42 protein-coding genes, 4 tRNA genes and 2 pseudogenes are annotated in these 42,942 nt (G+C 70.3%); 39 read left to right on the plus strand and 9 right to left on the minus strand.

What is annotated here, in order from left to right; genetic code table 11:
• Nucleotides 1-173 (minus strand): annotated as a pseudogene (locus EAO70_RS40485) (NADH-quinone oxidoreductase subunit B); the annotation flags it as partial.
• A gap of 95 nt (nt 174-268) precedes the next feature.
• On the opposite strand from EAO70_RS40485, the gene EAO70_RS28280 reads away from it, so the two are divergent.
• From EAO70_RS28280 to EAO70_RS28345, 14 genes are all read left to right on the plus strand, one after another.
• Complete coding sequence (locus tag EAO70_RS28280; protein WP_148005730.1) at nt 269-679, plus strand: NADH-quinone oxidoreductase subunit A; 411 nt, start codon at nt 269-271, stop codon at nt 677-679.
• Nucleotides 670-1,251, plus strand: coding sequence for an NADH-quinone oxidoreductase subunit B (locus EAO70_RS28285; protein WP_148005731.1), 582 nt, complete (start codon nt 670-672; stop codon nt 1,249-1,251). The genes EAO70_RS28280 and EAO70_RS28285 overlap by 10 nt, the downstream gene beginning before the upstream one ends.
• Nucleotides 1,248-1,955 (plus strand): NADH-quinone oxidoreductase subunit C, encoded by a 708-nt coding sequence (locus tag EAO70_RS28290; protein ID WP_410091464.1) that lies wholly within the window; start codon nt 1,248-1,250, stop codon nt 1,953-1,955. The genes EAO70_RS28285 and EAO70_RS28290 overlap by 4 nt, the downstream gene beginning before the upstream one ends.
• The gene (locus tag EAO70_RS28295) at nt 1,952-2,920 is read left to right on the plus strand and encodes a complex I subunit 1/NuoH family protein (protein WP_148005732.1); all 969 of its coding nucleotides are present in this window, start codon (nt 1,952-1,954) and stop codon (nt 2,918-2,920) included. Before EAO70_RS28290 ends, EAO70_RS28295 begins: the two co-directional genes overlap by 4 nt.
• Nucleotides 2,920-3,480: a NuoI/complex I 23 kDa subunit family protein gene (locus EAO70_RS28300; protein ID WP_148005733.1), complete on the plus strand. Its 561-nt coding sequence runs from the start codon at nt 2,920-2,922 to the stop codon at nt 3,478-3,480. Before EAO70_RS28295 ends, EAO70_RS28300 begins: the two co-directional genes overlap by 1 nt.
• Nucleotides 3,481-3,548: 68 nt before the next feature.
• Nucleotides 3,549-4,100 (plus strand): NADH-quinone oxidoreductase subunit J, encoded by a 552-nt coding sequence (locus EAO70_RS28305; protein ID WP_148006557.1) that lies wholly within the window; start codon nt 3,549-3,551, stop codon nt 4,098-4,100.
• Nucleotides 4,100-4,519 carry an NADH-quinone oxidoreductase subunit NuoK gene (gene nuoK, locus EAO70_RS28310; RefSeq protein WP_148005734.1) on the plus strand — a complete coding sequence of 140 codons (420 nt, stop codon included), beginning with the start codon at nt 4,100-4,102 and terminating at the stop codon, nt 4,517-4,519. The genes EAO70_RS28305 and nuoK overlap by 1 nt, the downstream gene beginning before the upstream one ends.
• Nucleotides 4,516-6,501, plus strand: a complete 1,986-nt coding sequence (locus EAO70_RS28315) for an NADH-quinone oxidoreductase subunit L (RefSeq protein ID WP_148005735.1) — start codon at nt 4,516-4,518, stop codon at nt 6,499-6,501. The genes nuoK and EAO70_RS28315 overlap by 4 nt, the downstream gene beginning before the upstream one ends.
• Nucleotides 6,502-6,528: 27 nt before the next feature.
• Entirely contained in the window at nt 6,529-8,082 is a 1,554-nt protein-coding gene (locus tag EAO70_RS28320) for a NuoM family protein (RefSeq protein ID WP_148006558.1), read from the plus strand.
• Complete coding sequence (locus EAO70_RS28325; RefSeq protein ID WP_148005736.1) at nt 8,079-9,638, plus strand: NADH-quinone oxidoreductase subunit N; 1,560 nt, start codon at nt 8,079-8,081, stop codon at nt 9,636-9,638. The genes EAO70_RS28320 and EAO70_RS28325 overlap by 4 nt, the downstream gene beginning before the upstream one ends.
• 31 nt (nt 9,639-9,669) lie before the next feature.
• On the plus strand, nt 9,670-10,119 hold the full coding sequence (locus tag EAO70_RS28330; RefSeq protein ID WP_148005737.1) for an MscL family protein: 450 nt from the start codon (nt 9,670-9,672) through the stop codon (nt 10,117-10,119).
• A 157-nt stretch (nt 10,120-10,276) separates the two neighbouring features.
• Nucleotides 10,277-11,140, plus strand: a complete 864-nt coding sequence (htpX, locus tag EAO70_RS28335) for a zinc metalloprotease HtpX (protein WP_148005738.1) — start codon at nt 10,277-10,279, stop codon at nt 11,138-11,140.
• On the plus strand, nt 11,137-11,541 hold the full coding sequence (locus EAO70_RS28340) for a YccF domain-containing protein (protein WP_148005739.1): 405 nt from the start codon (nt 11,137-11,139) through the stop codon (nt 11,539-11,541). The genes htpX and EAO70_RS28340 overlap by 4 nt, the downstream gene beginning before the upstream one ends.
• A gap of 31 nt (nt 11,542-11,572) precedes the next feature.
• Nucleotides 11,573-12,595, plus strand: a complete 1,023-nt coding sequence (locus EAO70_RS28345) for a hypothetical protein (protein WP_148005740.1) — start codon at nt 11,573-11,575, stop codon at nt 12,593-12,595.
• Between the two features lie 162 nt (nt 12,596-12,757).
• Here EAO70_RS28345 and EAO70_RS28350 read toward each other — a convergent pair whose 3' ends face one another.
• The 3 genes from EAO70_RS28350 to EAO70_RS28360 all read right to left on the minus strand — a co-directional run bounded on the left by EAO70_RS28350 (nt 12,758) and on the right by EAO70_RS28360 (nt 14,495).
• Complete coding sequence (locus EAO70_RS28350; protein ID WP_148005741.1) at nt 12,758-13,393, minus strand: alpha-ketoglutarate-dependent dioxygenase AlkB family protein; 636 nt, start codon at nt 13,391-13,393, stop codon at nt 12,758-12,760.
• The gene (locus EAO70_RS28355) at nt 13,390-13,887 is read right to left on the minus strand and encodes a methylated-DNA--[protein]-cysteine S-methyltransferase (RefSeq protein WP_148005742.1); all 498 of its coding nucleotides are present in this window, start codon (nt 13,885-13,887) and stop codon (nt 13,390-13,392) included. The genes EAO70_RS28350 and EAO70_RS28355 overlap by 4 nt, the downstream gene beginning before the upstream one ends.
• 116 nt (nt 13,888-14,003) lie before the next feature.
• Nucleotides 14,004-14,495, minus strand: coding sequence for a YajQ family cyclic di-GMP-binding protein (locus EAO70_RS28360; protein WP_015035522.1), 492 nt, complete (start codon nt 14,493-14,495; stop codon nt 14,004-14,006).
• 170 nt (nt 14,496-14,665) lie between these two features.
• Between EAO70_RS28360 and EAO70_RS28365 the strand changes: the two genes are divergently transcribed.
• A tRNA-Tyr gene (locus tag EAO70_RS28365) sits at nt 14,666-14,747 on the plus strand.
• A 68-nt stretch (nt 14,748-14,815) separates the two neighbouring features.
• Here the strand turns inward: EAO70_RS28365 and EAO70_RS28370 are convergent.
• On the minus strand, nt 14,816-15,472 hold the full coding sequence (locus EAO70_RS28370) for an SDR family oxidoreductase (protein ID WP_148005743.1): 657 nt from the start codon (nt 15,470-15,472) through the stop codon (nt 14,816-14,818).
• 2 nt (nt 15,473-15,474) lie between these two features.
• Nucleotides 15,475-16,755 (minus strand): amidohydrolase family protein, encoded by a 1,281-nt coding sequence (locus tag EAO70_RS28375; protein ID WP_148005744.1) that lies wholly within the window; start codon nt 16,753-16,755, stop codon nt 15,475-15,477.
• Nucleotides 16,756-16,962: 207 nt separating this feature from the next.
• On the opposite strand from EAO70_RS28375, the gene EAO70_RS28380 reads away from it, so the two are divergent.
• The 9 genes from EAO70_RS28380 (at nt 16,963) to EAO70_RS28420 (ending at nt 22,656) form a co-directional block, all read left to right on the plus strand.
• Nucleotides 16,963-17,035: transfer RNA gene (locus EAO70_RS28380), tRNA-Thr, on the plus strand.
• A gap of 44 nt (nt 17,036-17,079) precedes the next feature.
• Nucleotides 17,080-17,152: transfer RNA gene (locus tag EAO70_RS28385), tRNA-Met, on the plus strand.
• Between the two features lie 86 nt (nt 17,153-17,238).
• Nucleotides 17,239-17,403 (plus strand): 50S ribosomal protein L33, encoded by a 165-nt coding sequence (gene rpmG / locus EAO70_RS28390; protein WP_003956487.1) that lies wholly within the window; start codon nt 17,239-17,241, stop codon nt 17,401-17,403.
• Between the two features lie 99 nt (nt 17,404-17,502).
• Nucleotides 17,503-17,955: a MaoC family dehydratase N-terminal domain-containing protein gene (locus EAO70_RS28395; protein ID WP_148005746.1), complete on the plus strand. Its 453-nt coding sequence runs from the start codon at nt 17,503-17,505 to the stop codon at nt 17,953-17,955.
• Between the two features lie 2 nt (nt 17,956-17,957).
• On the plus strand, nt 17,958-18,386 hold the full coding sequence (locus tag EAO70_RS28400) for a MaoC family dehydratase (RefSeq protein WP_148005747.1): 429 nt from the start codon (nt 17,958-17,960) through the stop codon (nt 18,384-18,386).
• Nucleotides 18,387-18,476: 90 nt separating this feature from the next.
• Nucleotides 18,477-19,046: a TetR/AcrR family transcriptional regulator gene (locus EAO70_RS28405; RefSeq protein WP_187284082.1), complete on the plus strand. Its 570-nt coding sequence runs from the start codon at nt 18,477-18,479 to the stop codon at nt 19,044-19,046.
• A gap of 100 nt (nt 19,047-19,146) precedes the next feature.
• Entirely contained in the window at nt 19,147-20,595 is a 1,449-nt protein-coding gene (locus EAO70_RS28410; protein WP_148005748.1) for an MFS transporter, read from the plus strand.
• Between the two features lie 5 nt (nt 20,596-20,600).
• Entirely contained in the window at nt 20,601-21,842 is a 1,242-nt protein-coding gene (locus tag EAO70_RS28415; RefSeq protein WP_410091469.1) for a UDP-N-acetylmuramate dehydrogenase, read from the plus strand.
• Nucleotides 21,843-21,942: 100 nt separating this feature from the next.
• Nucleotides 21,943-22,656, plus strand: a complete 714-nt coding sequence (locus EAO70_RS28420) for a hypothetical protein (RefSeq protein WP_148005750.1) — start codon at nt 21,943-21,945, stop codon at nt 22,654-22,656.
• On the opposite strand, the gene EAO70_RS28425 is transcribed toward EAO70_RS28420, so the two are convergent.
• Together EAO70_RS28425 and EAO70_RS28430 are read right to left on the minus strand one after the other, a co-directional pair.
• The gene (locus tag EAO70_RS28425) at nt 22,601-23,632 is read right to left on the minus strand and encodes an adenosine deaminase (protein WP_187284083.1); all 1,032 of its coding nucleotides are present in this window, start codon (nt 23,630-23,632) and stop codon (nt 22,601-22,603) included. The two genes, EAO70_RS28420 and EAO70_RS28425, sit on opposite strands and share 56 nt — an antisense overlap.
• A 118-nt stretch (nt 23,633-23,750) precedes the next feature.
• Complete coding sequence (locus EAO70_RS28430; RefSeq protein ID WP_148005751.1) at nt 23,751-24,977, minus strand: pyridoxal phosphate-dependent aminotransferase; 1,227 nt, start codon at nt 24,975-24,977, stop codon at nt 23,751-23,753.
• A 207-nt stretch (nt 24,978-25,184) separates the two neighbouring features.
• Here EAO70_RS28430 and EAO70_RS28435 point away from each other — a divergent pair.
• The 11 genes and pseudogenes from EAO70_RS28435 to fusA form a co-directional block, all read left to right on the plus strand.
• Nucleotides 25,185-25,257, plus strand: a tRNA-Trp gene (locus tag EAO70_RS28435).
• Between the two features lie 103 nt (nt 25,258-25,360).
• Entirely contained in the window at nt 25,361-25,648 is a 288-nt protein-coding gene (gene secE / locus EAO70_RS28440) for a preprotein translocase subunit SecE (protein WP_015035534.1), read from the plus strand.
• A gap of 44 nt (nt 25,649-25,692) precedes the next feature.
• Nucleotides 25,693-26,586 (plus strand): transcription termination/antitermination protein NusG, encoded by an 894-nt coding sequence (gene nusG / locus EAO70_RS28445; RefSeq protein ID WP_148005752.1) that lies wholly within the window; start codon nt 25,693-25,695, stop codon nt 26,584-26,586.
• Nucleotides 26,587-26,744: 158 nt separating this feature from the next.
• Nucleotides 26,745-27,179 carry a 50S ribosomal protein L11 gene (gene rplK, locus EAO70_RS28450; protein ID WP_030318720.1) on the plus strand — a complete coding sequence of 145 codons (435 nt, stop codon included), beginning with the start codon at nt 26,745-26,747 and terminating at the stop codon, nt 27,177-27,179.
• Nucleotides 27,180-27,283: 104 nt separating this feature from the next.
• Complete coding sequence (gene rplA, locus EAO70_RS28455; RefSeq protein WP_148005753.1) at nt 27,284-28,012, plus strand: 50S ribosomal protein L1; 729 nt, start codon at nt 27,284-27,286, stop codon at nt 28,010-28,012.
• A gap of 114 nt (nt 28,013-28,126) precedes the next feature.
• Nucleotides 28,127-28,954 (plus strand): hypothetical protein, encoded by an 828-nt coding sequence (locus EAO70_RS28460; protein ID WP_148005754.1) that lies wholly within the window; start codon nt 28,127-28,129, stop codon nt 28,952-28,954.
• 250 nt (nt 28,955-29,204) lie between these two features.
• Nucleotides 29,205-29,735: a 50S ribosomal protein L10 gene (gene rplJ, locus EAO70_RS28465; protein WP_030318714.1), complete on the plus strand. Its 531-nt coding sequence runs from the start codon at nt 29,205-29,207 to the stop codon at nt 29,733-29,735.
• Nucleotides 29,736-29,844: 109 nt separating this feature from the next.
• Nucleotides 29,845-30,228, plus strand: a complete 384-nt coding sequence (gene rplL / locus EAO70_RS28470) for a 50S ribosomal protein L7/L12 (protein WP_148005755.1) — start codon at nt 29,845-29,847, stop codon at nt 30,226-30,228.
• 546 nt (nt 30,229-30,774) lie between these two features.
• Nucleotides 30,775-34,257 carry a DNA-directed RNA polymerase subunit beta gene (gene rpoB, locus EAO70_RS28480; RefSeq protein ID WP_148005756.1) on the plus strand — a complete coding sequence of 1,161 codons (3,483 nt, stop codon included), beginning with the start codon at nt 30,775-30,777 and terminating at the stop codon, nt 34,255-34,257.
• A gap of 109 nt (nt 34,258-34,366) precedes the next feature.
• Nucleotides 34,367-38,266 (plus strand): DNA-directed RNA polymerase subunit beta', encoded by a 3,900-nt coding sequence (locus tag EAO70_RS28485; protein ID WP_148005757.1) that lies wholly within the window; start codon nt 34,367-34,369, stop codon nt 38,264-38,266.
• A 182-nt stretch (nt 38,267-38,448) separates the two neighbouring features.
• Nucleotides 38,449-39,741 (plus strand): annotated as a pseudogene (gene fusA / locus EAO70_RS28490) (elongation factor G); the annotation flags it as partial.
• 94 nt (nt 39,742-39,835) lie between these two features.
• Here fusA and EAO70_RS28495 read toward each other — a convergent pair.
• Entirely contained in the window at nt 39,836-40,081 is a 246-nt protein-coding gene (locus EAO70_RS28495; protein WP_261993099.1) for a dTDP-4-dehydrorhamnose 3,5-epimerase, read from the minus strand.
• Here EAO70_RS28495 and EAO70_RS28500 point away from each other — a divergent pair.
• From EAO70_RS28500 to EAO70_RS28515, 4 genes are all read left to right on the plus strand, one after another.
• Nucleotides 40,062-40,916 carry a hypothetical protein gene (locus EAO70_RS28500; RefSeq protein WP_261993100.1) on the plus strand — a complete coding sequence of 285 codons (855 nt, stop codon included), beginning with the start codon at nt 40,062-40,064 and terminating at the stop codon, nt 40,914-40,916. The two genes, EAO70_RS28495 and EAO70_RS28500, sit on opposite strands and share 20 nt — an antisense overlap.
• A gap of 264 nt (nt 40,917-41,180) precedes the next feature.
• Nucleotides 41,181-41,552: a 30S ribosomal protein S12 gene (gene rpsL, locus EAO70_RS28505; protein WP_003948652.1), complete on the plus strand. Its 372-nt coding sequence runs from the start codon at nt 41,181-41,183 to the stop codon at nt 41,550-41,552.
• Between the two features lie 2 nt (nt 41,553-41,554).
• Entirely contained in the window at nt 41,555-42,025 is a 471-nt protein-coding gene (gene rpsG / locus EAO70_RS28510; protein WP_015035567.1) for a 30S ribosomal protein S7, read from the plus strand.
• A 39-nt stretch (nt 42,026-42,064) separates the two neighbouring features.
• Nucleotides 42,065-42,942, plus strand: an 878-nt coding sequence (locus EAO70_RS28515) for a GTP-binding protein (protein WP_148006562.1), incomplete at its 3' end; no start/stop codon positions are given.

Below are 42,942 nucleotides of genomic sequence, written 5' to 3' on the forward strand. Positions count from 1 at the left end.
AGCCGGATGAAGTCGTGCCGGGCCATCGACGCGGCGATGAACTCGATCGCGCAGCACGCGAGCCCGAAGTTGAAGACCCACAGGCTGTAGCGGCGGCCCCAGTTCAGGACCACCTTCATCGGCTCGGGGGCGAGGACCGCGCGAGGAACGGGCGGGGGGCCCGGCGAGGACGGTGCTCACGCGACGCTTACGGTCTCTTTAGCAGGGCCTAGACTCGCGTCCGTACAGAAGTGACTCATGAGACACCGAGACCGAGGGGCGGACGGACGTGCGGGAACCGACCGTTGTCGCGGCCGGCGGGACGGGCGCGGCGGACTACTTCGAGACGTACTCCGTCGTCGGCATCCTCGCCGTCGTCGGCGTGCTCTTCGTCGCCGTGGCGTTCGGCGCGGGCCGACTGCTGAGGCCAGTCGTGCCGACGCCCGAGAAACTCCTCACCTACGAGTGCGGTGTCGACCCCGTGGGGGAGGGCTGGGCGCACACCCAGGTCCGCTACTACGTGTACGCCTTCCTCTACGTCATCTTCGCCGTCGACTCGATCTTCCTCTTCCCCTGGGCGACGGTCTTCGCCGCGCCCGGCTACGGCGCCACGACCCTGGTCGAGATGTTCGTCTTCCTCGGCTTCCTGGCCGTGGGCCTGCTCTACGCGTACAAGAAGGGCGTCCTGGCATGGACGTAACACCCCTGCCCACACCCGTGCCCGCTCCGAAGCTGGGGCCGCTCGCCCGCCTCGCCCCCGAGCCGATGAAGGTGGTCCTGAACTGGGGCCGCCGCTACAGCCTGTGGGTCTTCAACTTCGGGCTCGCGTGCTGCGCGATCGAGTTCATCGCCGCGTCGATGGCCCGGCACGACTTCATCCGGCTCGGCGTGATCCCCTTCGCGCCCGGCCCCCGCCAAGCCGACCTCATGATCGTCTCGGGCACGGTGACGGACAAGATGGCCCCGGCGGTGAAGCGGCTGTACGAGCAGATGCCCGAGCCGAAGTACGTCATCTCCTTCGGCGCCTGCTCCAACTGCGGCGGCCCCTACTGGGACTCCTACTCGGTCACCAAGGGCGTCGACCAGATCATCCCCGTCGACGTGTACGTGCCGGGCTGCCCGCCGCGCCCCGAGGCGCTGCTCCAGGGCATCCTCAAACTCCAGGAGAAGATCGCACGGGAGAGCCTCGCCGAGCGGTACGCGGCCACCGGCGGCGCGACGGTCGCGCAGCTGACGAGCCCGCTGGCGGAGCGCCCGGGAGCCGGGGAATGACGGCCTACGACTCCCTCCCCGGCGCCGTGACGGAGGTCTTCGGCGAGGAGGCGACGGCGGAGCAGGCGTACGACCTGCTGACCGTCGACGTGCCGCCGGCGTCCTGGACCACGGCGCTCGAAACCGCCCGGGACGTGCTCGGGTGCACCTACTTCGACTGGCTGAGCGCGGTCGACGAGCCGGGCACGGGCTTCCGGGTCTGCGCGCACGTGGCCGCGGTGGGGGAGGGGCGCCCGCGCCGCCTCCTGCTCCGCACGACGGTCCCGCACTCCGCCCCCGTCCTGCCCACCGCGATCGGTGTGTACGCGGGCGCGGGCTGGCACGAGCGCGAGACCCACGAGATGTTCGGCGTGGACTTCACGGGCCACCCGCACCTGGTGCCGCTGCTGCTCCCGGAGAACTTCGAGGGCCACCCGCTGCGCAAGGACTTCGTCCTCGCGGCCCGGGTCGCGAAGGCGTGGCCGGGCGCGAAGGAGCCGGGCGAGTCGCACGACGGCGGGCCCAAGCGCCGCCAGATGCTTCCCCCGGGCGTTCCGGACCCCAACGAGTGGGGCCCCCTGAAGGGCCAGCTCCCGCCGGCTCCGGCGCGCCCCGCCCGAGCGGCGGCAGGCGACCGCCCGGCCCGCCGAACCCGCACGACGACGGAGGCCCCGCCGCCCGAGCCGACCCCCGCGGCCACGCCAGACACAGGCGATCCCGCGTGAACGACGTACTCGACGTCGCCCTCCGGCTGCTCGTCGTCTTCGCCGTGTTCCTCGTCCTGCCCCTCGTCGTCGGCCAGACCGAGCACAAGGTCATGGCCCACATGCAGGGCCGCCTCGGCCCCATGTACGCCGGCGGTTTCCACGGCTGGGCGCAGCTCGTCGCCGACGGGGTGAAGTTCGCGCAGAAGGAGGACGTCGTCCCCAGGGACGCCGACCGGCGGGTCTTCCAGCTCGCGCCGGCCGTCGCCCTGCTCCCGTACCTCCTGGTCCTCGTCGCGATCCCCATCGGTCCGGGCGAGGGCGCGGTCGGGCAGGTCGTCGACGCCGGCATCTTCTTCGTGCTGGCCGTGATGGGCGTCGGTGTCCTCGGCAGCCTGATGGCCGGCTGGGCGTCCGCGAACAAGTTCTCGCTGCTCGGCGGCCTCCGTACCGCCGCCCAGCTCCTCGCGTACGAACTCCCCATGCTGCTCGCCGCCGCCTCCGTCGCGATGGCCGCCGGGACCGTCTCGCTGCCCGGGATCCTCGACGCCTTCGCGTGGTGGTGGGTGCCCTGGCAGATCGTCGGCGCGCTCGTGTTCTTCGTGGCGGGCCTCGCGGAACTCCAGCGGCCCCCGTTCGACATGCCCGTCGCCGACTCGGAGATCATCTTCGGCGCGTACACCGAGTACACCGGGCTCCGCTTCGCGCTGTTCCTGCTGGCCGAGTACGCCGGCATCGTCGTCCTGTGCGGCCTCACCACCGTCCTGTTCCTCGGCGGCTGGCACGGCCCCTTCGGCGGGGACGGGCTCGGCTGGGTGTGGACCCTGCTCAAGACCGCCGTCCTCGCGTTCGTCGTGATCTGGCTGCGGGTCAGCTACCCGCGCCTGCGGGAGGACCAGCTCCAGAAGCTCGCCTGGACGACCCTCGTCCCGCTCGCGCTCGCGCAGATCGCGCTCACCGGCATCGTGAAGGTGGCGATCCAGTAATGTCCCGCTCGTTTCCCGGCTCCGGCCTCGCCAAGGGCCTCGCGGTCACGCTCCGCACGATGACGCGGAAGACCGTGACCGCGCAGTACCCGGACGTCCAGCCCGAGCTGCCGCCCCGCACCCGCGGGGTCATCGGGCTGTTCGAGGAGAACTGCACGGTCTGCATGCTGTGCGCCCGCGAGTGCCCCGACTGGTGCATCTACATCGACTCCCACAAGGAGACGGTGCCGGCGGCCGCCCCCGGCGGCCGTGAGCGCAGCCGCAACGTCCTCGACCGCTTCGCCATCGACTTCTCCCTCTGCATGTACTGCGGTATCTGCATCGAGGTGTGCCCGTTCGACGCGCTGTTCTGGTCGCCCGAGTTCGAGTACGCGGAGACCGACATCCACGAGCTGACCCACGAGCGCGACAAACTCCGCGAGTGGATGTGGACGGTGCCCGAACCGCCCGCCCTCGACCCGAACGCGGAGGAGCCGAAGGAGATCGCGGCCGCCCGCAAGGCCGCGGAGAAGACCGCGGCCGCCGCGGCCCAGGCCCGGGCGGAGGAGCAGCAGCCGTGATCCTCGCCGCCGCCCACCAGGCCCTCCAGCAGGCCACCCACCAAGCCGTCCAGCAGGCCGCCGACCAGGTGACGCTCCACCAGCAGACGCACGGCTTCCTCTCGCCCACCGGCGTCGAGATCGCCTTCGTCCTCGTCGGCCTCGTCACCCTGGGCGCCGCCCTGGTGACCGTCACCACCCGTCAGCTCGTCCACGCCGCGCTCTGGCTGGTCGTGGCACTCGGCGGCCTCGCCGTCGAGTACCTGCTCCTGACGGCCGAGTTCATCGCCTGGGTCCAGGTCCTGATCTACGTCGGTTCCGTCGTCGTCCTCCTTCTCTTCGGGCTCATGCTCACCAAGGCCCCCATCGGCCACTCCCCGGACGCCGACTCGCGCAACAAGCCGGTCGCCGCGGCCGTCGCGCTCGCCGCCGCGGCCGCCCTCGTCTGGGTGGTCGTCGACGCGTTCCGCACGACCTGGATCGACCTCGACGGAGCCGTCCAGGGGTCCACCGAGGTGTCCGGCCAGATCCTCTTCCGGCACTGGGTGCTGCCCTTCGAGGCGCTGTCCGTCCTCCTCCTGGCCGCCCTGGTGGGCGCCATCGTGCTCTCCCGCCGCAAGAACAAGGAGGAGGACCGCTGATGCACCTCGCCTACCCGGCGGTCCTCGCCGCCCTCCTCTTCGCCGTCGGCGTGTACGGCGTCCTCGCCCGCCGCAACGCGATCCTGGTCCTGATGTCCGTCGAGCTGATGCTCAACGCCGTCAACCTCAACCTGGTCGCCTTCGACGTCTGGCTCCGCGACACCCTCCACGCCGGCCAGGCCCTCACCCTCTTCACCATCGCCGTCGCCGCCGCCGAGATCGGCATCGGCCTCGCGATCGTCCTGATGGTCCACCGCAACAGGGGCACCGCGGACATCGACCGGCTCCGCGACACCGCCGAACCGCCGCAGCCCTGGCACACCGCGTCCGAAGACGACGACCCCACCGACGACATGCCCGCCGACGGCGCGCCCACCGACGACACGCCCCCCGGCGAGAAGGCCGAGGCCACCGCGTGACCACCACGACCCTCGCCGTCCTCGTCCCTCTCCTCCCCTTCCTCGGCGCCGTCGCCGGACTCCTGCTCGGCCGCACCGCCCCCGGCTTCGTACGCCCGCTGGCCGTACTGCCCGTGCTCGCGGCCGCCGCGCTGGCCGTCGCCGTCGCCGTCCGGCAGGGCGGCGGGAAGGCGATCGACGCCGCCACCCAGCTCACCCCCACCGGCTCGGTCCCCATCGACCTGGCCCTGTACATCGACGGCTTCGCCGCGCTCGTCGCCGTCCTCGTCGGCGTCGTCGCCACCTGCGTGCAGGTCTACTCGACCGGCTACCTCCGCGAGGACCTGCGCTACCCCTCGTACGCCGCGCTCGTCTCCCTCTTCACCTCCGCGATGCTCCTCGTCGTCTACTCGGGCGACCTGATGGTGCTCCTGGTCGGCTGGGAGATCATGGGCATCTGCTCGTACTTCCTCGTCGGCCACTACTGGGAGACCCCCGAGGCGCGGGCCGCCTCCCTCAAGGCCTTCCTCGTCACCAAGCTCGGTGACGTCCCCTTCCTCATCGGCCTGTTCGCGCTCGCCGCGGACGCCGGCACCTTCCGGATCACGGGCGTCCTCGGCGCCGTCGCGAGCGGCGGCCTCGACCACCCCACCCTGATCGCGCTGCTGCTGCTCGCCGGGGTGGCCGGCAAGTCGGCCCAGTTCCCGCTGCACACCTGGCTCCCCGACGCCATGGCCGGCCCCACCCCCGTCTCCGCGCTCATCCACGCGGCGACGATGGTCGCCGCCGGCATCTACTTCACCGCCCGGCTGCTGCCCGTCTTCGCCGAGTCCGCCGCCGCGATGACCGTGCTCGCCGTGATGGCCGCGATCACCATGGTCGGCTCGGCGCTCGCCGCGCTCGCCCAGGACGACATCAAGCGGGTGCTCGCCTACTCGACGATCGGCCAGCTCGGCTACATGGCCGGCGCCCTGGCCGTCGGGGACCGCGGGGCCGCCGTCTTCCACCTCCTCTCGCACGCCGCGTTCAAGGCCCTGCTCTTCCTCGCCGCCGGCACCGTCATCCACGCCGCCGGCACGAACTCGCTGACCGCCATGTCCCGCATGAGCGGCCTCGCGAAGCGCGTCCCCGACGCGTACTGGACGATGACGGTCGCCCTGCTCGCGCTCGCCGCGATCCCGCCCTTCGCCGGCTTCTTCTCCAAGGAGGCCGTCCTGGTGGCCGCCGAGCACACCGCGCTCGGGGACCGCACGGTCGCCCCCGCCGGAGCCGGCTGGACCGTCCTCGTCGCCGGCCTGCTGACCGCCCTCCTCACCTCCGCGTACGCACTCCGTCTCTGGCTGCGGACCTTCCGCGGCCGGGGCGCCGAGGCCCCGAACCACGGGCGGCAGCCGCTCGCCATGACGACCGTCCTGTGGGTGCTCGCGATCCCCTCCCTGGGCTTCGGTCTGACCGTCACGTACCTCGACGACTGGTTCGACGGGAACGCCCTCACCCCGACCCTCACCACGGCGGTCCTGGGCACCGGCCTCGCCGTCGCCGGCGCCGCCGTCACGTACGCGGTCTGGCGCACCCTCGCCGCGCGGACCCCGGCGGCCGCCGCCCAGGCACCCGCCCCGCACGTGGCCCACCCGGACGCCGACGCCGGACTCGTCGAGGCGGAGGCGCTGACCCTGCCGCAGCCCGCCGAGGACCCGGCCGACCCCGGCCGCGCCCTCCTCGGCCCGCTGCACGGCCCCGCCGCCGACGGCTTCCACCTGGACGCCGTATACCGGACGGCGTTCGTCCGCCCCGTCCTCGCCGCCGCCTCCCTGGTCCGCTTCCTGGACCGCGAGGTCGTCGACACCTACGTCCGCGCCGCGGGCACCTCCGCCAAGGGGCTCGGCTGGCTCGTCCGCCGCGCCCAGACCGGCAACGTGCAGAGCTACCTCAGCGCCCTGCTCGCCGGCTCCGTCGTCCTGGCGATCGTCGCCGTCGCCCTCGCCAACGCCGCCGGAGCGTGAGCCGTGATCGATATCAGCGAATCCGTGATGCAGTTCCTTCTGGCGTTGATCGTCGCCGGGCCGCTCCTCGGCGCGGTCGCCGCCCTCCTGCCCGCCCCGCCGGGACTGAAGGGGAAGTCGCCCGACCAGGCCGTGCTCCGCCACGGCGTCACCGTCACCGCCGTGATCCTGCTGGCCGCGATCGTCCTCACCCTCGGCTTCGACCACGACCGGCCGTCCAGGATGCAGGCCACGACGGACATCAGCTGGATCAGAGCGCTCGACGTGCGGATCCACCTCGGTGTCGACGGCATCTCGCTCCCCCTCCTGGTCCTGACCGCGCTCCTGAGCTTCCTCTGCGCGCTGTACAGCTACTTCAAGATGCCCGCGGGCCCCTCCCCCAAGGGCTTCGTCGCGCTCCTCCTCGTCCTGGAGTCCGGCACCCTCGCCACCTTCGCCGTCCTCGACCTCGTCCTGTTCTTCCTGGCCTTCGAGATGGTCCTCATCCCGATGTACTTCCTCATCGCCCGCTGGGGCGGCGGGGGCAGGCAGGCCGCCGCCTGGAAGTTCATCCTCTACACGCTGCTCGGCTCCGTCGTCATGCTGCTCGGCCTGCTCCTCATCGGAGTGAAGGCCGGCACCTTCGACATGGTGGCACTCGCCTCTGACAACGGCCGGGGACTGACCACGTCCGTGCAGGTCATCGCCGTCCTGGCGATCGGTCTCGGACTCGCGGTCAAGACCCCCATGTGGCCGCTCCACAGCTGGCTCCCGGACGCCCACACCGCCGCCCCGACGGCCGGCTCCGTCCTCCTCGCCGGCGTCCTCCTCAAGATGGGCACGTACGGCTTCGTCCGCATCCTGCTGCCGGTCGCCCCCGACGGCATGCGGATCTTCGCCCCCTACCTCGCGGCCCTCGCCGTCGCCGGGATCATCTACGGATCGCTCGCCTGCCTCGCCCTCGCGCGCCCCGGCAACAAGGGCGACCTCAAGCGCCTCATCGCGTACTCCTCCGTCGGCCACATGGGCTTCGTGCTCCTCGGCATCGCCACCATGACCCCCACCGGGGTCAACGGCGCCCTCTTCGCCAACGTCGCCCACGGCCTCGTCACCGGCCTCCTCTTCTTCCTCGTCGGTGCGGTCAAGGACCGGTACGGCACCGCCGACCTCGACACCCTCGCCGGAGCCACCGGCGCGGCCCTCTACGGCCGCGCCCCCCGCCTCGGCGCCCTCCTCGCCTTCGCGGCCGTCGCCTCCCTCGGACTGCCCGGCCTGGCCGGCTTCTGGGGCGAGATGCTGGCCCTGTTCGGCGCCTTCGAGCCCGCCGAGGGCCTCAGCCGCCCCGCCTTCCTCACCTTCATGGCGATCGGCGCCTTCGGCACCCTCCTCACCGCCGCGTACCTCCTCCTCGTGGTCCGCCGCGTCTGCATGGGCGGCCCCCGCCCCGTCGGCGAGACCCCCCTCGCCGACGTCCAGGGGTACGAGTTCGCCGCCTGGACCCCGCTCGTCGCCCTCACCGTCCTCGCCGGGCTCTGGCCCGCGATCCTCCTCGGCCTCACCGACCCGGCCGTCCAGCAGCTCCTCGCCGGAGGCACCCGATGACCCCAGTGACGGCGCTCGCCGGAGACTCCCTCGTCCAGTCCGTCGACTGGCTCACGATCGCGCCCCCCACCCTCACGGCCCTGGTCGCGCTCGTCGTCCTCGTCGCCGACCTGTTCGTCCCCGAGGAGCGCAAGCGGCTCCTCGGCTGGACCGCGATCGCCGGGCTCACCGCCGCCCTCGCCCTCCTCGTCCCGCTGCGGGCCGGCGACCGCTCCACCTTCTGTCTCACCGCGGACACCCGGGTCGCCGCCTGCAGCTACACGGCCGACCACTTCACCCTCGTCATCCAGCTGCTCGTCCTCGGCGGCGCGCTCCTCACGGCCCTGCTCTCCCTCACCGAGACCCGCGACAGGCTCCCGGCCGGCGAGTACTGGTTCCTGCTGCTCTCCTCGGCCGCCGGCGCCGCCCTGCTGCCCGCCTCCCGGGACCTCGCGACCCTCGTCGTCGCCCTGGAGGTGGCCTCGCTGCCCGCCTTCGCGCTCGTCGGCCTCAAGCGCGGCGACCGCATGTCCGGCGAGGCGGCGCTCAAGTTCTTCCTGTCCTCCGTGACCGCGACCGCCGTCACCCTGCTCGGCGTCAGCTTCGTGTACGCGGCCACCGGCACCCTCCACCTCACGGAGATCGCCCAACGCCTGGACGACGTCCCCGGCCGGCTCCAGACGCTCGCCGAGGCGGGCGTGGCCCTCACCCTCGTCGGCTTCGCCTTCAAGACGGCCGCCGTCCCCTTCCACTTCTGGGTCCCCGACACCTACGCCGGCGCCCCGCTGCCCGTCGCCGCCTACCTGTCGGTCGTCGGCAAGGCCGTCGGCTTCACCGGGCTCATCCTCGTGACGGTCGTCGCCTTCCCCTCGTACGCCGACGTGTGGGGCCCCGCGCTCGCCGTCCTCGCCGCGCTCACCATGACCGCCGGGAACGTCGCCGCCCTCCGGCAGCTGTCCACGCGCGCGTGGAGCGCCGTCCGGCTGCTCGCCTGGTCCTCCGTCGCCCAGGCCGGCTACCTGCTCGTACCGATCGCGGCCGCCGCGTACTCCAGCGACGACCAGATCGGCGCCACCGTCGCGTACGCCCTGATGTACGCCGTCGTGAACCTCGGCGCGTTCGCCGTCGTCGCGCTCGTCGCCCGCAGGCACCCCGAGAACCGGCTCGCGGACTACCGAGGGCTGTACGCGGCGAGCCCCGCCGCCGCCCTCGCACTCGCCTTCTTCCTCCTGAATCTGGCCGGTTTGCCCCCGGGTATCATCGGCCTCTTCGCCAAGGTGACCGTCTTCTCGTCGGCCGTCGACGCGGGCCTCGGCTGGCTGGCCGTGGTCATGGGCGTCAACGTCGCCGTCGGGCTGTACTACTACCTGCGCTGGACGGCCCTGCTGTTCAGGCCGCCGGCGGGCGCACAGGGCACGCCGGACGGCGGACCGGCCGCCGCGCCCGAGGGCGGGGCCGTCCCCCACACGGTCCCCGCGCCGATCACCCTGGCGATCGCGCTGACCGCCGCCGTCGCAGTCGTCCTGTCGGGCTACCCGCAGATCGCGCTCCGCTTCGCGGCGAACAGCCTGTTCTGACCCCCACCGAAAGCAGGGAGCGAGCACCACCGTGCTGAACGGATTCAAGGACTTCATACTTCGCGGGAACGTCATCACGATGGCCATCGGCCTGGCCGTCGGCACCGCGTTCACGGCCGTCGTCACGGGCTTCAGCAAGGCCTTCATCACGCCCCTGATCGGCCTCGCGACCGGCACCGTCGGCAACTTCAACGAAGCCCAGTTCCACGTCGGCCGGACCGTCTTCCCGTACGGCCTCGCGATCTCCGCCGCCATAGCGTTCCTCATCACGGCCGCCGTCCTCTACTTCCTGATCGTCGCCCCGCTCGCGAAGGTCCAGGCGAGGTTCGCCAGGGAGAAGGCCGCCGACCCGAAGGCCGAGAAGCGCGACTGCCCGCGCTGCTACACCGAGATCCCGGCCATCGCCTCCCGCTGCGCCCACTGCACCAGCGAGATCGAGCCCACCGTCCTGTACGAGGAGAAGATCCCCGCCGCCCGCTGATCACCCGTACGGCCCGCACCCCGCCCCCGGCCMSSCCGGSSKGGCCGGGGGAACCGGAACCTCCCGCCTGGCGTTGACCAGTACGGAAGGGTCCACTGGACACGTGGACGACCACGAAGCAAAGGGTTCCCCTGCCGCACCACTTGGAGGGCGTACCGTGCACCGCCGGCACAACGGGCTGAAGACCGCCGTACTTCTCGGAGGGCTCTCCGCCCTCATCATCGTCATCGGCAGCTTCTTCGGACGTACGGGGCTGATCGTCGCGCTGTTGGTCGCGCTCGGTACCAACGCGTACGCGTACTGGAACAGCGACAAGCTGGCGCTGCGGGCCATGCGCGCCCGGCCGGTCAGCGAGTTCGAGGCCCCCGCCCTGTACCGGATGGTGCGAGAGCTCTCCACCCAGGCGCGCCAGCCCATGCCCCGGCTCTACATCTCGCCGACCCAGGCGCCGAACGCCTTCGCGACCGGACGCAACCCGAGGAACGCGGCGGTCTGCTGCACCGAGGGCATCCTCGCGATCCTCGACGAGCGCGAGCTGCGCGGCGTCATCGGCCACGAGCTGAGCCACGTCTACAACCGGGACATCCTCATCTCCTCGGTCGCCGGGGCACTCGCCTCCGTGATCATGTTCCTGGTCAACTTCGCCTGGCTGATCCCGGTCGGCCGGTCCAGCGACGACGACCGCCCCGGGCTGCTCGGGATGCTCCTCGTCATGATCCTGGGCCCGATCGCCGCCTCCGTCATCCAGCTGGCGATCTCCCGCTCCCGCGAGTACGAGGCCGACGCCTCCGGAGCCCAGCTCACCGGCGACCCGCTCGCCCTGGCCGCCGCCCTGCGGAAGCTGGACGCGGGCACCAAGCAGCTGCCGCTGCCCGCCGAGCCGCGGATCGAGACCGCCAGCCACATGATGATCGCCAACCCGTTCGGGCCCGGACAGGGCCTGTCCAAGATGTTCTCCACCCACCCGCCGATGGCCGAGCGCATCGCCCGGCTCGAACAGATGGCAGGACGACGCCCGTGAAGACAATCCTCAACATCATCTGGCTGGTGCTCTGCGGATTCTGGATGTTCCTCGGCTACATGCTGGCGGGCGTCCTGCTCTGCATCACCATCATCGGCATCCCCTTCGGACTCGCCGCGTTCCGCATCGGGGTGTACGCGCTGTGGCCCTTCGGCCACACCGTCGTCGACCGCCGCGACGCGGGCGCGCCCTCCTGCGTGGGCAACGTCCTGTGGCTGATCCTCGCCGGCTGGTGGCTCGCCCTCGGCCACATCACCACCGGCATCGCCCTCTGCCTCACGATCATCGGCATCCCGCTCGGCATCGCGAACTTCAAGCTGATCCCGGTGTCCCTGCTGCCCCTCGGCAAGGAGATCGTCCCCAGCGACCAGCCCTACGGCTACGGATTCGCGGACCGGTAGCGGCGGACCGCCAGGAGGGGACGTCCCGACCGTGCAGAACCCCCGCTACGCGCTCCTCTCCGACGCGTACCCCGTCGCCCTCTGCCAGGACGTCGACGGACTCTACGGAGAGCCCGCCCCGGCGCCGCCCGTGCGGTACGAGCTCCGCGGCTGCGAACCGCGCGGCGAGCTGGCCCGCGCCGTCACCGAGGCCCTCGTGGAGGGCACGGCGCCGCTCGGCCCGCTGGACGTGGAGGTCCCCGACGGACTGTGGCGGCTCGACGGCGTCCGCGTCGTCGGCGCCCGCGGGGACGCCGTGACCGTCGAGACGACGGGCGAGCCCCGCCGCCGGGCCCACGCCCCGAGCCCCGCCCGCTGCGCCAACCTCATACGGGTCCCGGCCGAGCCGCCCACGGACCCCGCCCGCACCGGCGTCACCTTCCTCGGCTGCGCCCCGCGCGGCGCGCTGCGCGAGGCGCTCGCGGCCGGGACGGAGGGGTTCGGCCCGGTCGACTACCGGGTCCTGGCCCGGTTCGGCGATCTGCACCACGGCGGGGAGGCGGGCCGCGTCACCGGCTGGGCCGCCTCCGCCCGCCACCGCGGCCTGGTCGACCTGACCGTGGCCTTCCCCCGCACCCGGCTCGTGCCGCCGCAGAACCGCGCGGTCTGGGAGCTGTTCTTCGGCGGCAGACCCGCCGAGCCCGGCACCTGGCGGCGGTTCTCCGGCACGGCCCGCGCGGAGTGGCTGCGGCAGGCCGCCCGCCGGCCGCGGGCCGCCCCGGAACTCGTGCCGGGAGCCACGTACGAGCTCGACGGGACGGACGTCGTCGACGAGGTGTCCTTCCTGTGCGCGCTGGGGGAGGCCGTGTACGGCCCCGGCCGCGACCCGGGCGCGGGGGCGCCCGGCGGGCTGGTGTGGGGGCAGGAGTGGACGGACGTGACGCTCGTCTGGCACCGGGCCGACGTGGCCCGCGCCTGCCTGGGGGTCCAGCCGTGGGCCGGCCCCCGCCCCGCGACCTTCGAGGAACTCACCGACGCCCTCCGGAAGGCGGGGGTACGGCTGGTCCTCGACTGACGGCCCGCCATGGCGGGCCGTCAATCGCCCTGCCGACCACGAACGCCCAGCCGGCCAGGCACCCCCAGAACGATCCCAGACGTTCGCGACCGCACACAGGTGTACCGCGGGAGCGCGTGGAGCAGCCCGCCCCCGGACGCGCGAAGTGTGGTGTCGTACCGCTCAGTCCAGGCCGGGCAGCCCGGTCTCGCGCAGGGTGATGTTGAGGCGTCCCACCAGCCCGAGTGCGGGATCGGCCGTGCCCGGACGGACTTTCGGGACGCCGTGGTGGGCCCAGCGCGAGGGGCCGCCGAAGACGAACAGATCGCCGGAGGAGAGCTCGACGTCCTGATAGGGGCGGCCCCGGCCCTCCGCGTTCCCGAACCGGAAGACGCACTGGTCCCCGAGGCTCAGCGACACCACCGGCGCACCCGAACGCTCCTCGCGGTCCTGGTGCATGCCCATCCGCGCCTCCGGCGCGTAGAAGTTCACGAGGGCGGTGTCGGGAGTGAACCCGCCGTCGTCGCCGTAGGCCTCGGCGACCGCCTCCCGGCCGAGGTCCACGAGCCACCGGGGCAGCGCCACCGCGACGGAGTCGAGGTAGCGGTACGGCACCCACTGCCGGCCCAGGCACAGCGACCGCACCGACATGACGCCGCCGCCGGGCAGCACGGTCTGCCGGTACGGAACCGGCCCGCGCCCCCACTCCCGGCAGGCCTCCACCAGCGCCCGCTGACGGGCGGGCGGGAGCCACGCGGGCACGTGCACCGCGCCCGGCGCGATCGTGGCCCGGTCGCGGGGGAAGAGCCCCTCGGTCACACCGGGGCCCCCTCCAGGCCGAGCAGCCGCTCCTTGCGGTCGATGCCCGCCGCGTACCCGCGCAGACTGCCGTCGGCGCCGATGACCCGGTGGCAGGGCCGCACGACGAGCAGCGGGTTGCGGCCGATGGCGGTCCCGACGGCCCGGACCCCGGCGCCGGGCGAGCCGACCTGGCGGGCGATCTCCCCGTAGGAGACGGTCGTGCCGTACGGGATCTCCTCCAGGGCCCGCCAGACGCGCCGCTGGAACGCGGTCCCGGCCTCACCGTCGAGCGCCAGGTCGAACCGGTCGCGCCGGCCGGCGAAGTACGCGTCGAGCTGCCCGGCCGCCTCGGCGAAGACCTCGGGCGCGAGGGACCAGCCGTCCTCGACCGCCACGGCACCCTTCTGCCCCGGCAGGGACAGCGAGCGCAGCACGGCACGCCCCCCTTCGGCGAGCCGCCCGACCAGCAGCATCTCGCCCAGGGGGCCGTCGACGTACGCGTACACGGTCATGGCTGGTTCCTCTCCCCGCACCGGGTCTTCCACAGACCAGTGTGCGGGGCCCACCGACCCCCGGGCTGGCGGTATTCGGACACGACCCTTCCGCCCGCCGCCCGCCCGGCCGATGGTCAGCGGTAGTTCACGAACTGGATCGCGAAGTCGAAGTCCTTGCCCTTGAGCAGCGCCTGCACGGCCTGCAGGTCGTCCCGGCTCTTCGAGCTGACCCGCAGCTCGTCGCCCTGGACCTGGGCCTTGACGCCCTTGGGGCCCTCGTCGCGGATGGCCTTCGCGACCTTCTTGGCGTTCTCCTGGGAGATGCCCTCGGTGACCGACGCGAAGAGCTTGTACTCCTTGCCGGACAGCTGCGGCTCGCCCTCGACGTCCAGCGACTTCAGCGAGATGCCCCGCTTGATCAGCTTGGTCTGGAAGATGTCGAGGATCGCCATGACGCGCTCCTCACCGTTCGCCTGCATGAGGATCTTCTCGCCCGACCACGAGATCGAGGCGTTGGTTCCCTTGAAGTCGTAGCGCTGGGAGATCTCCTTCACGGCCTGGTTGAGGGCGTTGTCGACCTCCTGCCGCTCGACCTTGGAGACGATGTCGAAACTGGAGTCGGCCATGACTCGTGGCTCCTTGCTCGGATGCTTGGGGTACAGCGCAAAGCCTAGGGGGTGAGCCGCGGCCCGAACCGCTGATCAATCCGGTGGCGAACCACCCCCGGGGATCAGGTATCGTTTACGTCGTTGCCACGGAACACCGCAGAAAAGCGGCTCCACGGTAGCGATCTCATGGCGATGTGCCCGAGTGGCCAATGGGAGCGGACTGTAAATCCGTCGGCTTAGCCTACCCAGGTTCGAATCCTGGCGTCGCCACGCGAAACGGAAGGTCCCCGGTGCTTGCACCGGGGACCTTCCTTCGTTTGTGGGGTGGGGGTCGGTGGTCAGTTTCCGGCCACTGCCTTTGTCGCGACCGAGACCGGGGTCGAGCCGGTGATCAGTTCCAGGGTCAGGCCGGCGGTCGCCGGGGTGTCCAGGAGTTCGGCGAGGGTCGCCGCCACGTCGTCGCGGGGGACCGGGCCGCGGCCCGTGCGGGCCTCCATGCGGACCAGGCCCGTGCCCGCGTCGTCCGTCAGGGAGCCGGGGCGCAGGATCGTCCAGTCCAGGGCCGTGCGGGAGCGGACCGCGTCGTCCGCCGCACCCTTCGCGCGCAGGTAGGCGTCGAAGATCTCGTCGCCCGGGTGCGCGGCGTCGGCGCCCATGGACGAGACGACGATGTACCGGCGTACGCCCGCGCGTTCCGCCGCGTCGGCGAACAGGACCGCCGCCGCGCGGTCCACCGAGTCCTTGCGGTCCACGCCGCTGCCCGGGCCCGCGCCCGCCGCGAAGACGGCCGCGTCGGCGCCCTGGAGCACGGCGGCGACCATCTCCACCGAGGCCGACTCCAGGTCCAGGACGACCGGTTCGGCCCCCGCGTCCCGCAGGTCCCCGGCCTGTTCCGGTCTGCGGATGATCCCCGCGACCTCGTGTCCGCCCGCCGAGAGCAGCCTCTCCAGGCGCAGGGCGATCTGTCCGTGTCCTCCAGCGATGACGATGCGCATACTCACGACCGTACGACGGGACCGGCCGGAGGGCTTCCCGGCTCGGGCGGTCGTTCCGGGCGCGCCTGGCGGGGCAGGTCCAGCGCCGCCGCCGAGTCGCAGTACTCGCGTACCGCGCTCGTCCGGGCCACCACCCGCCCCCGGTGCACCACGATGCGGCTGTACGCGAGGGACAGCACGCCCGACAGACGCTCGCCGCGCACCGCGAGCAGCTCCGCGGGGAAGCCGGCCTCGACGCGCACCTCCGGCAGGCCCGTGGCGGCCCGCGCCTCCGCGGCGACCGCGGCGTAGGCCTCCTCGGCCGGCAGGCCGCCGAGCGAGGCGAGGAGGTACGCGGCCTCCAGCGGGTCGCCGCGGCCCACCGGGTTGGCCACGTCCCGCATCGCCCCGCTGCCCGCCGCGACCCGCACCCCGGCCGCCCGCAGGAGCCGGACCGGTGCCGTGCCGCGCAGCCCGGTGCCGGCGCAGCCGCCCTGGGGCAGGCAGACCACGGTCACGCCGGCCGCCGCGAGTCCGTCGGCCGCGCGCCGGGCCGCGTCGGCGGGGAGCCGGCCGAGGCCCGCGCAGGGGCCGATCGTCACGCCGGGGCGCAGTCCGCCGGCCATCGCCGCGAGCCGCGCGAGCCGGGCCGGGTCGTCGCCGTCGGTGTGCAGGTCGACGGGGACGCCGTGCTCGGCCGCGACCTCCAGGACCGCCTCGACGTACCCCGCCGGGTCCGGGTCGAGGTCCGGGCAGCCGCCCACCACCCCGGCCCCCATCTTCACCGCGTCCCGCAGCATCGCGAGCCCGTCCGCGCCCGCGGCCCCGGTGAGCAGCCTCGGCATCGCGACCGCGGTGAGGTCGACGAGGCCGCGCAGCGAGCGCCGGGCCTGGAGGACGGCTTCGAGCGGGCCGAGTCCGTGGACGTCGCCGATCCGCACGTGCGCGCGCTGCGCGGTCGCGCCGTGGCCGAGCTGGAGCAGCGCGGCCTCGGCGGCCCGGCGCTGGACGTGCTCGGGGGCGTACGAGACGGGGCCGGGGGAGTCCGCGGAGAGGGCGGTGTCGGCGTGGGCGTGGGGTTCGGCGGCGGCGGGCAGCAGCAGGTAGCCGGTGAGGTCGACGCGCGCGCCCGTGGCGGTGAGGCTGCCGGCCGTGCCGACCGCCTCGATCCGGCCGCCGACCAGCCGTACGTCGACGTTCCGCCCGTCGGCGAGCCGTGCGTGGGAGAGCAGGAGCGAGGTCGAGTCGGCGGTGGCGGCGGCCCCGTCCTCGGGCGGCTGGGGCTGCTTGCTGTCGGCTGACATCGGGGCTCCTCAAGGCTCCTCAAGATCAAGATCACGAAGCGTGGTGGAGAGCCTAGGGGCGCTCGGAGCGCGCTTCGGGGAGGAGCGCAATAGTCGTACCGATGAGGGCACGAGTGGCGTACGGGACCCCTGGTGAGGGCGGTCGCGGGGGCCCCGCGAAACGGATTTGGGTGATGGGCCGGAGACCGTGTAATGTCTTCCTCGCTCGCCCCAATAGCTCAGTCGGTAGAGCGTCTCCATGGTAAGGAGAAGGTCTACGGTTCGATTCCGTATTGGGGCTCTGGTGAGAAGGAACCCGTCTTCGGACGGGGACCCGATCATCAAAGCGGTGTAGCTCAGTCGGTAGAGCAAGCGGCTCATAATCGCTGTGTCACCGGTTCAAGTCCGGTCACCGCTACACACGGTAGCCGATTGCGGGGTCGGTCCTTCGATCGGCTACTCTTTTATGCGTTCATCCGTCCCATCCGTCCAAGGAGCACTCACGTGGCTGCCACCGACGTCCGCCCGAAGATCACGCTGGCCTGCGTGGAGTGCAAGGAGCGGAACTACATCACCAAGAAGAACCGGCGTAACAACCCGGACCGTCTTGAGATGAAGAAGCACTGCCCCCGCTGCAACTCGCACACTGCACACCGCGAGACGCGCTAATCAGGCTCGCACACGAGGCCGTCCCCACTCGGGGGCGGCCTCGTGTCGTTTGTCGGCACAACAGATCCAGCGGCAACAGATCCAGGAGGTTTCGAGTCCATGGCGCTCGACCAGTCCTTCGTGGGCCGGACCTATCCGCCCACCCCGGCCTACGAGGTCGGCCGCGAGAAGATCCGCGAGTTCGCCGAGGCGATCGGTGACGCGAATCCGGCCTACGTCGACCAGGGAGCGGCCAAGGAGCTCGGGCACCCCGAGGTGATCGCTCCGCCGACCTTCGTGTTCGCCATCACGTTCAAGGCGGCCGGCGCTGTCATCGAGGACCCCCAGCTGGGTCTCGACTACAGCCGGGTCGTCCACGGCGACCAGAAGTTCGCCTACAGCCGGCCCGTGCGGGCCGGTGACCGGCTCTCGGTCACCTCCACCATCGAGGCGATCAAGTCCCTCGCCGGCAACGACATCCTGGACATCCGCGGTGAGGTCCACGACGCCTCCGGTGAGCACGTCGTGACCGCCTGGACGAAGCTCGTCTCCCGCGCACCCGAGGGGGCCTGACCATGACCGCGAAGATCGCCTACGACGAGGTCGAGGTCGGCACCGAGCTGCCCGCGCAGTCCTTCCCGGTGACCCGCGCCACCCTCGTCCGGTACGCCGGCGCCTCCGGGGACTTCAACCCCATCCACTGGAACGAGAAGTTCGCGGTGGAGGTCGGCCTCCCCGACGTCATCGCCCACGGCATGTTCACCATGGCCGAGGCGATCCGCGTCGTCACCGACTGGGCGGGCGACCCGGCCGCCGTCGTCGAGTACGGCGTCCGCTTCACCAAGCCGGTCGTCGTCCCGAACGACGGGACCGGCGCGCTGGTCGAGGTCAGCGCCAAGGTCGCCGCCAAGCTGGACGACCGGACGGTCCGGGTCGACCTCACGGCGATGAGCGCCGGGCAGAAGGTCCTGGGCATGTCGCGGGCCGTGGTCCGGCTCGCGTAGCCACACCCTGTGCACGGGGCGGGCGGTCGCGGAGAGCGGCCGCCCGCTCTTGCCCTTGCGGAGTTAGTGATTGCGTACTAACTTTGCCTCATGGTCAGGATGAGTGCGGAAGAGCGGCGGGAGAGCGTCATCCGCGCGGCGATGAGCGAGTTCAGCCGCGGCGGGTACTACGGCACGTCCACCGAGGCGATCGCCCAGCGCGTCGGCGTCTCGCAGCCGTATCTCTTCCGGCTCTTCCCCGGCAAGAAGGCCATCTTCCTGGCCGCCTCCGAGCGCTGCATCAGCGACACCGTCCGGGTCTTCGAGGAGGCCTCGGAAGGGCTGGCCGGCGAGGAGGCCCTGCACGCCATGGCCACCGCGTACACCCGGATCATCGCCGAGGACCCCGACCGGCTCCTCATGCAGATGCAGGTGTACGTGACCGTCGCCGCCGCCGAGGCGGCCGGCGACCACGAGTTCGGCGAGGCCGTCCGGGCCGGCTGGACGACTCTCTGGGAGACCGTCCACCTCGCGCTCGGCGCGGACGTCGAGGAGACCACGACCTTCCTGGCGTACGGGATGCTCATCAACACCCTCGTCGCCATGGGCTTTCCGTCCGAGCACCGCGTCTGGGACGGGTTCTTCCCCGCCATCCACCGCTCCGGCGGTTCCGAGGAGTAGCGCCGCCGCCCGCGTCGCGCCGTACCGCGGGTCCGCCCCCGCTTCGTCGTGGGCATGAAAGTTAGTCAGTGATAACTAACCCGAGATCCGAGAGGCCGACATGCACCAGCCAGCAGCCCGCCGCGGTTCCGCCGCCTGGGCCCTCGTCATCACCAGCGCCGCCGGCTTCATGGCGGCCCTCGACAACCTCGTCGTCACCACCGCCCTCCCCTCGATCCGCGAGGACCTCGGCGGAGCACTGCACGACCTCGAATGGACGGTGAGCGCCTACACCCTCACCTTCGCCGTCCTGCTCATGTTCGGCGCCGCCCTCGGCGACCGCTTCGGCCGCCGTCGGCTCTTCCTCGTCGGACTCACCGTCTTCACCGCCGCCTCCGCCGCGGCCGCCCTCGCCCCCGGCATCGACGCGCTGATCGCCGCCCGCGCCGCCCAGGGCGTCGGCGCCGCGATCATGATGCCGCTCACGCTCACCCTGCTCACCGCCGCCGTCCCGGCCGCCCGGCGCGGCGCGGCCTTCGGTATCTGGGGAGCCGTCCAGGGGCTCGCGGTCGCCTCCGGACCCCTCATCGGCGGCGTCCTCACCGAACACCTCTCCTGGCAGTGGATCTTCTGGCTGAACGTTCCGCTCGGCCTCGCCCTGCTGCCGCTCGCCCGGCTGCGCCTGGCCGAGTCGCACGGCACCGGCGCCCGCCTCGACATCATCGGCACGCTCCTCGCCAGCGGCGGCCTGTTCGGCATCGTGTACGCGCTCATCCGCGGCCCCATCGACGGCTGGACCTCCCCGACCGTCCTCACCGGACTGATCGCCGGAGCCGGTCTCCTCGGCGGGTTCGTCCACCACGGCATCCGCGCCAGGGCGCCGATGCTGCCCATGCGGCTCTTCCGCAACCGCGCCTTCGCCGGCATCAACGCGGCCAGCCTGCTGATGTTCCTCGGCATGTTCGGCTCGATCTTCCTGCTCAGCCAGTTCATGCAGGGCGTCCTCGGCTACTCGCCCACCGAGGCCGGGCTGCGGATGCTCCCCTGGACCGGCATGCCGATGATCGTCGCGCCGCTCGCCGGCGCCCTGTCCGACCGGATCGGCGGCCGTCCCGTCGTCGCCGCCGGTCTCGCCCTCCAGGCGATCGGCCTGGGCTGGTTCGCCCTCGTCCTGGCCCCCGACGTCTCGTACGCCGCCCAGCTCCCCGCCCTCGTCGTCAGCGGCATCGGCATGGCGCTGTACTTCGCCCCCGCGGCCAACCTCGTGATGTCCAGCGTCCGGCCCTCCGAACAGGGCATCGCCTCCGGCGCCAACAACGCGCTGCGCGAGGTCGGCGGCGCGCTCGGCGTCGCGGTGATGGCCTCGATCTTCGCCGCCCAGGGCGGCTACGAGTCCGGCCAGAGCTTCGTCGACGGACTGGAGCCCGCGCTCTGGGTCGGCGCCGGGGCCGTCGCCCTCGGCGCGGCGGCCGTGCTGTTCGCGCCCTCGCGGCGGCAGGAGGCCCGCCGCAAGGCGGAGGAGGCCGCGGCCGGAGCCGAGGCCGGCGAGAAGGACCTGATCGGCGTCTGAGCCCAATGGGGCGGCCCCGGTGGCTTCGCGGCGGCCGGGGCCGCTCCGGTGGGTGCCGAGTCCCACCGAGGTCGCCCCGACGGGTTCCGAGCCCACCGGGCCCGCTCCGGCAGCTCCGTACCCGTCAGGCCGGCCCAGCCCGGAGCGGACACGCCTCCCGGTCGGGACGGGCCCGTACTCTTGAGCCCGTGCAGCCTCTTCTCGACGCCCCCCTCGCGCCCCTGACCACCTTCCGCCTCGGCGGCCCCGCGGCCCGGCTCGTCACCGCCACCACGGACGACGAGGTGGTCGCGGCGGTCCGCGAGGCCGACGCCACGGGGACGCCGCTGCTGATCATCGGCGGCGGCTCCAACCTCGTCATCGGCGACAAGGGCTTCGACGGCACCGCCCTGCGGATCGCCACCCGCGGCCTCGCCCTCGACGGCACCCGGCTGGAACTCGCCGCCGGCGAGGTCTGGACCGACGCCGTCGCCCGTACGGTCGAGGCCGGACTCGCCGGGATCGAGTGCCTCGCCGGCATTCCCGGCTCGGCCGGCGCCACCCCGATCCAGAACGTCGGCGCCTACGGCCAGGACGTCTCCGCCACCGTGACCGAGGTCGTCGCCTACGACCGGCGCACCGACGAGACCGTCACCCTCGCCAACGCCCAGTGCGCCTTCTCCTACCGCCACAGCCTCTTCAAGGACCACCCCGAGCGCTACGTGGTGCTCCGGGTCCGCTTCGAGCTGGAGGACGCGGACGGCCTCTCCGGGCCGATCAAGTACCCCGAGACCGCCCGCGCCCTCGGCGTCGAGGCCGGCGACCGGGTGCCCCTCGCGCAGGCCCGCGAGACCGTCCTGCGGCTGCGCGCCGGCAAGGGCATGGTCCTCGACCCCGCGGACCACGACACCTGGTCCGCGGGCTCCTTCTTCACCAACCCGATCCTCACGGCGGGGGAGTACGCGACCTTCCTCACCCGCGTCGCCGACCGCCTCGGCGCGGACGTCACCCCGCCGGCCTTCCCCGCGGGCGCGGACGGCGCGGTGAAGACCTCCGCCGCCTGGCTGATCGACAAGGCCGGATTCACCAAGGGGTACGGCTCCGGCCCGGCGCGGATCTCCACCAAGCACACCCTCGCGCTGACCAACCGGGGCGAGGCGACCACCGAGGACCTCCTCGCGCTGGCCCGGGAGGTCGTCGCCGGCGTCCACGAGGCCTTCGGGATCACCCTCGTCAACGAGCCCGTGACGGTCGGCGTCAGCCTCTGAGGCACCCCGGCGCCGGGCCGCTCGGCGCCGGGCCGTTCCGCTGCCGGCCGCTCCGGTAATACGTTTGTGCCGGGCCCGCGCGGGGCCGCAGGCTGACGGGATGCGTCTCACGGCCCGGGAGCACCGGATCCGCGCGGGGCGCCGCGAGCACCGGGTCGTCCGGCCGTGGCCGCCGCTGCGGCACACCACGCTCAACTCGCCCCACCACGACCGCTGGGGCTACCTCGTCGGCGACCACGACGGCCTCGCCCGGCTCGCCGCGCTCTTCTCCTTCGCCGCGTTCTCCCGGCACACCCTCGTCCACATCCCGCTGCGCGAGAGTCTGCCGCGCGCCTTCGCGCCCGGCACCCCCGTCGACCTCGTCCTCGCCCACCGGGACACCGGCGGCCTGCGCCCCTCCGCCTGGCCCGCTCTGCGCGCCCGGCTCGGCGACGGGCGGCCGCTGACCCTCCGTACCGACGAGCGCCGCACCGCCGACCGGGCCGCCGCCCGGGAAGCGGCCCCCGAGCGGGTCGCCAGGCTGATCCGGACCGCCGTGCACGCCCGTACGCTCTTCCTCCTCGGCGATCGGGACGTGTTCTGCGCCGCCGCCGGGGAGCTCGCCGTCGCGGCCGGACACGGCCCGCTGCACGAGCGGGCCCCGCAGGGCCACGACGTCCTGCTCGCCTCGCTGACCCCGTTCCTGGAGCAGCACGCGTCCGGGCCGGACCGCACCGAGGTGGACATCGGCTTCCAGGCCCGGCCCCCGCTGCACCGCTTCACCCCACCGGGGAGGCCAGCCAGTCGTCGATCCCGGACAGCAGCTTCCCCCTGATGTCCTCGGGCGCCGCCGAGGCCCGGACCGACTGCCGGGCCAGCTCCGCCAGTTCCGGGTCCGTGAAGCCGTGGTGCCTGCGGGCGATCTCGTACTGCGCCGCCAGACGGGACCCGAAGAGCAGCGGATCGTCCGCGCCGAGGGCCATCGGCACCCCCGCGTCGAAGAGCGTCCGCAGCGGGACGTCCTCGTGCTTCTCGTACACCCCGAGGGCCACATTGGACGCCGGGCAGACCTCGCAGGTCACGCCGCGCTCCGCGAGCTTGCGCAGCAGCCGCGGGTCCTCGGCGGACCGGACCCCGTGGCCGACCCGGGAGGCCCGCAGGTCGTCCAGGCAGTCCCGTACCGACGACGGTCCCGTCAGTTCCCCGCCGTGCGGCGCCGCGAGCAGGCCGCCCTCGCGCGCGATGGCGAAGGCCCGGTCGAAGTCGCGGGCCAGACCGCGCCGCTCGTCGTTGGAGAGCCCGAAGCCGACCACGCCCCGGTCCGCGAACCGGACCGCGAGCCGGGCGAGCGTCCGCGCCTCCAGCGGGTGCTTCATCCGGTTCGCCGCGACCAGCACCCGCATCCCGAGCCCGGTCTCCCGTGAGGCCGCGTCGACCGCGTCGAGGATGACCTCCAGGGCGGGGATGAGACCGCCGAGGTGGGGGGCGTACGAGGTCGGGTCCACCTGGATCTCCAGCCAGCCCGAGCCGTCCCGGACGTCCTCCTGGGCCGCCTCGCGGACGAGCCGCTGGATGTCCTCGGGGGCGCGCAGACAGGAGCGGGCGATGTCGTACAGCCGCTGGAAGCGGAACCAGCCGCGCTCGTCGGTCGCCCGCAGTTTCGGCGGCGTACCGCTGCTCAGCGCCTCGGGCAGGTGCACGCCGTACTTGTCGGCGAGTTCGATGAGGGTGGTGGGCCGCATCGAGCCGGTGAAGTGCAGATGCAGATGGGCCTTGGGCAGTCGGGTGAGGTCGCGGTAAACGTGCTCCATCGGCTGATCCTGCCGCACCCGAACGGAGGAAGGCACCCCGTTTCCCCGATCGGGTTCTTGCTCGAACGCAGAAACGGGCCCCCGGCTCCGAGGAACCGGGGGCCCGCCAGGGGTGTGATCAGTCCGTCGCCTCGGCGAGGAGCTTCTGGAGCCGGGACACGCCCTCCGTCAGGTCCTCGTCGCCCAGCGCGTACGACAGGCGCAGGTAGCCCGGCGTGCCGAAGGCCTCGCCCGGGACGACCGCCACCTCGGCCTCGTCCAGGATCAGCGCGGCCAGCTCGACGGAGGTCCGCGGGCGCTTGCCGCGGATCTCCTTGCCGAGCAGACCCTTCACCGAGGGGTACGCGTAGAAGGCGCCCTCGGGAGTGGGGCAGTACACGCCCTCGATCTCGTTGAGCATCCGCACGATCGTCTGGCGGCGGCGGTCGAACGCGGTCCGCATCTCCGCGACGGCGTCCAGGTTCCCCGAGACGGCGGCGAGGGCGGCGATCTGCGCCACGTTGCTCACGTTGGAGGTAGCGTGCGACTGGAGGTTCGTCGCGGCCTTCACGACGTCCTTCGGGCCCACGATCCACCCGACGCGCCAGCCGGTCATCGCGTACGTCTTCGCCACGCCGTTGACCACGATGCACTTGTCGCGGAGCTCGGGGACGATCGCCGGCAGCGAGGTGAACTTCGCGTCGCCGTAGACCAGGTGCTCGTAGATCTCGTCGGTCAGCACCCACAGGCCGTGCTCGACGGCCCAGCGGCCGATCGCCTCGGCGTCGGCCTCGGAGTACACCGCGCCGGTCGGGTTCGACGGCGACACGAAGAGGACGACCTTGGTCCGCTCCGTACGGGCGGCCTCCAGCTGCTCCACCGAGACCCGGTAACCGGTGGTCTCGTCGGCGACGACCTCCACCGGGACACCGCCCGCGAGGCGGATCGACTCGGGGTAGGTGGTCCAGTACGGCGCCGGGACGATGACCTCGTCACCCGGGTCGAGGATCGCGGCGAACGCCTCGTAGATGGCCTGCTTGCCGCCGTTGGTCACCAGGACCTGGGAGGCGTCGACCTCGTAGCCGGAGTCGCGCAGCGTCTTCGCGGCGATCGCGGCCTTCAGCTCGGGCAGACCGCCGGCCGGCGTGTAGCGGTGGTACTTCGGGTTCTTGCAGGCCTCGACGGCCGCGTCGACGATGTAGTCCGGAGTGGGGAAGTCGGGCTCACCCGCGCCGAAACCGATCACCGGGCGCCCGGCGGCCTTGAGGGCCTTGGCCTTGGCGTCGACGGCGAGGGTGGCGGACTCGGAGATCGCACCGATCCGGGCGGAGACCCGACGCTCGGTGGGAGGGGTAGCAGCGCTCATACGGCCCATCGTCCCAGACCTCATCAAGGCCCGGCACACAGGTTTCACGGACCGGACAGGAACGGTCATTCCCGGTCGTACGCGCGTCCGGGAGCAGGGCCGGCGCGGTTCCTGTTCGACGCGGGGGCCCCTGACCACGTATGCTCACTCCTCGTTGGCCCGCACCGACCACATCTCACGATGCGGTACGTTGAGGAGCACCAGCAAAGGGTCGTAGCTCAATTGGTAGAGCACCGGTCTCCAAAACCGGCGGTTGGGGGTTCAAGTCCCTCCGGCCCTGCTACACACACCGCCAGGTGTTGTGCGCATGTACGTACTTCATTGCACCGCCGTGCGGCTCCACCCGGGCGCGGCACGGCCGACCCGGAATCAGGTGAGAGATCGTGACGGACGCCGTAGGCTCCATCGACATGCCTGATGCCGACGACGAGGCCGCAGAGTCGAAGAAGAAGTCCCGCAAGGGCGGGAAGCGCGGAAAGAAGGGCCCCCTGGGCCGTCTCGCGCTCTTCTACCGCCAGATCGTCGCGGAACTCCGCAAGGTCGTCTGGCCCACGCGCAGCCAGCTCTCGACGTACACGACCGTGGTGATTGTCTTCGTCGTCATCATGATCGGCCTTGTCACCGTGATTGACTATGGCTTCCAGGAAGCAGTCAAGTACGTCTTCGGCTGACTTTTTGTTCCACCCCATCTGTATCGCAGGAAGAAGCAGCCACCGTGTCTGACGCGAACCTGAACGACGCCTTCGAGTCCGAGTCCGCCGAGGACGAGCGGGACATCGTCGAGGCCGCCGACGAGGACCAGGCCGACGCTGCTGACGACGCCGCCGCCGAGGAAGCCGCCCTCGAGGTCGAGACCGCCGACGAGGCTGAGGCCGACGCCGAGGCGGACAGCGTCGAGGACGCCGCCGACGACTCCGAGGCCGACGAGGACGCCGAGTCCGTCGCCGACGAGGTCGAGGAGACCGAGGAGGAGGCCGAGCCGGCCGCCCCGGTCGACCCGGTCGCCGCGCTCCGCGAGGAACTGCGCACCCTGCCCGGCGAGTGGTACGTCATCCACACCTACGCGGGCTACGAGAAGCGCGTGAAGGCCAACCTCGAGCAGCGTGCCGTCTCGCTCAACGTCGAGGACTTCATCTACCAGGCCGAGGTCCCCGAGGAAGAGATCGTCCAGATCAAGGGCGGCGAGCGGAAGAACGTCAAGCAGAACAAGCTTCCCGGCTACGTTCTCGTCCGCATGGACCTGACGAACGAGTCCTGGGGCGTCGTCCGCAACACCCCCGGTGTCACCGGCTTCGTGGGCAACGCCTACGACCCGTACCCGCTGACCCTGGACGAGATCGTCAAGATGCTCGCCCCGGAGGCCGAGGAGAAGGCCGCCCGCGAGGCCGCCGAGGCCGAGGGCAAGCCGGCTCCGGCCCGCAAGCTGGAGGTCCAGGTGCTGGACTTCGAGGTCGGCGACTCGGTCACCGTCACCGACGGTCCCTTCGCCACCCTCCAGGCGACCATCAACGAGATCAACCCCGACTCGAAGAAGGTCAAGGGCCTCGTCGAGATCTTCGGTCGCGAGACCCCGGTCGAGCTCAGCTTCGACCAGATCCAGAAGAACTGATCTCACAAGTTTCCGACCAGGTCAGAGTGGCTCTCGCAGCCGCTCTGACCTGCTCGGTTTTTGGCCGCGCGTCTATACCCGTTATCGTTGTGCGGTATGCCTCCATCCGGATGACCGGATGGCGGGCTGAACACTCTCACTAGGACCCGGAGAGAGCAATGCCTCCCAAGAAGAAGAAGGTCACGGGGCTTATCAAGCTCCAGATCAACGCTGGTGCGGCCAACCCGGCCCCGCCGGTCGGTCCCGCGCTGGGCCAGCACGGCGTCAACATCATGGAGTTCTGCAAGGCCTACAACGCCGCGACCGAGTCGCAGCGTGGCATGGTCGTGCCGGTGGAGATCACGGTCTACGAAGACCGCTCCTTCACCTTCATCACGAAGACTCCGCCGGCCGCCAAGCTGATCCTCAAGGCCGCTGGTGTGGACAAGGGCTCCGGCGAGCCGCACAAGACCAAGGTCGCCAAGCTCACGGCCGCCCAGGTCCGCGAGATCGCCACGGTCAAGCTCCCCGACCTGAACGCCAACGACCTGGACGCCGCGTCCAAGATCATCGCTGGCACCGCCCGTTCCATGGGCATCACGGTCGAGGGCTGATCAGCCCCCTCGTGACTCAGTGGTAGGACCAGCGCCGGTCCGCACCACGACTCCATACCTGCCATGCGGCGACAGCCGCCTGGTGTAACTGCACAGGAGAAGCAGTGAAGCGCAGCAAGGCCCTCCGCGCAGCGGACGCCAAGATCGACAGCGAGAAGCTCTACGCTCCGCTCGAGGCCGTCCGTCTCGCCAAGGAGACCTCCAGCACGAAGTTCGACGGCACCGTCGAGGTCGCCTTCCGCCTGGGTGTCGACCCGCGCAAGGCCGACCAGATGGTCCGTGGCACCGTGAACCTTCCGCACGGCACCGGCAAGACCGCCCGGGTCCTGGTCTTCGCGACCGGTGACCGTGCCGAGGCCGCGATCGCCGCGGGCGCCGACATCGTCGGCTCCGACGAGCTCATCGACGAGATCTCCAAGGGCAACCGCCTGAACGAGTTCGACGCCGTCGTCGCCACCCCGGACCTCATGGGCAAGGTCGGCCGCCTCGGCCGCGTCCTCGGCCCGCGTGGTCTCATGCCGAACCCCAAGGTCGGCACCGTCACCCCCGATGTCGCCAAGGCTGTCAACGACATCAAGGGCGGCAAGATCGAGTTCCGCGTCGACAAGCACTCGAACCTGCACTTCATCATCGGCAAGGTCTCCTTCGATGACACGAAGCTGGTCGAGAACTACGCCGCGGCGCTCGACGAGATCCTCCGTCTGAAGCCGTCCGCCGCCAAGGGTCGCTACATCAAGAAGGCGACCATCACGACGACGATGGGCCCCGGCGTCCCGCTGGACTCCAACCGCACCCGCAACCTCCTCGTCGAGGAGGACCCGGCCGCGGTCTGAGCCCGACAGGCTCACTGAGTGGTCGAGCCGGCCCCGCACCTCCTCCGAGGTGCGGGGCCGGTTTCTTGTTACCGTCCGAGGGACGGAGACCGTCGATCAAGGGTGGGGAACGACATGAACAGGTCCGTGTGGAAGCGCGCCGCGGTGGCCCTGGCGGCCGCGGCCCTCGTGACGGCGGTCGCGGGATGCCAGGACGGCGACACGGGGACGAGGTCCTCCGGTGCCTCCGCGCCGGCGAAGCCGGGCACGCAGAGCGCCGAGCAGGCCGCGCAGGCCCTCCGGACCGCCCACACCAAGGCCGCGGAGGCCAGGAGCGCCAGGGTCCGGATGCGGCTCAGCGTCGCGGGCGGCACGGCGCCCGGCAGCAGCACCTTCACCGGCGTGCAGGCCTGGGGACCGCAGGCCGCCGAGCTGAAGGTCTCCGACTCCTCGTACCTGGCCGCCATCCCCGGCGCGCCCGCCGAGACCCGCGTGGTCACGACCGGCGGGACCACCTACGTCGACCTGGGCGCCGACCTGACCGCGCAGACGGGCGGCAAGCGCTGGCTGAAGGCGCAGCCCGAGGGCGCCGCCGCGGGCGACGAGCTGATGCTCCAGCTGACCGGCGGCCTGGCCGCCGTGAACATGGACCTGCCCAAGGAGCTCGGCCTGCTCGCCGGGTCCTCGGCGGTCGAGCACCTCGGACCCGCCAAGGGCGGCGTCCGGGCGGAGGCGTACCGGGGGGAGCTTCCCGACGGCCGGACCATGGAGGTCTGGATCGGGCCGGACGGGTTCCCGGTGAAGAGCGTCGTCCGCGCGGAGAGCGGCGGGTCCGTCACCTCGCTCACCACGACCTACGCCGAGTACGGCGCCGAGGCCGGCTTCCGGGCACCGCCCGCGGGGGACACCGTCGACTTCGTCGAGCTGCTGAAGAAGGTGCTGGCCGGGGGCGGTCGGGGCTGATTTGCTCCCGGGCGTGTCGGTCACGTACTCTTCCGAGGAAGCCAAAGACCGCTGGTCGTCACTGTGCCGTCAAGGTGCGGTGGCCGAAGGATTCGCTACGACGCGAACGACCCGCGCAGGTGATTGTGGAGAAGTTCCCGGATCCTCGTGATGCGGTCGAGCTGAGCCCCGAGCGCCTGCGCCCGGGGCGTTTTCGTTGTGGCAGTGCCTTCTGAGCGGTCCTCATCACCCGGAAGGAGGCCGACGCTCTATGGCAAGGCCCGACAAGGCTGCCGCGGTAGCCGAGCTTGAGGACAAGTTCCGCAGCTCGAACGCCGTCGTGCTGACCTCGTACACGGGGCTCACCGTGGCGCAGCTGAAGACGCTGCGTCGTTCGCTCGGTGAGAACGCCCAGTACGCCGTGGTGAAGAACACGCTGACCAAGATTGCGGCCAACCAGGCCGGCATCTCCGCGCTGGACGACCAGCTTGCTGGTTCGACCGCGGCCGCCTTCGTCACCGGTGACCCGGTGGAGTCGGCGAAGGCTCTGCGTGACTTCGCCAAGGAGAACCCGAACCTCGTCATCAAGGGCGGTGTCCTTGACGGCAAGGCGCTGTCCGCCGACGAGTTCAAGAAGCTCGCGGACCTCGAGTCCCGCGAGGTTCTGCTCAGCAAGCTGGCCGGCGCGTTCAAGGGCAAGCAGTCGCAGACTGCCTCGCTCCTCCAGGCGCTGCCGTCGAAGTTCGTCCGCACCGCGGAGGCGCTTCGCGTCAAGCTCGCCGAGCAGGGCGGTGCCGAGTAATTCGGCTCGCGTCATGATCTGTGCCGCCTAGGCGCAGGTCGTAGCGGGCCGTAACGCCCGCCTCTCTATACATCCGGCACCTGCCGAATTAGTGGAAGGATCGCCCATCATGGCGAAGCTCTCTCAGGACGACCTCCTCGCCCAGTTCGAGGAGATGACCCTCATCGAGCTCTCCGAGTTCGTGAAGGCCTTCGAGGAGAAGTTCGACGTCACCGCCGCCGCGGCCGTCGCCGTCGCCGGCCCCGCCGCGGGTGGCGCTGCCCCCGAGGCCGAGGCCGAGCAGGACGAGTTCGACGTCATCCTCGAGGGTGCCGGCGACAAGAAGATCCAGGTCATCAAGGTCGTGCGTGAGCTCACCTCCCTGGGCCTCAAGGAGGCCAAGGACCTCGTCGACGGCACCCCGAAGCCGGTCCTCGAGAAGGTCGCGAAGGAGGCCGCCGAGAAGGCTGCCGAGTCCCTCAAGGCCGCCGGCGCCTCCGTCACGGTCAAGTAAGACCGTTTCGGCTCGCTGAGCTGACTCCTGCCCCCGTGTAACGCGGGAGCAGCGAAAGGCGATCACCCTGTTGGGTGGTCGCCTTTCGGCGTTCCCGGGAAGGGCGTGGCGGGGGCCTGAGGGCCGCCGGGAGCGGAGTATGGTGATCTTCGCCGTGCGCCCCGCAGACCGGGGGGCCTTGACGAACCGCACGCAGCGCGCAATTCTCAGGACGCGTCGTCACAACGATCCGTTTCCGAGGCATGGATCGACGACTGAACGGGCAGTATCGAGGTGCGCCGCACGGCGCGAGGTACCGCGGAGTTGAGAGCAACGAGGGACGCGATTTATTCGCCCTGGACATCAGTGAGCCAAGTGGCTACACTGACCCTTTGCGCTGCCTGTTAGCTGCCTCCTGCCCGTCACCAGGGGCATACCTTCGCATCCGTTCCTCGGACCGACCCCGTCTGACCTGGCTTTCCGGCCATCTCAGGAAACGTCTGCCGTGAAGCGATGCAGGGGACCGGTACGCGCGTAGTGAGTCCGAGCCCTCGGAAGGACCCCCTCTTGGCCGCCTCGCGCAACGCCTCGACCAATACGAACAACGGCGCCAGCACCGCCCCGCTGCGCATCTCCTTTGCAAAGATCAAGGAGCCCCTCGAGGTTCCGAACCTCCTCGCGCTGCAGACCGAGAGCTTTGACTGGCTGCTCGGCAACGCCGCCTGGAAGGCTCGCGTCGAGGCTGCCCTTGAGTCGGGACAGGACGTCCCCAGGAAGTCCGGTCTGGAGGAGATCTTCGAGGAGATCTCTCCGATCGAGGACTTCTCCGGGTCGATGTCGCTGACCTTCCGCGACCACCGTTTCGAGCCGCCGAAGAACTCGATCGACGAGTGCAAGGACCGTGACTTCACGTACGGCGCCCCGCTCTTCGTCACCGCCGAGTTCACCAACAACGAGACCGGCGAGATCAAGTCCCAGACGGTCTTCATGGGCGACTTCCCGCTCATGACGAACAAGGGCACCTTCGTCATCAACGGCACCGAGCGTGTCGTGGTGTCGCAGCTGGTCCGTTCGCCGGGTGTCTACTTCGACTCCTCCATCGACAAGACGTCCGACAAGGACATCTTCTCCGCCAAGATCATCCCGTCCCGGGGTGCCTGGCTGGAGATGGAGATCGACAAGCGCGACCTGGTCGGTGTCCGCATCGACCGCAAGCGCAAGCAGTCCGTCACCGTCCTGCTCAAGGCTCTCGGCTGGACCACCGAGCAGATCCTGCAGGAGTTCGGCGAGTACGAGTCCATGCGCGCCACCCTGGAGAAGGACCACACCCAGGGCCAGGACGACGCGCTGCTCGACATCTACCGCAAGCTGCGTCCGGGCGAGCCGCCGACCCGTGAGGCCGCTCAGACGCTGCTCGAGAACCTCTACTTCAACCCGAAGCGCTACGACCTCGCCAAGGTCGGCCGCTACAAGGTGAACAAGAAGCTCGGCGCCGACGAGCCGCTGGACGCCGGCGTGCTCACCACCGACGACGTCATCGCCACGATCAAGTACCTGGTCAAGCTGCACGCCGGCGAGACCGAGACGATCGGCGAGAACGGCAACGAGATCGTCGTCGAGACCGACGACATCGACCACTTCGGCAACCGTCGTCTGCGCAACGTCGGCGAGCTCATCCAGAACCAGGTCCGCACGGGTCTGGCTCGTATGGAGCGCGTCGTGCGCGAGCGCATGACCACCCAGGACGTCGAGGCGATCACGCCGCAGACCCTGATCAACATCCGGCCGGTCGTCGCCTCCATCAAGGAGTTCTTCGGCACCAGCCAGCTGTCGCAGTTCATGGACCAGAACAACCCGCTGTCGGGTCTGACGCACAAGCGTCGTCTCTCGGCGCTGGGTCCCGGTGGTCTGTCCCGTGAGCGGGCCGGCTTCGAGGTCCGAGACGTGCACCCGTCCCACTACGGACGCATGTGCCCGATCGAGACCCCCGAAGGCCCGAACATCGGTCTGATCGGTTCGCTCGCCTCGTACGGCCGCGTCAACGCGTTCGGCTTCATCGAGACGCCGTACCGCAAGGTCGTCGACGGCCAGGTCACCGACGAGGTCGACTACGTCACGGCCGACGAGGAGGACCGCTTCGTCATCGCGCAGGCCAACGCCGCGCTCAACGACGACCTGCAGTTCACCGAGCCCCGTGTCCTGGTGCGTAAGCGTGGCGGCGAGGTCGACTACGTCGAGCCGTCGGACGTGGACTACATGGACGTCTCGCCGCGCCAGATGGTGTCGGTCGCGACCGCCATGATCCCGTTCCTCGAGCACGACGACGCCAACCGTGCCCTCATGGGCGCGAACATGATGCGCCAGGCCGTGCCGCTCATCAAGTCGGAGGCCCCGCTCGTCGGCACCGGCATGGAGTACCGCTGCGCCACCGACGCCGGCGACGTGCTCAAGGCCGAGAAGGACGGTGTCGTCCAGGAGCTCTCCGCGGACTACGTCACCGTCGCCAACGACGACGGCACGTACATCACGTACCGCCTGCACAAGTTCTCGCGCTCGAACCAGGGCACCTCGGTCAACCAGAAGGTCGTCGTCGACGAGGGCGACCGCGTGATCGAGGGCCAGGTCCTCGCCGACGGTCCCGCCACCGAAGACGGCGAGATGGCGCTCGGCAAGAACCTGCTCGTGGCGTTCATGCCGTGGGAGGGTCACAACTACGAGGACGCGATCATCCTGTCGCAGCGCCTCGTGCAGGACGACGTCCTCTCCTCGATCCACATCGAGGAGCACGAGGTCGACGCCCGTGACACCAAGCTCGGCCCGGAGGAGATCACCCGGGACATCCCGAACGTCTCCGAGGAGGTCCTCGCCGACCTCGACGAGCGCGGCATCATCCGTATCGGTGCCGAGGTCGTCGCCGGCGACATCCTCGTCGGCAAGGTCACGCCCAAGGGCGAGACCGAGCTGACCCCGGAGGAGCGTCTGCTCCGCGCGATCTTCGGTGAGAAGGCGCGTGAGGTCCGTGACACCTCGCTGAAGGTCCCGCACGGCGAGATCGGCAAGATCATCGGCGTCCGCGTCTTCGACCGCGAGGAGGGCGACGAGCTTCCCCCGGGCGTGAACCAGCTGGTCCGCGTCTACGTCGCCCAGAAGCGCAAGATCACCGACGGTGACAAGCTCGCCGGCCGTCACGGCAACAAGGGCGTCATCTCGAAGATCCTGCCGATCGAGGACATGCCGTTCCTGGAGGACGGCACCCCGGTCGACATCATCCTCAACCCGCTGGGTGTCCCGTCCCGAATGAACCCGGGACAGGTCCTGGAGATCCACCTCGGCTGGCTCGCCAGCCGCGGCTGGGACGTCTCCGGCCTCGCGGACGAGTGGGCGCAGCGCCTCCAGGCGATCGGCGCCGACCAGGTCGCCCCCGGCACCAACGTCGCGACCCCGGTCTTCGACGGTGCGCGTGAGGACGAGCTCGCGGGTCTGCTGAACCACACCATCCCGAACCGCGACGGCGAGCGCATGGTGCTCCCGACCGGCAAGGCGAGGCTGTTCGACGGCCGCTCCGGCGAGCCGTTCCCGGACCCGATCTCCGTCGGGTACATGTACATCCTCAAGCTGCACCACCTGGTCGACGACAAGCTCCACGCGCGTTCGACCGGCCCGTACTCGATGATCACCCAGCAGCCGCTGGGTGGTAAGGCCCAGTTCGGTGGCCAGCGCTTCGGTGAGATGGAGGTGTGGGCGCTGGAGGCTTATGGCGCCGCGTACGCCCTCCAGGAGCTGCTGACGATCAAGTCCGACGACGTGACCGGCCGCGTGAAGGTCTACGAGGCCATCGTCAAGGGCGAGAACATCCCTGAGCCCGGCATCCCCGAGTCCTTCAAGGTGCTCATCAAGGAGATGCAGTCCCTGTGCCTCAACGTGGAGGTGCTGTCCTCGGACGGCATGTCCATCGAGATGCGCGACACCGACGAGGACGTCTTCCGCGCAGCGGAGGAGCTCGGCATCGACCTGTCCCGGCGCGAGCCGAGCAGCGTCGAAGAGGTCTGACGGGAGTCCGGCCGGGGGCTCGGCGATTTCACCGCCGAGTCCCCGGCCGGCCCCAGGACCCCCGTATCAGACCCCAAAGCCTTACAACCCTGAGAGGGATTGACGCATAGTGCTCGACGTCAACTTCTTCGACGAGCTCCGGATCGGTCTGGCCACCGCTGACGACATCCGTCAGTGGAGCCACGGCGAGGTCAAGAAGCCGGAGACCATCAACTACCGCACGCTCAAGCCCGAGAAGGACGGACTCTTCTGCGAGAAGATCTTCGGTCCGACCCGGGACTGGGAGTGCTACTGCGGCAAGTACAAGCGTGTCCGCTTCAAGGGCATCATCTGTGAGCGGTGTGGCGTCGAGGTCACCCGCGCCAAGGTGCGCCGTGAGCGGATGGGCCACATCGAGCTGGCCGCTCCCGTCACCCACATCTGGTACTTCAAGGGCGTTCCGTCGCGCCTCGGCTACCTGCTGGACCTCGCCCCGAAGGACCTCGAGAAGGTCATCTACTTCGCGGCGTACATGATCACGTACGTCGACGACGAGCGTCGTACGCGTGACCTGCCCTCGCTGGAGGCGCACGTCTCCGTCGAGCGCCAGCAGATCGAGAACCGTCGCGACTCCGACCTGGAGGCCCGCGCCAAGAAGCTCGAGAACGACCTCGGCGAGCTGGAGGCCGAGGGCGCCAAGGCCGACGTGCGCCGCAAGGTGCGCGAGGGTGCCGAGCGCGAGATGAAGCAGCTGCGCGACCGTGCGCAGCGCGAGATCGACCGTCTGGACGAGGTCTGGTCGCGCTTCAAGAACCTCAAGGTCCAGGACCTGGAGGGCGACGAGCTCCTCTACCGCGAGCTGCGTGACCGCTTCGGCACGTACTTCGACGGGTCGATGGGTGCCGCGGCGCTGCAGAAGCGCCTGGAGTCCTTCGACCTGGAGGAGGAGGCCGAGCGCCTCCGCGAGATCATCCGCACCGGCAAGGGCCAGAAGAAGACCCGTGCGCTCAAGCGCCTCAAGGTCGTCTCCGCGTTCCTGCAGACCGCGAACAGCCCCAAGGGCATGGTTCTCGACTGCGTGCCGGTCATCCCGCCGGACCTGCGTCCGATGGTGCAGCTGGACGGTGGCCGCTTCGCGACCTCCGACCTGAACGACCTGTACCGCCGCGTGATCAACCGCAACAACCGTCTGAAGCGTCTGCTCGACCTCGGTGCCCCCGAGATCATCGTGAACAACGAGAAGCGGATGCTCCAGGAGGCGGTCGACGCCCTCTTCGACAACGGCCGTCGCGGTCGCCCGGTCACGGGCCCCGGCAACCGTCCGCTGAAGTCCCTCAGCGACATGCTGAAGGGCAAGCAGGGTCGTTTCCGTCAGAACCTGCTCGGCAAGCGTGTGGACTACTCCGCGCGTTCCGTCATCGTCGTCGGTCCGCAGCTGAAGCTGCACCAGTGCGGTCTGCCGAAGGCCATGGCGCTGGAGCTCTTCAAGCCGTTCGTGATGAAGCGCCTGGTCGACCTGAACCACGCGCAGAACATCAAGAGCGCCAAGCGGATGGTCGAGCGCGGCCGCACGGTCGTGTACGACGTCCTCGAAGAGGTCATCGCCGAGCACCCGGTTCTGCTGAACCGTGCGCCCACGCTGCACCGCCTCGGCATCCAGGCCTTCGAGCCCCAGCTGGTCGAGGGCAAGGCCATCCAGATCCACCCGCTCGTCTGCACCGCGTTCAACGCGGACTTCGACGGTGACCAGATGGCCGTGCACCTGCCGCTCTCCGCGGAGGCGCAGGCCGAGGCCCGCATCCTGATGCTGTCCTCGAACAACATCCTGAAGCCGGCCGACGGCCGTCCGGTCACGATGCCGACCCAGGACATGGTCCTCGGTCTGTTCTTCCTGACCACCGACGGCGAGCTCCGTGACACCAAGGGCGAGGGCCGCGCGTTCGGCTCCACGGCCGAGGCGATCATGGCGTTCGACGCCGGCGAGTTGGCGCTGCAGTCGCAGATCGACATCCGCTTCCCCGTCGGCACCGTCGCTCCGCGTGGCTGGGTTCCCCCGGTCACCGAAGAGGGCGAGCCGGAGTGGCAGCAGGGTGACTCGTTCCGCCTGCGGACGTCGCTGGGCCGCGCGCTCTTCAACGAGCTGCTGCCCGAGGACTACCCCTTCGTCGACTACTCGGTCGGCAAGAAGCAGCTCTCCGAGATCGTCAACGACCTCGCCGAGCGGTACCCCAAGGTCATCGTGGCGGCGACGCTCGACAACCTGAAGGCGTCCGGCTTCTACTGGGCGACCCGCTCCGGCGTCACCGTGGCCATCTCCGACGTCGTCGTGCCCGAGGCCAAGAAGGCCATCGTCAAGGGCTACGAGGAGCAGGACGAGAAGGTCCAGAAGCAGTACGAGCGCGGTCTCATCACGAAGGAAGAGCGCACTCAGGAGCTCATCGCGATCTGGACCAAGGCGACCAACGAGGTCGCCGAGGCGATGAACGCGAACTTCCCGAAGACGAACCCCATCTTCATGATGGTCGACTCGGGTGCCCGAGGAAACATGATGCAGATGCGTCAGATCGCGGGTATGCGTGGTCTGGTGTCGAACGCCAAGAACGAGACGATCCCGCGTCCCATCAAGGCGTCCTTCCGTGAGGGCCTCACCGTTCTGGAGTACTTCATCTCCACGCACGGTGCCCGTAAGGGTCTGGCGGACACCGCCCTGCGTACCGCCGACTCGGGTTACCTGACCCGTCGTCTGGTGGACGTCTCGCAGGACGTCATCATCCGCGAGGAGGACTGCGGCACCGAGCGCGGTCTGAAGCTGCGGATCGCCGAGCGCGGCGCCGACAACGTGCTGCGCAAGACGGACGACGTCGAGACCTCCGTGTACGCGCGGATGCTCGCCGAGGACGTCGTCGTCGACGGCAAGGTCATCGCGCCGGCCAACGTCGACCTGGGTGACGTGCTCATCGACGCCCTCGTGGGCGCCGGTGTCGAGGAGGTCAAGACCCGCTCGGTCCTGACCTGCGAGTCCGCCGTCGGTACCTGTGCGTTCTGCTACGGCCGTTCGCTCGCCACCGGCAAGCTGGTCGACATCGGTGAGGCGGTCGGCATCATCGCCGCCCAGTCCATCGGTGAGCCCGGTACCCAGCTGACGATGCGTACCTTCCACACCGGTGGTGTGGCCGGTGACGACATCACCCAGGGTCTGCCCCGTGTCGTCGAGCTCTTCGAGGCCCGTCAGCCCAAGGGTGTCGCCCCGATCTCGGAGGCGGCCGGCCGCGTCCGCATCGAGGAGACCGAGAAGACCAAGAAGATCGTCGTCACCCCGGACGACGGCACCGACGAGACGGCGTTCCCGATCTCGAAGCGTGCCCGTCTGCTCGTGGGCGAGGGCGACCACGTCGAGGTGGGCCAGAAGCTCACCGTGGGTGCCACCAACCCGCACGACGTGCTGCGGATCCTCGGTCAGCGCGCGGTCCAGGTCCACCTGGTCGCCGAGGTCCAGAAGGTCTACAACTCGCAGGGCGTGTCGATCCACGACAAGCACATCGAGATCATCATCCGGCAGATGCTGCGCCGTGTGACGATCATCGAGTCTGGCGACGCGGAGCTGCTGCCGGGCGAGCTCGTCGAGCGCTCGAAGTTCGAGACCGAGAACCGTCGTGTGGTCACCGAGGGCGGTCACCCCGCCTCCGGCCGTCCGCAGCTGATGGGTATCACCAAGGCCTCGCTGGCGACGGAGTCCTGGCTGTCGGCCGCCTCCTTCCAGGAGACGACCCGAGTCCTGACGGATGCGGCGATCAACGCCAAGTCCGACAGCCTCATCGGCCTCAAGGAGAACGTCATCATCGGTAAGCTCATCCCGGCCGGTACGGGTCTGTCCCGCTACCGCAACATCCGGGTGGAGCCGACCGAGGAGGCCAAGGCCGCGATGTACTCGGCCGTCGGCTACGACGACATCGACTACTCGCCGTTCGGCTCGGGCTCCGGCCAGGCCGTTCCGCTGGAGGACTACGACTACGGTCCGTACAACCAGTAAGCGAGTCGCTCGACCGAAGGGCGGTCACCCCGTGGGGGTGGCCGCCCTTCGGCGTTCCGCGGGAGGCGCCGGCGGGCCGCTGCCCGGCCGGTCCGCGCGGGCGCCGGGTAGGTTGGCGGCCACCGACCGAGGAGCCGCCCCGTGCCCGCCGCCCGCCCCCGCCTGCTGTACGTCACCGACCTAACAAGGGTGTTCAGCCCCTGCTCGACGCGGTCGTCCGTTACCTGCCGTCGCCCCTGGACGTCGAGGCCATCGAGGGCCACGACGTCAAGGACCCCGAGGTCGTCGTCAAGCGCAAGCCGTCCGACGACGAGCCGCTGTCGGCCCTCGCGTTCAAGATCGCGAGCGACCCGCACCTCGGCAAGCTCACCTTCGTCCGGATCTACTCCGGTCGCCTGGAGGCCGGCACCGCGGTGCTGAACTCCGTCAAGGGCAAGAAGGAGCGCATCGGCAAGATCTACCGCATGCACGCGAACAAGCGCACCGAGATCGACTCGGTGGGCGCCGGCGACATCGTCGCCGTCATGGGCCTGAAGCAGACCACCACCGGTGAGACGCTGTGCGACGACAAGAACCCGGTCGTGCTGGAGTCCATGGACTTCCCCACGCCGGTCATTCAGGTCGCCATCGAGCCCAAGTCCAAGGGTGACCAGGAGAAGCTGGGTGTCGCCATCCAGCGTCTCGCGGAGGAGGACCCCTCCTTCCAGGTGCACACGGACGAGGAGACCGGCCAGACCATCATCGCCGGCATGGGCGAGCTCCACCTCGACATCCTCGTCGACCGCATGCGTCGCGAGTTCAAGGTCGAGGCGAACGTCGGCAAGCCGCAGGTCGCCTACCGCGAGACGATCCGCGGAACGGTCGACCGGCTCGACTTCACCCACAAGAAGCAGACCGGTGGTACCGGTCAGTTCGCCAAGGTGCAGATCGCGATCGAGCCCATCGACGGCGACGACTACGCGTTCGTCAACAAGGTCACCGGCGGCCGCATCCCGCGCGAGTACATCCCGTCCGTGGACGCGGGCTGCCAGGAGGCCATGAGCCTCGGCGTGCTCGCCGGCTACCCCCTGACGGGCATCAGGGTCACCCTGCTCGACGGAGCCTTCCACGAGGTCGACTCCTCCGAGCTCGCGTTCAAGATCGCCGGTTCGATGGCCTTCAAGGAGGCCGCGCGGAAGGCGTCCCCGGTGCTGCTCGAACCGATGATGGCCGTCGAGGTCACCACGCCCGAGGACTACATGGGTGAGGTCATCGGCGACATCAACTCCCGCCGTGGCCAGATCCAGGCCATGGAGGAGCGCAGCGGCGCCAAGGTGGTGACCGGTCTCGTTCCGCTGTCGGAGATGTTCGGCTACGTCGGCGACCTCCGCAGCAAGACCTCGGGTCGCGCCAACTACTCGATGCAGTTCCACTCCTACGCCGAGGTCCCGCGCAACGTGGCCGATGACATCGTCGCGAAGGCGAACACCGCTTAGGACCGCCCCCCGGTCCCGGGGCGCACGGCGCCGTGGCGGGAGACCCGATCCGGGTCTCCCGCCACGGCGTTCGCCTGTGTCCGCCTCGGTGCCCTCAGCCGCGCACCGCTCCCGACCGGGCGTCGAGCCGCAGGCTCTCCTCGAAGCCGGGCAGGATGCCCAGCTCCCCGGCCTCGGCGAGCGTCGGAGCCGTGCGGTCGCGCTCCGACAGCAGCAGGTCGAGACCGTCCGGGAAGGGGAGGCCGAGCTCCGGGTCCAGCGGGTGGATGGCGTGCTCCCGCTGCGGCTCGTACCCCGTGGACAGCAGATACGAGATCGTGGTGTCGTCCTCGAGCGCCACGAAGAGGTGCCCCACCCCGATCCCCCGCCTGCTGTACGTCACCGACCTCGCCTACCCGGCCCGCGGACGGCGCTACTGCGACGAGGACATCCACCTCACCGCACGGCTGCGCGAGGCCTTCGACCTGGCGCTCTGCCACCCGCTCGACGCCGCGGCCCTCATGGACGGATTCGACGCCGTCGTCGTCCGCAACAGCGGCCCGGTCATCGGCTACCAGCAGGCGTACGAGGCCTTCCGCGAGCGGGCCCTGGCCGCGGGCACCCGGGTCTACAACCCGCTCCACGGGCGCGGGGACATGGCGGGCAAGCAGTACCTGCTCGACCTGACCGCGTCCGGGCACCCCGTCATCCCCACCGTCGACCGGCCCGAGGACCTCCACCGGCTGCCCGAGTCGGCCGCGTACGCGGTCAAGCCCAAGGCCGGGGCCGATTCCATAGGCCTGCGGTTCCTGGCCCGCGAGGAGCTCGCCGGCCTGTCCTACGGGGGCCTCCTCGTCCAGCCCCGCGTCGACTTCCGCTACGAGGTCTCCTTCTACTTCGTCGACGACCGCTTCCAGTACGCCCTCCACGCCCCCGACCCGGCCCGCCGCTGGGTCCTGGAGCCGTACGAGCCCACCGCGGCGGACCTCGCCTTCGCCTGCGGCTTCGTCGACTGGAACACCCTCGACCACGGCATCCAGCGGGTGGACGCCTGCCGCGCCCCCGGCGGCGAGCTGCTCCTCGTCGAGCTGGAGGACCTCAATCCGTACCTCTCGCTGGACCGCGTCCCCGAGGAGACGCGGGAGCGCTTCGTGGCCTCCTTCACGGACTCGCTGCACCGCTTCCTGGCGGCCTGAGGCGCACCGCGCGGTGACGGAGGGTACGCGTGGCCATTTGTTTTGACCGGAGTCCATGCGATAGGTACGCTCAAGCCTTGTGCCTGGGGTGTGCCTGGGCTCGCGTGCGTGTCATCAACCGCAGGGCGAGTCAGATATCGGCCACCGTGATCCGCACCTTTCCGCCCTGGTGGAGAGGTCCGCGCGATTCGACACACCCGACCGCGTGGGTCGGCGAATGTTCCAGGTTAGTTTCACCGACGGCACACAGAAACCGGAGAAGTAGTGCCTACGATCCAGCAGCTGGTCCGGAAGGGCCGGCAGGACAAGGTCGAGAAGAACAAGACGCCCGCACTCGAGGGTTCCCCTCAGCGTCGCGGCGTCTGCACGCGTGTGTTCACGACCACCCCGAAGAAGCCGAACTCGGCCCTCCGTAAGGTCGCGCGTGTGCGTCTGACCTCCGGCATCGAGGTCACGGCCTACATCCCGGGTGAGGGTCACAACCTGCAGGAGCACTCCATCGTGCTCGTGCGCGGTGGCCGTGTGAAGGACCTGCCGGGTGTTCGCTACAAGATCATCCGCGGTTCCCTCGACACGCAGGGCGTCAAGAACCGTAAGCAGGCTCGCAGCCGCTACGGCGCCAAGAAGGAGAAGTAAGAATGCCTCGTAAGGGCCCCGCCCCGAAGCGCCCGGTCATCATCGACCCGGTCTACAGCTCTCCTCTTGTCACCTCGCTGATCAACAAGATCCTGCTGGACGGCAAGCGTTCCACCGCCGAGCGCATCGTGTACGGCGCCATGGAGGGTCTTCGCGAGAAGACCGGCCAGGACCCGGTCATCACGCTGAAGCGCGCGCTGGAGAACGTCAAGCCGGCCCTCGAGGTCAAGTCCCGCCGTGTCGGTGGCGCCACCTACCAGGTGCCGATCGAGGTCAAGCCGGGCCGCGCGTCCACGCTGGCCCTCCGCTGGCTCGTCGGTTACTCCCGCGCCCGTCGCGAGAAGACCATGACCGAGCGCCTCATGAACGAGCTCCTCGACGCCTCGAACGGCCTCGGTGCGGCCGTCAAGAAGCGTGAGGACACGCACAAGATGGCCGAGTCCAACAAGGCCTTCGCGCACTACCGCTGGTAGTCGCAACCCACATCGAGACCGAGAGAAGACTGAGCCGATATGGCTACCACTTCGCTTGACCTTGCCAAGGTGCGCAACATCGGCATCATGGCTCACATCGACGCGGGCAAGACGACCACCACCGAGCGGATCCTGTTCTACACCGGTGTCTCGTACAAGATCGGTGAAGTCCACGACGGCGCTGCCACGATGGACTGGATGGAGCAGGAGCAGGAGCGCGGCATCACGATCACGTCTGCCGCGACGACCTGCCACTGGCCGCTCGAGAATGTCGATCACACGATCAACATCATCGACACGCCGGGTCACGTCGACTTCACCGTCGAGGTGGAGCGTTCGCTGCGCGTGCTCGACGGTGCTGTCACCGTGTTCGACGGTGTGGCCGGCGTCGAGCCCCAGTCCGAGACCGTCTGGCGTCAGGCGGACCGCTACGGCGTGCCGCGCATCTGCTTCGTCAACAAGCTCGACCGTACGGGCGCCGAGTTCCTCCGCTGCGTCGACATGATCGTGGACCGCCTCGGCGCCGTCCCGATCGTGATGCAGCTGCCCATCGGTTCCGAGATGGACTTCCAGGGCGTCGTCGACCTCGTCCGTATGAAGGCGCTCGTCTGGTCCGCGGAGGCGACCAAGGGCGAGATGTACGACGTCGTCGACATCCCGGCCTCGCACACCGAGCTCGCCGAGGAATGGCGCGCCAAGCTGGTCGAGACCGTCGCGGAGAACGACGAGGAGCTCATGGAGCTCTTCCTGGAGGGCGTCGAGCCCACCGAGGAGCAGCTGTACGCGGCTGTCCGTCGTATCACCATCGCTTCCGGCAAGGGCAACGGCGAGAAGACGGTCACCCCCGTCTTCTGCGGTACCGCGTTCAAGAACAAGGGTGTTCAGCCCCTGCTCGACGCGGTCGTCCGTTACCTGCC

Source organism: Streptomyces sp. adm13(2018) (genome assembly GCF_008042145.1).
In the GTDB taxonomy this organism is placed as follows: domain Bacteria; phylum Actinomycetota; class Actinomycetes; order Streptomycetales; family Streptomycetaceae; genus Streptomyces.

Bases quoted from the DNA above. Each gene is read 5' to 3' on its own strand.
- EAO70_RS28285 (WP_148005731.1), top strand. From the start codon at position 670: ATGGACGTAACACCCCTGCCCACACCCGTGCCCGCTCCGAAGCTGGGG.
- EAO70_RS28290 (WP_410091464.1), top strand. From the start codon at position 1,248: ATGACGGCCTACGACTCCCTCCCCGGCGCCGTGACGGAGGTCTTCGGC.
- EAO70_RS28300 (WP_148005733.1), top strand. From the start codon at position 2,920: ATGTCCCGCTCGTTTCCCGGCTCCGGCCTCGCCAAGGGCCTCGCGGTC.
- nuoK (WP_148005734.1), top strand. From the start codon at position 4,100: ATGCACCTCGCCTACCCGGCGGTCCTCGCCGCCCTCCTCTTCGCCGTC.
- EAO70_RS28320 (WP_148006558.1), top strand. From the start codon at position 6,529: ATGCAGTTCCTTCTGGCGTTGATCGTCGCCGGGCCGCTCCTCGGCGCG.
- EAO70_RS28325 (WP_148005736.1), top strand. From the start codon at position 8,079: ATGACCCCAGTGACGGCGCTCGCCGGAGACTCCCTCGTCCAGTCCGTC.
- EAO70_RS28355 (WP_148005742.1), bottom strand. From the start codon at position 13,887: ATGACCGTGTACGCGTACGTCGACGGCCCCCTGGGCGAGATGCTGCTG.
- EAO70_RS28360 (WP_015035522.1), bottom strand. From the start codon at position 14,495: ATGGCCGACTCCAGTTTCGACATCGTCTCCAAGGTCGAGCGGCAGGAG.
- EAO70_RS28370 (WP_148005743.1), bottom strand. From the start codon at position 15,472: ATGCGCATCGTCATCGCTGGAGGACACGGACAGATCGCCCTGCGCCTG.
- EAO70_RS28375 (WP_148005744.1), bottom strand. From the start codon at position 16,755: ATGTCAGCCGACAGCAAGCAGCCCCAGCCGCCCGAGGACGGGGCCGCC.
- EAO70_RS28395 (WP_148005746.1), top strand. From the start codon at position 17,503: ATGGCGCTCGACCAGTCCTTCGTGGGCCGGACCTATCCGCCCACCCCG.
- EAO70_RS28400 (WP_148005747.1), top strand. From the start codon at position 17,958: ATGACCGCGAAGATCGCCTACGACGAGGTCGAGGTCGGCACCGAGCTG.
- EAO70_RS28405 (WP_187284082.1), top strand. From the start codon at position 18,477: ATGGTCAGGATGAGTGCGGAAGAGCGGCGGGAGAGCGTCATCCGCGCG.
- EAO70_RS28410 (WP_148005748.1), top strand. From the start codon at position 19,147: ATGCACCAGCCAGCAGCCCGCCGCGGTTCCGCCGCCTGGGCCCTCGTC.
- EAO70_RS28415 (WP_410091469.1), top strand. From the start codon at position 20,601: ATGGGGCGGCCCCGGTGGCTTCGCGGCGGCCGGGGCCGCTCCGGTGGG.
- EAO70_RS28420 (WP_148005750.1), top strand. From the start codon at position 21,943: ATGCGTCTCACGGCCCGGGAGCACCGGATCCGCGCGGGGCGCCGCGAG.
- EAO70_RS28425 (WP_187284083.1), bottom strand. From the start codon at position 23,632: ATGGAGCACGTTTACCGCGACCTCACCCGACTGCCCAAGGCCCATCTG.
- EAO70_RS28430 (WP_148005751.1), bottom strand. From the start codon at position 24,977: ATGAGCGCTGCTACCCCTCCCACCGAGCGTCGGGTCTCCGCCCGGATC.
- rplK (WP_030318720.1), top strand. From the start codon at position 26,745: ATGCCTCCCAAGAAGAAGAAGGTCACGGGGCTTATCAAGCTCCAGATC.
- EAO70_RS28460 (WP_148005754.1), top strand. From the start codon at position 28,127: ATGAACAGGTCCGTGTGGAAGCGCGCCGCGGTGGCCCTGGCGGCCGCG.
- rplJ (WP_030318714.1), top strand. From the start codon at position 29,205: ATGGCAAGGCCCGACAAGGCTGCCGCGGTAGCCGAGCTTGAGGACAAG.
- rplL (WP_148005755.1), top strand. From the start codon at position 29,845: ATGGCGAAGCTCTCTCAGGACGACCTCCTCGCCCAGTTCGAGGAGATG.
- rpsG (WP_015035567.1), top strand. From the start codon at position 41,555: ATGCCTCGTAAGGGCCCCGCCCCGAAGCGCCCGGTCATCATCGACCCG.